Annotated in this window: 51 protein-coding genes, 2 tRNA genes and 2 pseudogenes (2 of these 55 only partly in view); 33 read left to right on the plus strand and 22 right to left on the minus strand. The window is 72.8% G+C overall.

Annotated elements, in window-relative coordinates; translation table 11 throughout:
• Positions 1-492 carry the 5' portion of a hypothetical protein gene (locus tag GA0070609_RS28675; RefSeq protein ID WP_088996673.1) on the minus strand. It extends 432 nt beyond the left edge of the window, so the window shows 492 of its 924 coding nt (coding positions 1-492); its start codon is at positions 490-492; its stop codon lies beyond the left edge, outside the window.
• A gap of 123 nt (positions 493-615) precedes the next feature.
• On the minus strand, positions 616-1,095 hold the full coding sequence (locus GA0070609_RS28680; protein WP_088996674.1) for a methylated-DNA--[protein]-cysteine S-methyltransferase: 480 nt from the start codon (positions 1,093-1,095) through the stop codon (positions 616-618).
• Between the two features lie 49 nt (positions 1,096-1,144).
• On the opposite strand from GA0070609_RS28680, the gene GA0070609_RS28685 reads away from it, so the two are divergent.
• Entirely contained in the window at positions 1,145-1,600 is a 456-nt protein-coding gene (locus GA0070609_RS28685) for a hypothetical protein (RefSeq protein WP_088996675.1), read from the plus strand.
• Positions 1,601-1,625: 25 nt separating this feature from the next.
• Here GA0070609_RS28685 and GA0070609_RS28690 read toward each other — a convergent pair whose 3' ends face one another.
• Positions 1,626-2,030: a hypothetical protein gene (locus GA0070609_RS28690; protein WP_088996676.1), complete on the minus strand. Its 405-nt coding sequence runs from the start codon at positions 2,028-2,030 to the stop codon at positions 1,626-1,628.
• 118 nt (positions 2,031-2,148) lie between these two features.
• On the opposite strand from GA0070609_RS28690, the gene GA0070609_RS28695 reads away from it, so the two are divergent.
• Complete coding sequence (locus GA0070609_RS28695) at positions 2,149-2,670, plus strand: hypothetical protein (protein WP_231928444.1); 522 nt, start codon at positions 2,149-2,151, stop codon at positions 2,668-2,670.
• Positions 2,671-2,700: 30 nt separating this feature from the next.
• Positions 2,701-4,215: a flotillin family protein gene (locus tag GA0070609_RS28700; RefSeq protein ID WP_088996678.1), complete on the plus strand. Its 1,515-nt coding sequence runs from the start codon at positions 2,701-2,703 to the stop codon at positions 4,213-4,215.
• A gap of 60 nt (positions 4,216-4,275) precedes the next feature.
• On the opposite strand, the gene GA0070609_RS28705 is transcribed toward GA0070609_RS28700, so the two are convergent.
• Entirely contained in the window at positions 4,276-5,736 is a 1,461-nt protein-coding gene (locus tag GA0070609_RS28705; RefSeq protein ID WP_088996679.1) for a CCA tRNA nucleotidyltransferase, read from the minus strand.
• A 126-nt stretch (positions 5,737-5,862) separates the two neighbouring features.
• Between GA0070609_RS28705 and murJ the strand changes: the two genes are divergently transcribed.
• From murJ to GA0070609_RS28740, 7 genes are all read left to right on the plus strand, one after another.
• Positions 5,863-7,608, plus strand: coding sequence for a murein biosynthesis integral membrane protein MurJ (gene murJ / locus GA0070609_RS28710; protein ID WP_088996680.1), 1,746 nt, complete (start codon positions 5,863-5,865; stop codon positions 7,606-7,608).
• 440 nt (positions 7,609-8,048) lie between these two features.
• Positions 8,049-9,650, plus strand: coding sequence for a protein kinase family protein (locus GA0070609_RS28715; RefSeq protein ID WP_088996681.1), 1,602 nt, complete (start codon positions 8,049-8,051; stop codon positions 9,648-9,650).
• 43 nt (positions 9,651-9,693) lie between these two features.
• On the plus strand, positions 9,694-10,467 hold the full coding sequence (gene sigM / locus GA0070609_RS28720) for an RNA polymerase sigma factor SigM (protein ID WP_408630613.1): 774 nt from the start codon (positions 9,694-9,696) through the stop codon (positions 10,465-10,467).
• A complete protein-coding gene (locus GA0070609_RS28725) occupies positions 10,464-11,477 on the plus strand; it encodes a hypothetical protein (RefSeq protein WP_088996683.1) in 1,014 nt (337 codons plus the stop codon). Before sigM ends, GA0070609_RS28725 begins: the two co-directional genes overlap by 4 nt.
• Positions 11,478-11,658: 181 nt before the next feature.
• Positions 11,659-12,612 carry a thioredoxin-disulfide reductase gene (gene trxB / locus GA0070609_RS28730; protein ID WP_088996684.1) on the plus strand — a complete coding sequence of 318 codons (954 nt, stop codon included), beginning with the start codon at positions 11,659-11,661 and terminating at the stop codon, positions 12,610-12,612.
• Between the two features lie 34 nt (positions 12,613-12,646).
• Positions 12,647-12,970: a thioredoxin gene (gene trxA / locus GA0070609_RS28735; protein WP_088996685.1), complete on the plus strand. Its 324-nt coding sequence runs from the start codon at positions 12,647-12,649 to the stop codon at positions 12,968-12,970.
• A gap of 227 nt (positions 12,971-13,197) precedes the next feature.
• Entirely contained in the window at positions 13,198-14,361 is a 1,164-nt protein-coding gene (locus GA0070609_RS28740) for an N-acetylmuramoyl-L-alanine amidase (protein ID WP_088996686.1), read from the plus strand.
• A 43-nt stretch (positions 14,362-14,404) separates the two neighbouring features.
• Here GA0070609_RS28740 and GA0070609_RS28745 read toward each other — a convergent pair whose 3' ends face one another.
• A complete protein-coding gene (locus GA0070609_RS28745) occupies positions 14,405-15,073 on the minus strand; it encodes a GNAT family N-acetyltransferase (RefSeq protein ID WP_088996687.1) in 669 nt (222 codons plus the stop codon).
• 293 nt (positions 15,074-15,366) lie between these two features.
• Here GA0070609_RS28745 and GA0070609_RS28750 point away from each other — a divergent pair, with 293 nt between their 5' ends.
• Both GA0070609_RS28750 and GA0070609_RS28755 read left to right on the plus strand, forming a co-directional pair.
• Entirely contained in the window at positions 15,367-16,680 is a 1,314-nt protein-coding gene (locus GA0070609_RS28750; RefSeq protein WP_088996688.1) for an aminotransferase-like domain-containing protein, read from the plus strand.
• 7 nt (positions 16,681-16,687) lie between these two features.
• Positions 16,688-17,680, plus strand: a complete 993-nt coding sequence (locus GA0070609_RS28755) for a D-alanine--D-alanine ligase family protein (protein ID WP_088996689.1) — start codon at positions 16,688-16,690, stop codon at positions 17,678-17,680.
• Between the two features lie 134 nt (positions 17,681-17,814).
• On the opposite strand, the gene GA0070609_RS28760 is transcribed toward GA0070609_RS28755, so the two are convergent.
• The 3 genes from GA0070609_RS28760 to GA0070609_RS33750 all read right to left on the minus strand — a co-directional run bounded on the left by GA0070609_RS28760 (position 17,815) and on the right by GA0070609_RS33750 (position 23,471).
• The gene (locus GA0070609_RS28760) at positions 17,815-18,687 is read right to left on the minus strand and encodes a hypothetical protein (RefSeq protein ID WP_231928445.1); all 873 of its coding nucleotides are present in this window, start codon (positions 18,685-18,687) and stop codon (positions 17,815-17,817) included.
• A 2,702-nt stretch (positions 18,688-21,389) separates the two neighbouring features.
• Positions 21,390-22,394, minus strand: a complete 1,005-nt coding sequence (locus GA0070609_RS28770) for a ParB/RepB/Spo0J family partition protein (protein WP_088996690.1) — start codon at positions 22,392-22,394, stop codon at positions 21,390-21,392.
• Between the two features lie 27 nt (positions 22,395-22,421).
• Positions 22,422-23,471: a ParA family protein gene (locus tag GA0070609_RS33750; RefSeq protein WP_408630685.1), complete on the minus strand. Its 1,050-nt coding sequence runs from the start codon at positions 23,469-23,471 to the stop codon at positions 22,422-22,424.
• On the opposite strand from GA0070609_RS33750, the gene GA0070609_RS33755 reads away from it, so the two are divergent.
• Positions 23,368-23,619: a hypothetical protein gene (locus tag GA0070609_RS33755; protein WP_172899429.1), complete on the plus strand. Its 252-nt coding sequence runs from the start codon at positions 23,368-23,370 to the stop codon at positions 23,617-23,619. The genes GA0070609_RS33750 and GA0070609_RS33755 overlap by 104 nt on opposite strands.
• Positions 23,620-24,466: 847 nt before the next feature.
• On the opposite strand, the gene rsmG is transcribed toward GA0070609_RS33755, so the two are convergent.
• From rsmG to rpmH, 6 genes are all read right to left on the minus strand, one after another.
• A complete protein-coding gene (rsmG, locus tag GA0070609_RS28780; RefSeq protein ID WP_088996692.1) occupies positions 24,467-25,312 on the minus strand; it encodes a 16S rRNA (guanine(527)-N(7))-methyltransferase RsmG in 846 nt (281 codons plus the stop codon).
• Positions 25,313-25,316: 4 nt separating this feature from the next.
• The gene (locus GA0070609_RS28785; protein WP_088996693.1) at positions 25,317-25,907 is read right to left on the minus strand and encodes a Jag family protein; all 591 of its coding nucleotides are present in this window, start codon (positions 25,905-25,907) and stop codon (positions 25,317-25,319) included.
• Between the two features lie 214 nt (positions 25,908-26,121).
• Positions 26,122-27,108, minus strand: a complete 987-nt coding sequence (gene yidC / locus GA0070609_RS28790) for a membrane protein insertase YidC (protein ID WP_088996694.1) — start codon at positions 27,106-27,108, stop codon at positions 26,122-26,124.
• A gap of 3 nt (positions 27,109-27,111) precedes the next feature.
• Entirely contained in the window at positions 27,112-27,351 is a 240-nt protein-coding gene (gene yidD / locus GA0070609_RS28795; RefSeq protein WP_231928446.1) for a membrane protein insertion efficiency factor YidD, read from the minus strand.
• Between the two features lie 44 nt (positions 27,352-27,395).
• Positions 27,396-27,812, minus strand: a complete 417-nt coding sequence (rnpA, locus tag GA0070609_RS28800) for a ribonuclease P protein component (RefSeq protein ID WP_088996696.1) — start codon at positions 27,810-27,812, stop codon at positions 27,396-27,398.
• Positions 27,813-27,849: 37 nt separating this feature from the next.
• Complete coding sequence (rpmH, locus tag GA0070609_RS28805) at positions 27,850-27,987, minus strand: 50S ribosomal protein L34 (protein ID WP_067300964.1); 138 nt, start codon at positions 27,985-27,987, stop codon at positions 27,850-27,852.
• A gap of 627 nt (positions 27,988-28,614) precedes the next feature.
• Here rpmH and dnaA point away from each other — a divergent pair.
• The 5 genes from dnaA to GA0070609_RS28830 all read left to right on the plus strand — a co-directional run bounded on the left by dnaA (position 28,615) and on the right by GA0070609_RS28830 (position 35,215).
• Entirely contained in the window at positions 28,615-30,423 is a 1,809-nt protein-coding gene (dnaA, locus tag GA0070609_RS28810) for a chromosomal replication initiator protein DnaA (protein ID WP_088996697.1), read from the plus strand.
• A 1,026-nt stretch (positions 30,424-31,449) separates the two neighbouring features.
• A complete protein-coding gene (gene dnaN, locus GA0070609_RS28815) occupies positions 31,450-32,583 on the plus strand; it encodes a DNA polymerase III subunit beta (RefSeq protein WP_088996698.1) in 1,134 nt (377 codons plus the stop codon).
• 50 nt (positions 32,584-32,633) lie between these two features.
• Positions 32,634-33,506, plus strand: coding sequence for a phosphogluconate dehydrogenase (NAD(+)-dependent, decarboxylating) (gnd, locus tag GA0070609_RS28820; RefSeq protein ID WP_088996699.1), 873 nt, complete (start codon positions 32,634-32,636; stop codon positions 33,504-33,506).
• Between the two features lie 16 nt (positions 33,507-33,522).
• Complete coding sequence (gene recF / locus GA0070609_RS28825) at positions 33,523-34,656, plus strand: DNA replication/repair protein RecF (RefSeq protein ID WP_088996700.1); 1,134 nt, start codon at positions 33,523-33,525, stop codon at positions 34,654-34,656.
• Positions 34,646-35,215 (plus strand): DUF721 domain-containing protein, encoded by a 570-nt coding sequence (locus GA0070609_RS28830; protein ID WP_088996701.1) that lies wholly within the window; start codon positions 34,646-34,648, stop codon positions 35,213-35,215. The genes recF and GA0070609_RS28830 overlap by 11 nt, the downstream gene beginning before the upstream one ends.
• Positions 35,216-35,218: 3 nt before the next feature.
• Here the strand turns inward: GA0070609_RS28830 and GA0070609_RS28835 are convergent, their stop codons facing one another.
• Entirely contained in the window at positions 35,219-35,443 is a 225-nt protein-coding gene (locus GA0070609_RS28835; RefSeq protein WP_088996702.1) for a hypothetical protein, read from the minus strand.
• 98 nt (positions 35,444-35,541) lie between these two features.
• On the opposite strand from GA0070609_RS28835, the gene GA0070609_RS28840 reads away from it, so the two are divergent.
• A complete protein-coding gene (locus tag GA0070609_RS28840) occupies positions 35,542-36,027 on the plus strand; it encodes a MarR family winged helix-turn-helix transcriptional regulator (protein ID WP_088996703.1) in 486 nt (161 codons plus the stop codon).
• Here GA0070609_RS28840 and GA0070609_RS28845 read toward each other — a convergent pair.
• Complete coding sequence (locus GA0070609_RS28845; RefSeq protein WP_088996704.1) at positions 36,012-36,566, minus strand: hypothetical protein; 555 nt, start codon at positions 36,564-36,566, stop codon at positions 36,012-36,014. The two genes, GA0070609_RS28840 and GA0070609_RS28845, sit on opposite strands and share 16 nt — an antisense overlap.
• Positions 36,567-37,078: 512 nt before the next feature.
• Here GA0070609_RS28845 and gyrB point away from each other — a divergent pair.
• From gyrB to GA0070609_RS28870, 7 genes and pseudogenes are all read left to right on the plus strand, one after another.
• A complete protein-coding gene (gene gyrB, locus GA0070609_RS28850) occupies positions 37,079-39,022 on the plus strand; it encodes a DNA topoisomerase (ATP-hydrolyzing) subunit B (protein ID WP_088996705.1) in 1,944 nt (647 codons plus the stop codon).
• A gap of 136 nt (positions 39,023-39,158) precedes the next feature.
• Positions 39,159-41,678 carry a DNA gyrase subunit A gene (gene gyrA, locus GA0070609_RS28855; RefSeq protein ID WP_088996706.1) on the plus strand — a complete coding sequence of 840 codons (2,520 nt, stop codon included), beginning with the start codon at positions 39,159-39,161 and terminating at the stop codon, positions 41,676-41,678.
• A gap of 4 nt (positions 41,679-41,682) precedes the next feature.
• A pseudogene (locus tag GA0070609_RS35305) lies at positions 41,683-41,872 on the plus strand (DUF3566 domain-containing protein); the annotation flags it as partial.
• Between the two features lie 182 nt (positions 41,873-42,054).
• Positions 42,055-42,618: pseudogene (locus tag GA0070609_RS35310) on the plus strand (DUF3566 domain-containing protein); the annotation flags it as partial.
• A 149-nt stretch (positions 42,619-42,767) separates the two neighbouring features.
• Positions 42,768-42,841 (plus strand) — tRNA-Ile (locus GA0070609_RS28865).
• 42 nt (positions 42,842-42,883) lie between these two features.
• Complete coding sequence (locus GA0070609_RS34650) at positions 42,884-43,012, plus strand: DLW-39 family protein (protein ID WP_231928447.1); 129 nt, start codon at positions 42,884-42,886, stop codon at positions 43,010-43,012.
• Between the two features lie 49 nt (positions 43,013-43,061).
• A tRNA-Ala gene (locus GA0070609_RS28870) sits at positions 43,062-43,137 on the plus strand.
• Between the two features lie 128 nt (positions 43,138-43,265).
• Here the strand turns inward: GA0070609_RS28870 and GA0070609_RS28875 are convergent.
• On the minus strand, positions 43,266-44,069 hold the full coding sequence (locus tag GA0070609_RS28875; RefSeq protein ID WP_088996708.1) for a helix-turn-helix domain-containing protein: 804 nt from the start codon (positions 44,067-44,069) through the stop codon (positions 43,266-43,268).
• Between the two features lie 115 nt (positions 44,070-44,184).
• On the opposite strand from GA0070609_RS28875, the gene GA0070609_RS28880 reads away from it, so the two are divergent.
• Complete coding sequence (locus tag GA0070609_RS28880) at positions 44,185-44,607, plus strand: hypothetical protein (RefSeq protein ID WP_088998025.1); 423 nt, start codon at positions 44,185-44,187, stop codon at positions 44,605-44,607.
• Between the two features lie 78 nt (positions 44,608-44,685).
• Complete coding sequence (locus tag GA0070609_RS28885) at positions 44,686-46,350, plus strand: DUF885 domain-containing protein (protein WP_088996709.1); 1,665 nt, start codon at positions 44,686-44,688, stop codon at positions 46,348-46,350.
• Between the two features lies 1 nt (position 46,351).
• Here the strand turns inward: GA0070609_RS28885 and GA0070609_RS33430 are convergent, their stop codons facing one another.
• Genes GA0070609_RS33430 through GA0070609_RS35315 form a run of 3 tightly spaced genes read right to left on the minus strand, consistent with a single transcriptional unit; the run spans position 46,352 to position 46,954 of the window.
• Positions 46,352-46,516 (minus strand): hypothetical protein, encoded by a 165-nt coding sequence (locus GA0070609_RS33430; protein ID WP_157748320.1) that lies wholly within the window; start codon positions 46,514-46,516, stop codon positions 46,352-46,354.
• Positions 46,517-46,545: 29 nt separating this feature from the next.
• Complete coding sequence (locus GA0070609_RS33435) at positions 46,546-46,686, minus strand: hypothetical protein (protein ID WP_157748321.1); 141 nt, start codon at positions 46,684-46,686, stop codon at positions 46,546-46,548.
• A gap of 34 nt (positions 46,687-46,720) precedes the next feature.
• Entirely contained in the window at positions 46,721-46,954 is a 234-nt protein-coding gene (locus tag GA0070609_RS35315; protein ID WP_088996710.1) for an uL11 family ribosomal protein, read from the minus strand.
• A 109-nt stretch (positions 46,955-47,063) separates the two neighbouring features.
• Here GA0070609_RS35315 and GA0070609_RS28895 point away from each other — a divergent pair, with 109 nt between their 5' ends.
• Both GA0070609_RS28895 and GA0070609_RS28900 read left to right on the plus strand, forming a co-directional pair.
• On the plus strand, positions 47,064-47,708 hold the full coding sequence (locus GA0070609_RS28895) for a dihydrofolate reductase family protein (RefSeq protein WP_088996711.1): 645 nt from the start codon (positions 47,064-47,066) through the stop codon (positions 47,706-47,708).
• Between the two features lie 83 nt (positions 47,709-47,791).
• Entirely contained in the window at positions 47,792-48,211 is a 420-nt protein-coding gene (locus GA0070609_RS28900) for a CBS domain-containing protein (RefSeq protein ID WP_088996712.1), read from the plus strand.
• A gap of 94 nt (positions 48,212-48,305) precedes the next feature.
• Here the strand turns inward: GA0070609_RS28900 and GA0070609_RS28905 are convergent, their stop codons facing one another.
• Together GA0070609_RS28905 and GA0070609_RS28910 are read right to left on the minus strand one after the other, a co-directional pair.
• A complete protein-coding gene (locus GA0070609_RS28905) occupies positions 48,306-49,142 on the minus strand; it encodes an MBL fold metallo-hydrolase (RefSeq protein WP_088996713.1) in 837 nt (278 codons plus the stop codon).
• A gap of 121 nt (positions 49,143-49,263) precedes the next feature.
• The gene (locus GA0070609_RS28910; RefSeq protein ID WP_088996714.1) at positions 49,264-53,745 is read right to left on the minus strand and encodes a cation-translocating P-type ATPase; all 4,482 of its coding nucleotides are present in this window, start codon (positions 53,743-53,745) and stop codon (positions 49,264-49,266) included.
• Between the two features lie 369 nt (positions 53,746-54,114).
• Here GA0070609_RS28910 and GA0070609_RS28915 point away from each other — a divergent pair, with 369 nt between their 5' ends.
• The 3 genes from GA0070609_RS28915 to GA0070609_RS28925 all read left to right on the plus strand — a co-directional run.
• Positions 54,115-55,503 carry an MFS transporter gene (locus GA0070609_RS28915; protein ID WP_231928448.1) on the plus strand — a complete coding sequence of 463 codons (1,389 nt, stop codon included), beginning with the start codon at positions 54,115-54,117 and terminating at the stop codon, positions 55,501-55,503.
• Between the two features lie 183 nt (positions 55,504-55,686).
• Entirely contained in the window at positions 55,687-56,331 is a 645-nt protein-coding gene (locus GA0070609_RS28920) for a GAP family protein (RefSeq protein ID WP_088998027.1), read from the plus strand.
• An 89-nt stretch (positions 56,332-56,420) separates the two neighbouring features.
• Positions 56,421-56,603, plus strand: the 5' portion of a protein-coding gene (locus GA0070609_RS28925) for an SDR family oxidoreductase (protein WP_088996715.1). It continues 597 nt past the right edge of the window; the window shows 183 of its 780 coding nt (coding positions 1-183); it begins with the start codon at positions 56,421-56,423; its stop codon lies off the right edge, out of view.

Below are 56,603 nucleotides of genomic sequence, written 5' to 3' on the forward strand. Positions count from 1 at the left end.
GGCCCGACCGGCGGCGGTCCGGGTGTCGATCACGCGCTGCGGCACGACCGGCACCAGCTCGTTCGAGTTGGCGTTCGTCCGGACGTACTCGACGAAGTTGCCCTCCATGGGTGGCAGGCCGGGGCTGGTGACCGCCCAGATCGTTCCGGAGGTGTCCATCGACACCGAGCCCACCTCGGATTTCCAGCCGAGGCCCCGCCCGGTCGGCGTCAGCCGCAGGGCCGGACCGGAGAACGGGATGCCGTCCGGGTCGGCCTCGACGGCGGTGTTCTCCAGCCGCAGCGGCGCGGAGGTGAGAGAGCCGCCGCGCAGCGTGGTGGGCGTGCCCGCCTCGTTGACGCGCCCCTGCAGCACGGGGTCGCCCGGCGCGGCCTGCGCCGGGCCGGCGGCGGCCGCGCCCACTGCGGCGGCGCCGGCGAGGCCGGCGGCGACGGTGCCCGCCCTGCGCAGCAGGTGACGACGGTCGACGGCGTGGTCCTGGTCATTGCTCACGATGAATCCCCCGTGTCGTGGGTGCGAGTGGCGCCCCGTCGGTACGGCTGATCGAGGTCGCTCTGTGCCAGCAAGACGTCCGACCAACCGCGAAGGTTGCGGTCGATCCCGCCGCTATCGGATTCAGGACCAGGCGCGGCGCAGGGCGACCCCCGCCTCCATCTCCAGCAGCTTCACCTTGCGCGGCAGTCCGCCGCCGAAGCCGACCAGCTTTCCGCCCGCGCCGACGATCCGGTGGCACGGCACGATGACCGGGATCGGATTGCGGTTGCAGGCCACCCCGACCGCCCGGGCAGCGCCGGGATCGCCCACCCGCCGGGCCACCTCGCCGTAGGTGAGCGTGCCGCCGTACGGGATGCGGGTCATCTCCCGCCACACCGCCCGCTCGAAGTCGGAGCCCCGCGGCACCGACACCGGCAGGCCGAACTCGGTCAACTCGCCGGCGAAGTAGGCGCGCAGCTCCGCGACCGCGCGGCGGGAGGTCTCGTCGCCCGGCTCGTCGGCGGCGCCGGGGACCCGGCCGAAGTGCGTACCGCGGACGCTGTCGTCGTCGGTGGCCACGGAGAACTCCCCGATCGGCGAGTCGAGCACGGTCCAACGCATCCACCCATTGTCGTCCACCGGTCCGACAGACCGCGCCGACAGCCACCAGGTGACCATCGCCACCGGGGTGGCGTTCGCGGCGTTCGGTGTCGTCGGGCAGCTCGCGGCCGACCTCTTCACCGCTCTCCTCGCGGTGGCCTTCCTGATGCTGGCCGGCTTCACCGCCGCCGGCGTGAACGGTGCCCGGGTCGCCTCCTGGGCCTGCGGGCCGTTCCTCGTCTGCTGCGCCGCCGTCGGCATCCTCCGTACGCCCCGGCCGCTCTCCTTCATCTACTCTCCGGACGACCTGGACCGGATCGGCGAGCTGGCGCGGGAGCGGATGCCCGACTGGCTGGAACCGCTGCTGGTGCTGTTGAGCGCCGGCGTACCGCTGGCACTGCTGGTCGCGTTGCTCCTGCTCGCCCTTCCGCCGGCGAACGCCTTCTTCCGGCGGCCTGTTTCGGTCGGGCCGGGCTGGCACGTGCAGGCGGGCGACTGGGTTCCAGGGCCGCCCGCCCGGAGCTGACGCCGGCCCGGGTGCCGGCTGGCACTCAGAGCAGGGTGACGCCGAGCAGCAGCGCCCCGGCGACGAGGCAGACCCCGCCGGCCACGGTGAGCCAGATCAGCTTGTTGGGCCGGGTGTCCTGCGGTCGGACCACCGAGAGGAAGAAGCCGAGCGGCATCAGGATCGGCGCCGCGACCAGGAGCGACCGGATCAGCGTGCGGGTGCCGTCGGACGCGTCGGCCTGGTCGACGTAGGGCAGCACGGCGAGCGCGAAGAGCACCAGCACCCCGGCGTGGGCGTGCCCGGCGGTCCACAGCCCCCGGCGGACCGGGTTGTCCAGGTAGCCGGCCTTACGCCGGGCCAGGTGGGTGAGCAGGGTGAGGCCGCCGTACGCGACCGCGACCACGGTGATCAGCAGGATGCCGGCGGTGGTGCGGGTTGCCTCGGACATGGGGACACCTCCGTCTTGTCATTGTCAAGATTGGCCGATCGCCGCAATCTTGTCAACAGCTAGATTCGTTCGCGGACAACCGTCGCGACCCGACGGAACGTTGCGCGGGATCGATACCGTGCGGTTCGTGGCGACGGGGACCCTGCTCTTCCTCATCATCGGCGGCATCGGCGTCGGAGTGCTGGCGCTCGCCCTGCTCGGCACCGAGCTGCTCCACTTCGGTCAACCCGAACTGGACGGTCCGGTGTCGGTCGAGGCGGTCGCCGGGTTCACCGGGGCGCTCGGCTTCGGCGCCGCGATCGTCAACGAACTGGTCGGCGGGGGCACCACCGGCGCGATCGCGGTGGCGGTGGCCGGTGGGCTCCTCGCGGCCGTGCCCACCGCGTGGGTGGCGGCCCGGCTCGGCCGGGCGGCCCGCGACATGCCGACCGACGCCACCCCCAACCGCCACCACCTGGTCGGCGCGCTCGGCCTGGTGGTCACCCCGGTGCCGGTCGACGGCTACGGCGAGGTCCGGGTACGCGTGGCCGGCCAGCCGGTCAAGCTCAACGCCCGGGCCGACCGGCCGATCCCGGTCGGCGCCCAGATCTTCGTGGTCGAAGCGCTGAGCGAGACCAGCGTGCACGTCGAGACCTACTGAACCCCCTCATAAAAGAAACGGGACGGTCACATGCCCCTACTCATCGCCATCGGCGGCGCGGTCCTCCTCGTCCTCGTGCTCATCCTCTTCGTGCTCTCCCGGATCAAGGTCGCCGGGCCGAACGAGGCCTTCATCGTCACCGGCCGCAAGGGCCGCACCACGCAGACCGCCGACGGCGCCCGGTCGACCGACATGTCCGGGCAGAAGGTCGTGCTCGGCGCCTCGGTCTTCGTCCTGCCGGTGGTACAGAAGCTCCAGTCGCTCGACCTGTCCAGCCGGCGGATCGACGTCGGCATCAAGGGCGCGGTGAGCAAGCAGGGCATCCGCACCGAGCTGCACGGGGTCGCGATCGTCAAGGTCGGCGGCACCGAGGACGCCATCCGCGCGGCCGCCCAGCGCTTCCTGCACCAACAGGACGAGATCGAGGACTTCACCCGGGAGGTGCTCGCCGGCGCGCTGCGCTCGATCGTCGGCCGGCTCACCGTCGAGGAGGTCATCCGGGACCGGGCGGCGTTCGCCAGCGCGGTGGCCGAGGAGGCCGAGCACTCGATGACCAACCAGGGCCTGGTGCTGGACACCTTCCAGCTCCAGGACATCCTGGCCGAGGGCTCCTACCTGCAGGACCTGGGCCGGCCGGAGGCGGCCCGGGTGCTCAAGGACGCGGCCATCGCGGAGGCCCGGGCGCGACAGCAGGCGGAGCAGGAGCGGCTGCTCGCCGAGGAGGCGATCGCCGAGGCCAACCGGAACCTGGCGCTCAAGCAGGCCGCCATCCAGGCGGAGATCGACGCGGCCAAGGCGAAGTCCGCCGCCGCCGGTCCGCTCGCCCAGGCCGAGCGGGACCAGGCGATCCTCTCCGAGCAGCAGAAGGTGGCCGAGCGCAACGCCGAGCTGAAGCAGCGCCAGCTGGACACCGAGGTGCGCAAGCCGGCGGACGCCGCCCGGTACAAAGTCGAGCAGGAGGCCGAGGCGGCCCGCAACGCCGCGGTGCTGAACGCCGACGCGCAGCGGCAGGCGGTCATCGCCGCCGCCCAGGCCGCCGCCGAGCAGGCCCGGCTCACCGGTGAGGGCGAGCGGGCCCGGCGGGCCGCGCTGGCCGAGGCGAACGCGATCGAGGGCGCCAAGGAGGGCGAGGCCGAGCAGCGGCGGCGCTCCGCGATCGCCGAGGCGGTCGAGCGGGAGGGCCAGGCCGAGGCCGCGGCCATCCTGGCCAAGGGGCAGGCGGAGGCCGACGCGATGGCCCGCAAGGCCGAGGCGTTCGCGGCGTACGGCGAGGCGGCCGTGCTGGACCTGCTGGTCAAGGTGCTGCCGGAGGTGGTCGAGGCGGCCAGCGCCCCGATCGGCGCGATCGACAAGATGACCGTCATCTCCACCGACGGGGCGTCCTCGCTGACCAAGTCGGTGGCCGGCAACGTGGCGCAGGGGCTCCAGCTCGGCAGCGACCTGACCGGCATCGACCTGGCCGGCCTGCTCGCGAAGCTCGGCTCGGCGTCGTCGGCCGGCAACGGCAAGCCGGCGGTGGACGGCACCGCGGTCGAGGCGAGGTAGCGCCGACCGTACGGCGAAGGGCGCCGCTCCCGGCATCGGGGCGGCGCCCTTCGCGTCGGCTCAGTCGCGCAGGCCCTCGTCGCGGGCCCAGCGCAGCAGCTCGGCCTCGGCCGTCTCGCGGTCCAGCGGGCCGCGCTCCAGACGCAGGTCCTTCAGGTGCTTCCAGGCGCGTCCGACCACCGGTCCCGGCGGTACGCCGAGCAACTCCATGATCGCGTTGCCGTCCAGATCGGGGCGGACCCGGGCCAGGTCCTCCTCGGCGGCGATCCGGGCGATCCGCTCCTCCAGCGCGTCGTAGTCGGCGGCGAGCTGGGCCGCCTTGCGCCGGTTACGCGTGGTGCAGTCCGACCGGGTGAGCTTGTGCAGCCGCGGCAGCAGGTCACCGGCGTCGGCGACGTAGCGGCGCACCGCCGAGTCGGTCCACTCGCCCCGGCCGTAGCCGTAGAACCGCAGGTGCAGCGCGACCAGCGCGGTCACCTGGGCGGTGACGTCCTTCGGGTAACGCAGCGCCTTCATCCGCGCCTTGGTGAGCCGGGCGCCGACCACCTCGTGGTGGTGGAAGCTCACCCGGCCGTCCGGGCCGACCGCCTTGGTCGCCGGCTTGCCGATGTCGTGCATCAGCGCGGCCATCCGCAGCACGAAGTCGCAGCCGTCCTCCTCGTACGAGACGGCGTTGCTCACCACGGTCAGGGTGTGCTCGTAGACGTCCTTGTGCTGGGCGTGCTCGTCGATCTCCAGCTTCAACCCGGTCAGCTCCGGCAGGAACCGGTCGGCCAGCCCGGTGTCGACCAGCAGCCGCAGCCCGGTGACCGGGTCGGCGCCGCAGAGCAGCTTGGTGAACTCGTCGCGGATCCGCTCGGCGGTGATCCGGTCCAGGTCGGCGGCCATCCGGGTCATCGCCGCGTGCACGTCGGGGTGCACCGCGAACCGCAGCTGGGCCGCGAACCGGGCGGCCCGGAGCATCCGCAGCGGGTCGTCCCGGAACGACTCCTGCGGCGACGCCGGGGTGCGGATCACCTTGGCCGCCAGATCGGCCAGCCCGCCGTGCGGGTCGGTGAACCGGTGCTCGGGCAGGCTGACCGCCATCGCGTTGATGGTGAAGTCCCGCCGCTTCAGGTCCTCGGTCAGGTCCGTGCCGTAGGTGACCACCGGGTTCCGGGTGACCTGGTCGTACGCCTCGGCGCGGAAGGTGGTGATCTCCAGCCGCAGCCCGCCGCGCTGGGCGCCGATGGTGCCGAACTCGCGGCCGGTCTCCCAGATCGACTCGGCCCAGCCCCGGACGATGCGCAGCGTCTGGTCGGGCAGCGCGTCGGTGCAGAAGTCGAGATCCTCGCCGAGCCGGCCGAGCAGGGCGTCCCGTACCGAGCCGCCCACCAGGTGCAACTCGTGACCGGCCTGTGCGAACCGGCGGCCGAGCTCGTCGGCGACCGGCGAGACCCGGAGCAGTTCGGCGACGGCGTTGCGCTGCGCGGCGGTGAGTTCGCGGCGGTCGGCGGCACGGGGAGCGGAGGCTTCGGACATGGGATCGCCAGCCTATCGGTCCCGGTGCGGATGTCCTCCGCCGGGCGCGGGTAGCGGGTGTGCGTTGACTATCGTCATGCTCGTGCGGGCCGGTGCCGGTTCCGAATACCCCTTGGAGGCGAGAAGATGAGCGGCGGGCTCTACCGCAGCGCGAACGCCACGGGTGACGGCGGCGGTCGGCCTCCGGCGGACGGCGCCACCTTCATCTCGGCGGAGCCGCTCAACCAGCCGGCGATGGAGTCGACCGCCCCGCCGCCGGAGCAGGTGGCCGAGGGCAGCGCCGCGGCCAACAGCGCGGTGATGGCGATCGGCAGCCTGGTCAGCCGGGGTACCGGGTTCCTGCGCACGCTGGCGCTGACCGCCGCGCTGGGTGGCGCGCTGGTCGGTGACGCGTACACCACCGCCCAGATCCTGCCCGGGATGGTCTACGAGTTCCTGCTCGGCGGCATCCTCACCAGCGTGCTGATCCCGGTGCTGGTGCGCCGGCGCAAGGCCGACGCCGACGGCGGTCAGGCGTACGCCCAGCGGCTGCTCACCCTCGCGGTGGTGACTCTCGCCGCGGCCGCGCTGCTGGCGACGCTTTCAGCAATGTGGCTGACCATGCTGTACACCAGCGACAACCGCGGCGACGAGTACCGCGAGCTGGTCACCTACCTGTCGTACCTGATGTTGCCGATGATCTTCTTCACCGGCCTCAGCGCGCTGATCAGCGCGGTGCTCAACACCCGGGGGCACTTCGCCGCCCCGATGTGGGCGCCGATTCTGAACAACCTCGTGGTGATCGCGACCGCCGGGCTCTACATCGCGATCTTCGGTGCGGAGATCATCCGCCCGGAGGAGATGACCGCCGGGCGGATCCTGCTGATCGGCGGCGGCACGCTGCTCGGTGTCGGGATCCAGGCCGCGGGTCTGCTGCCGGCGCTGCGCAAGGTCGGTTTCCGGTGGCGGTTCCGGTTCGACTTCCGCGCCCTCGGCCTGCGCGAGTTGGGTCGCCTCGGCGCCTGGATGTTCTGCTACGTCGCGGTCAGCCAGATCGGCCTGATCGTGCTCTTCAACCTGCTGAACCGGGCGGGCGACGGGGACGCCGGCGCGCTGATCTACAACAACGTCTTCCTGCTGCTGATGATGGCGCACGGCATCATCGCGGTCTCCATCATCACCGCGCTGATGCCCCGGATGAGCGCGGCCGCCGCCGACGGCCGGTACGCCGACCTCGCCGCCGACCTGTCCCGGGGCACCCGCACCGTCTCGGCGGTGCTCGCCCCGATCGCCGTCTGCTACGCGGTGCTGGCCACGCCGCTGTCGGTGACGCTGTTCCGCTACGGCGCGTTCAGCGACGACAACGCCGCCGACACCTCGCTGGTGCTACTGGTGGCCGCGCTGGCGCTGGTTCCGTTCGCGATCAGCCAGCTGTTCACCTTCGCCTTCTACGCGCTCCCCGACACCCGCACGCCGGCGCTGATCAACATTCCGGTGGTGGCGTTACGGATCGGCGTCCAGATCATCCTCTTCGCCGCCTTCGCCGCCCACTTCGCGGCCGCCGGGATGATGATCGGCAACGCGATCTCCTACCTGGCCGCGGCGATCGCCTCCGCCTGGCTGCTCCGGCCCCGGGTCGGCCGGATCGGGCTCGGCGCGATCATGCGTACGCTGGCCCGGGTCGCGGTCGCCGCGCTCGGTGCGGCGCTGGTCGGCCTGCTGGTGGTCGCCCTGCTGCCCGGCGACGACACGCCGAGCCGCGCGCAGGCGCTGGCCCAGTTGGTGATCGGCGGCGCGGTGATCGGCGGGACCTATCTCGGCCTGGCCATGGCGCTGCGGATCGGTGAGATCACCGAGGTGGTCGGGATGGTCCGGCGCCGGCTGAGCCGCTGAGCCCCACCGCCCGGCCCTACCCGCCGGTACGGTGCGTGACGGTGGATCACCAGCCTGGGGATGCGCCTGTGGATAACTCCGCGATTCCCCGCTCAGTCACCGGATCGGGCTGTGGATAACCAGCCGGACGGCTGAGTATGGTGCCCCGATCGTGGGGGAACCCCGGGACGTCGGCGTGGCCGCGACACCGGTCCGGCCCCTGCGTCGAGCCCTTGCGGTCTACCTCTAGATTGGCTAGTACATGTGCCAGCAACGTGGTCGACAACGGTCGTAACCGGACGAGCCCGTCTACTCCCGAAACCCTCGCCGGGTCCGGCGGGAAGATGACATGTCGGGGAGACGGTCCAGCCGGGTAAGGTCGCTCTCGACGGGTACGGCAGGCACCGGCGCTCGCGTCGACCCCGGTCGGCCGGCCCTTGAAAGACAGAGCGGGAAGCCACATGCCCAGCAGCGCGGGTCCATCGATCGACACGATCACCGAGGGAGGACGGGTGACCCAGGTCGGCGAGGGTCAGGACGCGGACGAGAGCGCTCCTCCGGTCATGACCTTCGGTGCTCCCACGGCCGGTGAGATCCTCGCCGAGCGTTACGAGCTGGTCGAGCACATCAACAACGACAGCGCGGGCCGGCTGGTCTGGCGCGGGGTCGACGTCGTACTGCGCCGTCCCGTCGCGGTCGTGCTGCGCTACCCGGGTGGCGACTCCGCCACCGAGATGCTCCAGGCCGCCGTCGCGGCGAGCCGGGTCATCCACCCCAACCTGGTCGGTGTCTACGACGCGATCGACGAGGGCGAGCGGGCGTACGTGGTCCGCGAGTGGGTCGACGGTCGGTCGCTGCGCGAACTGGCCGCTGATGGCCCGCTCGACGGAGCCCGGGCCACCACCATCGGCAACGCCGTCGCCAGTGCGCTCGCCGCCGTGCACGCCACCGACATGGTGCACGGCAACGTCCACCCCGGCACGGTGATGATCAGCGACGACGGCCGGGTGGTGCTGGCCGACGCCCGCACCGACGGTGACGACAGCCAGGAGAGCGACATCCGGGCGGTCGGCGGCATCCTCTACTTCGCGCTGACCGGGCACTGGCCGCACGCCGAGGCCCCGCTGCGCGGCGCCACCGCCGGCCACGGGCGGGCCGCCATCCCCGACGCCGTCCGGGACGCGACCGGTGCGCTCGCCGCTCCCCGGCAGGTCCGGGCCGGTGTGCCGGCGTACCTCGACGACCTGACCATGGACCTGCTCGACGCCGAGGTCGCGCCGCCGTCCTCGGACGTGCTGGCGGCGGAACTGGCCCGACTCGACGTGCCCGCCGACGACCACTACCTGGACAACAGCGGCCCGCTGCGCTTCGCCGCGGACACCGGTGACGAGCCGTCGCCGCTGGCCGCCGCCGGTGGTCGCAAGGTGGCCATCGGCATCGCCGGCCTGCTCGCCGTCGCCCTGGTCGGCCTGCTGATCGGCATCAGCGCGCTGGGCGGCGACGACAAGGATCCACAGACCAACCCGGTCGCCCAGCCCACCTCCAGCGCCCCCGCCGACGACGCCAGTCCGGCCCCCGCCGTGGGTCCGATCAAGATCAGCAAGGCCCAGATCATCGACCCGGACGGTGACCGGACCGAGGTGAAGGACGCCGACAAGGTGTTCGACGGTGACGAGGACGAGGGCTGGGAGACGCAGACCTACCGGCGGGCCGCCAACTTCGGCAACCTCAAGAAGGGCATGGGGGTCTGGGTCGACCTCGGCTCCGAGCGCAGCGTGAAGTCGGTGCAGGTCCTCCTCTCCGCCCAGGGCGCCTCCGCCCAGCTCTTCCACGGCACCACCGAACACCCGTCGACCAAGTCGGGCGACGCCCAACTCGTCGCCGAATACCAGCAGAAGCCGGTCGGCCGGGCGTTCGAGGAGCACGACGGCACCACCATGACCTTCACCGGCTTCGACGCCGAGCAGAAGTACCGCTACCTGCTGTTCTGGATCACCGAGCTGCCGGACAGCGACGGCGGCTACAAGCTCGGCGTGCAGGAGATCAAGGTCCAGGGTTCGTGAGCCGCTCGTCGCACCCCGGGCATCGCCTCCGCCGGACGCGATGATGACCGGGCACGGCGAGCGGGCGGACGGGTCGGCGGGCACCACGGGTGGCCCGCCGCTCGCGTCGTCACCGGCCGAGGCCAGCGACCTGGACCTGCTGCACGCCCACGTGGCCGGTGACCGGGACGCCTTCGCCGAGCTGTTCCGCCGGCACCGTGACCGGCTCTGGGCGGTGGCCCTGCGTACCCTCGGCGACCGGGAGGAGGCCGCGGACGCCCTCCAGGACGCGCTGCTCTCGGCGCACCGCGCCGCGGCCCGCTTCCGCGGCGACTCCGCCGTCACCACCTGGCTGCACCGGATCGTGGTCAACGCCTGCCTGGACCGGATCCGGCGCCGGCAGGCCCATCCGACCGTGCCGCTGCCGGACGGGGTGCGCGACCGGGAGTCCGGCTCGGCCACCGGCGGTGTCGAGCCGGCCGCGCCGGCGCCGGACCACGACACCGCGCTGGTCGTCCGCGACGCGCTCGCCGCGCTGCCGGTCGAGCAACGGGCGGCGCTGGTCCTGGTCGACGTCCAGGGCTACCCCGTGGCCGAGGTCGCCCGGATGCTCGGCGTGGCCGAGGGGACGGTGAAGAGCCGGTGCGCCCGGGGCCGGGCGCGGCTGGCCACGATGCTCGGTCACCTCCGGCCGCGACCCGCCGCCCGGCCGGGACCGCCGGCGGGTGGGCCGGAGCCGGACGTGCCGGGTGTCACCCTCGGGAACCCCCGGGCTCCCGAGGGCGTCGGATCGGGGTCGGGACGGTCCCGGCGGGATGCCAACCAGGAGGACGCGTGAGCGCCGGGGGCTTCAGCGAGGTCGACCACGACCTGCTCGCCGACTACGTCGGCGGGGCGCTGGACGGCACCCCCGAGGAGGCAAGCGTCGCCCGGCTGGTCACCGAGGACCCGGCCTGGTCCGAGGCGTACGCGCTGCTGGCCGCCGCGGTGGCCGGTGTCCGCGCCGACCTGGCCGGCTGGGGCGAGTCGCCGGAGCCGATGCCGCCGGCGGTGACCGACCGGATCCTGACCGCCCTCGCCGCGCAGCCCGCCGACGTGCCGGCCGACGATGCTCCGGCCGACTCCGCCGCGGCGACGAGGTCGCGCCCGGTCACCGCCGACCCGGACTCCGGGGGCGCACCGGTGGTCGTGCCGGCGCAGCCGGTGGGCGGCTCCGGACGGCGGCCGGCCAGCGTACCTCGATCGGAACCGGGGCGGGGCGCGGCGACCGGCCCGGGCCGGCGGCGGCGCCGGTTCAGCCGGCTCGCCGGTCCGGTCGCGGTGGCCGCGGTGTCGATCGCCGCGGTCGGGCTGGGGGTGAACCAGCTCGCCGGCGGCCGGGCGGAGGACGGCGCGGCGGGAACGGCGCTGAGCGACAGCGCCGGCCGGGCCACCCCGGAGGTGGCCGGTCCGGTGGTGGCCGGCGCCACCACCGCACCGCTGCACAGCGGGACGGACTACAGCCCGCAGACGCTCGGCGGTGCCCTGTCGACGATGAAGGCCGTGCCGTTCGGCAGCGGCGCCCCGGCCGGCGTGGACGCGGAGGGCGGGCGGATGGCCGCCCCGGGCAACCTCGACCGGCTCGGTGACCAGGCCGCGCTGGCCGCCTGCCTCGGCGACATCGGCACCGAGCACGGGTCGGGGCCGCTGGTGGTCGAGCTGGTCGACTACGCCCGGTTCCTGGGGCAGCCGGCGCTGGTGGTGCGCTTCACCGACGGTTCCGGTGCCCGGTGGGCCTGGGTGAGCGGACCCGAGTGCGGTGTCCCCGGATCTGGCGCGGACACCCGGTACCGCACGCGGGTAGGGTGAAATCGCGGCCACCGGGCGTTTGACCGTCCACGTGACCTGACCCACCGGATGACCGGCTCGGGAATCCCCGGTTCGTACGATGACGTTCTGGAAGTCAGCTGCCGGCACCCCCGAGGCGTCGGCACTCGGATCGGCATCGGTGCGCGTGCCGATGGCGAACACACACAATCGGGAGACGGCAGTGGACGAGGTCCGCAACCTGATCATCATCGGCTCCGGGCCGGCCGGCTACACGGCGGCGGTCTACGCCGCACGCGCCAACCTCAAGCCGCTGGTCATCGAGGGCGTGCAGTCCGGCGGCGCGCTGATGACGACCACCGAGGTGGAGAACTTCCCCGGCTTCGCCGACGGCATCCTCGGTCCCGAACTCATGGACAACATGCGCAAGCAGGCCGAGCGGTTCGGCGCCGAGTTCCTCACCGACGACGTCACCCGGGTCGAGCTGGTGGACACCGGCGACGTCGGCTCGGGGGCGACCAGCACGGTCTGGGTCGGCGAGACTGCCTACCGCGCCCGCGCGGTCATCCTCGCCACCGGCTCCGCCTGGCGTCCGCTGGGCGTACCGGGTGAGCAGGAGTACCTGGGCCACGGTGTCTCCTCCTGCGCCACCTGCGACGGCTTCTTCTTCCGCAACCAGAACATCGTGGTGGTCGGCGGCGGCGACTCGGCGATGGAGGAGGCCAGCTTCCTCACCCGGTTCGCCGACTCGGTGACCATCATCCACCGCCGGGACTCGTTCCGGGCCAGCAAGATCATGGCCGACCGGGCGATGAGCAACGAGAAGATCAAGGTCGAGTGGAACACCGTGGTCGAGGAGATCCTCGGCGCCGACGGCAAGGTCTCCGGCGTACGGCTGCGCAACGTGCACACCGGTGAGACGAAGGTGCTCGACGTCACCGGCGTCTTCGTGGCGATCGGCCACGACCCGCGCAGCGAGCTCTTCCGGGGGCAGGTGGAACTCGACGCCGAGGGGTACGTGAAGGTCGAGGCGCCCAGCACCCGCACCAGCGTGCCCGGTGTCTTCGCCGCCGGCGACCTGGTCGACCACACCTACCGGCAGGCGATCACCGCCGCCGGCACCGGCTGTGCGGCCGCCTTGGACGCCGAACGCTTCATCGCCACGCTGCAGGGCTGAACAACCAGTTACACATCCCGGAGGAGGGTCATAGATGGGTGCAACCAAGTCGGTCACCGACGCGAGCTTCGCGGCCGACGTGCTGAAGTCCGACAAGCCGGTGCTGGTGGACTTCTGGGCCGAGTGGTGCGGGCCGTGCCGCAAGGTCTCGCCGCTGCTGGAGGAGATCGCCGGCGAGATGGGTGACCAGGTCACCATCGTCAAGCTCAACATCGACGAGAACCCGGAGACCGCCCGGACCTACCGGGTGATGTCGGTGCCGACCCTCACCGTGTTCAAGAACGGCGAGCCGGTGCAGTCGATCGCCGGGGCCAAGCCGAAGGGCGAACTGGTCAAGCTGATCGAATCCGCGCTCTGAGCAGCATAAACACCACTTTTCCGACCCCGCGCCCGGCTGATGCCGGGCGCGGGGTTCGTCTTTTCTCCGACGGCCGCACCTCGGCCTCGGAGAACGCATAACCTCAAGCCGGGGCCCGGTGGCCGGCGCCCCGGCAACCCGTCAACGAGGCGAGCACCTCCGTCGCCAGTCGCGGTCCGGTGACCGCGGGGCCCGGCCAGCCAGCATCCGCGCAGAGGGGGTCGTGCGTGCGTCCGATCCGACCCGGAGACCGTGGACCCGCGGTGACGGAGATCCGTCTGGTGCTCTCCGGCCTCGACCTGCTCAGCCCGTCGCCCGGGCCGGGCGACGAGTTCGACCCCCAGACCGAACGGGCCGTGCGGGCCTTCCAGCAGTCCCGTGGGCTGAGCGTGGACGGTCGGGTGGGTGCGGAAACCTGGCGGGCCCTCGACGCGGCCCGCTGGCGGCTCGGCGCCCGCACCCTCTACCACGCGGTGCCCGAGCCGCTCACCGGCGAGGACGTCCGGTCGCTCCAGGAACGGCTGCTGGAGATGGGCTACGACGTGGGTCGCGCGGACGCCATCTACGGCATCCGGACCGCCCGGGCGGTCGCCCAGTTCCAGCGGGAGGTCGGGCTGACCCCGGACGGCTCGTGCGGCCCGCACACCATGAACGCACTACGCCGGCTGGGCCGCAAGGTGGTCGGCGGCCGGCCGCAGTGGCTGCGGGAGTCGGACGCGATCCGGCAGTCCGGGCCGACGCTGGTCGGCAAGACGGTGGTGATCGACCCGGGGCACGGTGGCACCGACCCGGGCGTGGTGGTGCTGGACGGACCGCTGCGTTGGACCGAGGCGGACCTGGTGCACGACCTGGCCAGCCGGCTGGAGGGGCGGCTCGCCGCGTCCGGCGTCCGGGTGCAGCTGACCCGCGGCCCGTCGCCGCGTACCTGCCTGCCCGACGTCGACCGGGCCCAGCTGGCGAATTCGCTCGGTGCCGACGTGTTCATCTCGCTGCACACCGACGGGCACGCCAACCCGGCCGCCGAGGGGGTCGCCACCTACCACTACGGCACCAACAACGGCGTGACCTCGGCGACCGGGGAGCGGCTGGCCGGGCTGGTGCAGCGGGAGATCGTGGCGCGCACCGGGCTGCGGGACTGCCGTACCCACGCCAAGGCGTGGGACCTGCTGCGGCTGACCCGGATGCCGGCGGTCCGGGTCGAGGTCGGCTACCTCACCTCGCCGGCCGACCGGGCCCGGCTGGTGGATCCCCGGTTCCGGGACCGGGTGGTCGAGGCGATCGTGGCCGGGGTGCAGCGGATGTACTTCCCGATCGAGCGGGACGTGCCGACCGGCTCGATCGACGTGAGCGAACTGCGGGCGGTGGTGGCCGCCGGCACGGTGGTGGACTGAGCCGGGCGGGGCTCCGGTGGTGAGCCGGGCGGGGCTCCGGTGGTCAGCCAGCGATCGAGGAGCGGGTGGCCGGGGCCGGCCGGACCGGCCGCAGCAGGGTCTCCGGGCTCATCGAGCCGAGCAGCTTCTCCAGCGCGTACTCGACGTCGGACTTCCAGCTGAGCGCGGTCCGCAGCTCCAGGCGGAGCCGCGGGAAGCGCGGATGCGGACGGACCGTCTTGAAGCCCACCGAAAGGAAGAAATCGGCAGGAGCCAGGCAGCCACCGGTCGGATCCTCGGCGTCGCCGAACTTGGCGTCACCGAACGCCTCGATCGCCTTGATCCCGCGCTTGGTGAGGTCCCGCGCCACGCCCTGGACCAGCATCCGACCCAGCCCACCACCGGCGAAGGCGGGGACCACGTTGGCCGTCATCAGCAGCGCGGCGTCGGCCGAGACCGGCGAGGTGGGGAAGGCCATCGAGCGGGGCACGTAGGCGGGCGGGGCGTACATGACGAAGCCGGCCGGCATGCCGTCGACGTAGACCAGCTTGCCGCAGGAACCCCACTCCAGCAGCGTCTGGGAGACCCAGGCCTCCTTCTCCAGACCCGGGTCACCGGCCGCGCAGGCTCGGTCCGCGGAGACCGGATCGAGCTCCCAGAAGACGCACTGCCGGCAGGGGCGGGGCAGGTCCTCCAGCGTGTCCAGGGTCAGACTGACCAGACGTCGCGACATTGGCGCATCCCCACACTAGGCTCGGTGGTGAACCGGCACGGAACGACCCCGCCGCCTTCCTGCCCCCGACCAGCGATCGTACGCCGCGAACGGACGTCAGGGGAGAGGACGCGCGAAACCCCACTCCCGGGTGACCGCCCACCAGGTCCGGCATGTGGAAGCCCGGCACCGGGGCGACGCCATCCGGGCGCGAGCCGACTACGATCGACAGTCGGCGTCCCCTGTCGCCCATGGTCGCCGGTGTCCGGGGTACCCGGGACGGAAGCCACCCGAGCGGCCATCGAGGTGATGTCATGACCGGCACGACACTCGACGACTACACCGACCGGTACGCCCGGCGGGTCCGGGGCATGACCGCCTCCGAGATCCGCGCGCTCTTCGCGGTGGCCAGCCGGCCGGAGGTGGTCTCGCTCGCCGGTGGCGCCCCCTACATCGCGGCCCTGCCGCTGGACGCGGTCGGCGAGATGCTCGGCCGGCTCGGCGCCGAGCACGGCACCACCACCCTCCAGTACGGCATCGGGCAGGGCACCCCGGAGCTGCGCGAGCGGATCTGCGAGGTGATGGCGCTCTCCGGCATCGACGCGGCCTGCGGCGCCTCCCCGGAGGACGTGGTGGTCACCGTCGGCGGTCAGCAGGCGCTCGACCTGGTGGCCCGGCTCTTCCTCGACCCGGGTGACGTGGTGCTCGCCGAGGGGCCGACCTACGTCGGCGCCCTCGGGGTGTTCCAGGCCGCCCAGGCCCAGGTGGTGCACGTGCCGATGGACGACGACGGGCTGATCCCGGAGGCGCTCGAGGTGGCCATCGCCGAGCAGGCGCGCGCCGGCCGCCGGGTGAAGTTCCTCTACACCATCCCGACCTACCAGAACCCGACCGGCGTCACGCTGACCGAGGAGCGGCGGGAGCGGGTGCTCGACATCTGCGAGCGCGCCGGCCTGCTCGTGGTCGAGGACGACCCGTACGGCCAGTTGGGGTTCGAGGGCGAGGCGCCGGCGCCGCTGCGCGCGCGTCGGCGCGACGGCGTCTTCTACCTGAGCACGTTCTCCAAGACCTTCGCGCCCGGGCTGCGGGTGGGCTGGATCCTCGCGCCGCACGCCGTCCGCGACAAGCTGGTGATCGCCAGCGAGGCGCAGATCCTCTGCCCCAGCGGCTACGCCCAGGCGGCCGTCACCACGTACCTGTCGACCATGCCCTGGCGGGAGCAGCTCAAGGTCTACCGGGAGGTCTACCGGGAGCGGCGGGACGCGATGCTCACCGCGTTGGAGGACCTGATGCCGGAGGGCACCACCTGGACCAACCCGGGTGGCGGCCTGTTCGTCTGGGCCACCCTGCCGGACGGGCTGGACTCCAAGGCGATGATGCCGCGGGCCATCGCCGCCCGGGTGGCGTACGTGCCCGGCACCGGCTTCTACGCCGACGGCACGGGCAGCGGCAACATGCGGCTGAACTTCTCCTTCCCGTCCCCGGAGCGGATCCGGGAGGGCGTGCGCCGGCTGGCCGGCGTGATGGAGCAGGACATCGCGATGCGGAAGGTCTTCGGTGCCGTGGGCCGGCCCGGCGTGCGGCGCGGGCAGGCCGGTTCGGACACGCCGGGACCTGACTTGGCATGATTTCGGCATGAGCGCCACCACCGCTGCCGAACATCCCGTCGTACCCCCCGTCACCGCCGACCTGCACGTGCTGGTGCTCGCCGGCGGTCTCTCCTACGAGCGGGACGTCTCGTTGCGCTCCGGCCGGCGGGTGCTCGACGCGCTGCGCGCCGTGGGCGTGGAGGCCGAGCTACGCGACGCCGACGTGGCCCTGCTGCCCGCGCTGACCGCCGACCCGCCCGACGCCGTGGTGATCGCCCTGCACGGCGCCACCGGCGAAGACGGCTCGCTGCGCGGGGTGCTCGACCTCTGCGGCGTCCCGTACGTCGGCTGCGACGCCCGCGCCTCCCGGCTCGCCTGGGACAAGCCGTCGGCGAAGGCCGTGCTCCGCGAGGCCGGCATCCCCACCCCGGACTGGGTCGCGCTGCCGCACGACCGGTTCTCCGAGCTGGGTGCGGTGGCGGTGCTCGACCGGATCGTCGACCGGCTGGGCCTGCCGCTGATGGTGAAGCCCGCGCAGGGCGGTTCCGGCCTGGGCGCCGCGGTGGTCCGGGACGCCACGGCCCTCCCGGCCGCGATGGTCGGCTGCTTCGCGTACGACTCCACCGCGCTGGTCGAACGGTACGTCCCCGGCATGGACGTGGCGGTCTCCGTGGTCGACCTGGGTGACGGCCCGCGCGCCCTGCCGGCCGTGGAGATCGTGCCGCGCAACGGGGTGTACGACTACGCCGCCCGGTACACGGCCGGCCGCACCACCTGGCACACCCCCGCCCGACTCGACGCGGCGGTGGCCGACACAGTGGCCGAGGTGGCGCTCGCCGCGCACGCCGCACTGGGGCTGCGCGACCTGAGTCGGGTCGACCTGATCGTGGACGCGGACGGCCGGCCGCACGTGCTGGAGGTCAACGTCTCCCCGGGGATGACCGAGACCTCCCTGCTACCGCTTGCCGTACAGGCCGCCGGGCTGGACTTCGGCCGGGTGCTCGGCTCCCTGGTGACCCGGGCCGCGACCCGCGCCTGAGCGAGCCTGCCCGGCCGTTTCGTCGAGGGTGCCGCTCGACGTCCCGTGGCCTGACGGGGCGGCCGATGGCCGGTGCCGCGGCCGCGCATGCCGCCGTTCCAGGCCGTCGGGCTCGGTGTGCGGCTGCACGCCGACTATTTGTCCGTCGAGTGGCTCTTGCCGATGCCCGACGCAGCGGCAGCCCCGAGGGTCTGGGCGGGCGGGGCGCCCTCGTCGTCGTTGGTGGGCGCTGCGGCGGCGACGCCCTGCCGGGCTCCGGCATGCTCGTCGGCTGCCGCGGCGTCGGTGGTCGCGGCGTCCGAAGCCGTCGCCGCGTCGCTGCCGGTTGCCGGCTCCGGGATCTCCTCCGCCGCCTCGATCACTGAAACGGGCTCGTCGTCCGAACGCTCGCTGGTCGCCGGAGGGGATTCGGTGAGACTGGACGGCGCCTGCCACTGGATGCGCGGAGGCTCGGCCAGCGGCCGGCCCCCGAACTCGGCGAGCCAGGCGGCCACCAGGGCGAGGTTCTCCCGCCACTGCGCCTCAGAGATCGGCGGCAGGATCGAGTCCCAGAGCGGCAGGAAGGTGCCGCGCAGCTGGAGCCGGCCGTGCGGGCGGGCCAGGAACCACATGTGCAGGTGAGCGGAGCCGTCGCCCCACCGGTTGACGTGCACCCGGGCAACACCGTCCAGCGACCGGATCGCGCGCTCCAGCCGTACGGTCATCACGCCGAGTTCGGCGGCGAGCAGGTTGGGCAGGTCGCCGAGATCGAGGTGCGAGCGGGATTCGAGGATCAGCACCATCGGCAGCCCGGTGGGGCGGTCCATGGCGCGTACCCGCCAACGCTCACTTACCCAGATGTACGCGTCGTCGGGAGCGGCGCAGGCCGTGCATTCCCGGAGCCCTTCGCCCTTGCGGGGCGGTTCGACCGGGACCGGATCGTCGAGTTGCTTGACCCGGAGGTCGCCCTCGAAGGGGAAGGACGGCCACTGGGTGAAGTCCGGAACTGAGGGAGGGGTGTCCTGCACGACGCTGACCCTAACCGAGTCCGGCACCGCTGTCCCTACCTGAATCAGCGGCCGTTTCCGCCCGGTCGCCCGGCCCGACGTCGATCGTCGGTACGGCCGACCGCAGCCCGATCATCGGTTGTCCACAGGTCGCCGAGACGCCGAACACACGCCGTCATCCACAGGCACACCCCTTGTTCCACACGGGGTTTCACGTGAAACGGGGCTGCCTGTGGAAAACCGGTGTGGATAACTTCTGGCGTGTCCGCAGGGTGGTGCGGCGGCGTCGCTTCGAGGGTGATGCGGCTCGGTGGGTTCGGCCGGCGGTGGTTCGGCCGGTGGGTTCGGCCGGCGGGGTGTAGGCCGGCCGAGGGCGGCCGGGGTGAGCTGCCGGCCGGGCCGGCGACTGGGCGGCGGCGCGGTGAGGTGATGCTGTCGACGGCATTCCGCCGGGGTGGGCTCCCCCGACTGTCGGTCGGCGGCCGCCGACGCTCGGCCGGCGACTGCCGCTCGGCGCCTGCCGGCACTCGACTGGCGAGACCGGCTCGCCCGCACCCGGTGGCCCCTGTCGCGCGGCGCTCGGTCAGCGCTCTGTCGGCGCTCTGTCGGCGCTCGGTCGGCGCTCGGTCGGCGCTCGGGCTCTGTCGGCGCTCGACCGGCGACTGTCGCTCGGGGCTCGCTCGGGGCTCGGTCGGGGCTCGGTCGGGCTCGGTCGGGGCTCGGTCGGGGTCGGTCAGGCTCGGTCGGGCTCTGTCGACGCTCGACCGGCGGCTGCCGCTCAGGGCTCTGTCAGGGCTCTGTCGGGGCTCTGTCCGGGCTCGGTCGGCGCTCGATTGGTGACCGTCGGGGCCGGGAACGCGGCGGTCCTTCGGTCAGGCGCACTACCCGCGCATCAGCCCGAAGGATGGGCGCCTGAGCGTCGGCCCCGGACCGGCCGGACCGGAAGCGGTGGCGAGTGAGCGCCGTTGCGGCGGAGCGAGCTCTCGGAGTCGGTGCGAGCGTTCCGGCGATGGCGTACAGCGGCACCGGCGATACGTCAGCTGGGGGCGACGCAGACGAGGGCTAAGTGCCATCCAGGCGCTGTCGAGCTGCTCGCATCAACGGGGCACCGGCGTGCAGGCCCGTCGCGCTTCCGCGCTGGGGTAGCGACATCCCACCCGAGTCGCGGCGTCCCCGGCCGGCCGGCGCCGCAGCGCCGGTACGTAGCGGGTAGCGGGCAGCGGGCAGCGGGCAGCGGGCAGCGGGCAGCGGGCAGCGGGCAGCGGGCAGCGGGCAGCGGGCAGCGGGCAGCGGGCAGCGGGCAGCGGGCTGATGGTCGGGTGTCAGTGCGGGCCGCGCAACCCTCGCGGTCTCCCGTCGAGTGCCCGCTCGTTTCACGTGAAACCAAGGCTCCTCGGCCCACGACGGACCGTGCGAGTCGCCCACGACTGGAGGCCGAGGGCACCGCCGATTACGACGGTCACAGCTGCCACGTGAGTTGGCACGGTTCGTCTGCCGCAACCTCGCCGTAGCAGCGGCACCGCTTGGCCGGTGAACCCGACGCGGCGCTCCCGAGGCCGGCTGTTCCGTCCAAAGACGGTCCGGGCCGCCTCTGTCAGGTCGGCGGCGGCGACCAGCGCCAGCCGTCAAGGGTTGCGGTGGCCGAGGCGTGATGCGCGGCTCCTCGCCGCTGGCGTTCTCCGCCGCCGCTGGCTGGCCGTTGGAGGATGCGCCGGCTTCGTACCGGGCCGCCGACAGCGGGCCTCTGGAACGGGCCGCCCGGGACGGGCCGCCGGGACGGACCGCCGGGACGGACCGCCGGAACGGGGGCCGCCGGGACGGGCCCCCGAACCGGGCCCCCGAACCGGGCCGCAAAAGCTCGTCCCCCAACCGGGCCGTTGAAACGGGTCGCTGACTCGAGACGTCACGCTGCCCCACCGCTCGGCTCGTGGGCATCTCACTCTGGATCGCGGGCGTTGTCCGGGCCGAGCGGAGTGAGGCCGGCAATCCTGGCGGCTGGTCGTGTCAGGACGACCGGTGAGGTGGGCAGGGCCCGGCGGCTGTCGTGGGTGGGCGGGGGCGCCTGAGACCCGCCGCGGGCTCGGGCTCTGTTGCTCAGGCGCGCCCGCCCCCTTGTTTCACGTGAAACGGCGACGCGAGTCAGGTCCAGGGCTGAGCCGACGGCCCGGCAGCCGCCCGGGTCCCTCCACCCTCCACCCCGAGACCGCCTCGACGGTGCGGGCGCAGGGTCGGGCAGAGTCGGGCGAGCTGCGCGCGGTAGAGGGTTCTGTGCCCCGAGCGAACAGCCGCGTCTGACGCGGGCACTTCCAACTGAAGCCCGGCCTGGGAACGGCGGAGTTGCGGCGGGTTCGGCAGGGGCCGAGGCGCGGAAGGTCGTCCAGCGAAGCGGCCGACCCCAGGCACCGCCACTGGACGATGGCCGCCGATCGGTCGACCGGCACGGACCGAAGGTCCGGCATCGTCCTGGGGCGCCAGGAACGCGATCGTGGCCGGCGCACCGCACTCCGCCGCCCACGCCCGGAGACGGCCGACAGCTCGGCCCGCCGACTCGACCCACTCAGACGGCCGACCACCCGACCCGCCGACTCGACCCACTGAGACAGCCGACAACCCGACCCGCCGAGTCGACCCATTGAGCCGACGGCAGCATCCGCCCGGCGAGCACAAGCACGAAAACGGCCGCGACACCCGTGGGGTGCTCGCGGCCGCTCGGCGTACCTGGGTCAGGCTTCGGGTTCCTCCCGTTCGACCCCGATGATGCCGACGATCCGCTCCAGGTCGTCGACCGTCGCGAACTCGATCGTGATCTTGCCCTTGCTCCGGCCGATGTCGACTTTCACCCGGGTGTCGAAGCGGTCCGAGAGGCGGTCTGCCAGATCGGTAAGCGCCGGCGCGTGCGGCTTGGGTCGCCGGCGAGCGGACTCCTTCTTGGTCGGGCCGTCGCTCAGGGCCAGCGCCACGATCTCCTCGGTCGCCCGTACGGAGAGACCCTCGGCGACGATCCGGAGGGCCAACTGCTCCTGCGCCTCCGCTTCCTCCAGACTCAGCAGCGCCCGGGCGTGCCCGGCGGAGAGCACGCCGGCGGCGACCCGCCGCTGCACCTGCGCGGGCAGGTTGAGCAACCGGATGGTGTTGGAGATCTGCGGTCGGCTCCGGCCGATCCGGCGAGCCAGTTCCTCGTGGGTGGCGCCGAACTCCTCGAGCAACTGCTGGTAGGCGGCCGCCTCTTCGAGCGGGTTCAGGTTGGCCCGGTGGATGTTCTCCAGCAACGCGTCCCGGAGCATCGCGTCGTCGCGGGTGTCCCGGACGATCGCCGGGATGCTGTCCCGGCCCACCGCCTGCGCGGCGCGCCACCGCCGCTCGCCCATCACCAGCTCGTACTTCTCGTCGTCGAGCTGGCGCACCACGATCGGCTGGAGGAAACCGACCTCGCGGATCGAGGTTTTCAGCTCCTCCAGCGCCTCCTCGTCGAAGACCTGCCGGGGCTGCTTCGGGTTCGGCACAATGGCGTCGACCGGGATCTCGGCGAACCGGGCGCCCGGCACCGGGCTGAGGGTCGCTGGCGCGGGTGCGGGTGCGTCGACCGCTGCCGGCACACCGGCCGGTACGGCCGCGGCGGCAACGGTGTTGTCGGGGGCACCCGCCACGGCACCGGCGACCGACGCTGGTCCGGTGGGGATCAGTGCCCCCAAGCCTCGACCCAGCCCGCCCCGAGGACGGTTCTTCATGCCACGCCTCCCAGCGCCTCGTCCGCACTACGCATTCCGGCTCACCGGCTCCTTGACGCCCCGCTCGGCGATCTCCTGGGCGGCTTCGAAGTAGCTCGTCGCCCCCCGCGAACCGGGATCGTAGGTCATCACCGACTGGCCGTAGCTGGGCGCCTCGGAGACGCGGACGTTACGCGGGATGACCGCCTGGAGCACCTTGTCGCCGAAGTGGTTCCGCACGTCCTGCTCCACCGCGTCCGCCAGCCGGGTACGCCGGTCGTACATGGTGAGCAGGATCGTGGAGACCTCCAGTCGCGGGTTGAGGTGCTGGCGAACCAGATTGATGTTCTGGATCAGCTGGTTGAGGCCCTCCAGCGCGTAGTACTCGCACTGGATCGGGATGAGCACCTCCTGCGCCGCGACCAGAGCATTGACCGTGAGCAGGCCGAGCGACGGCGGGCAGTCGATGAAGACGTAGTCGAAGTGCCCCGGGTACGCCGTGATGGCGCGGGCCAGCCGCGACTCGCGAGCGACCACCGAGACGAGTTCGATCTCGGCACCCGCCAGGTCGATGGTGGCCGGTACGCACCACAGGTTCGGGATGCCCTCGACCTCCTGGGCGACCTCCTCCAGCGGCACGCTGTTGATGAGGCAGTCGTAGACGTCCGGCACGCCGGTGTGATGGGGCACGTTCAGCCCCGTGGAGGCGTTGCCCTGCGGGTCGAGGTCGACCACCAGCACCCGGTTGCCGTGCAGGGCGAGCGCCACCGCCAGGTTCACCGTGGTCGTGGTCTTACCCACGCCGCCCTTCTGGTTCGCGACGCACATGACCCGGGTCCGCTCCGGCCGAGGCATCGTCACCTCGCCACTGGGATTCAGGATCTGCACGGCCCGCATCGCCTCCATAGCCAACGGTGGGTCATCCTCTTCGCGTATCGGTGTTTCACGTGAAACGTACGCGGGCTCCACAGCGGCACTTCCGAAGGCGGCTGTCGTGTCGGAGACCGGCACCGCGGCCGCGTCCGGCACCGCCTCCGGCGTCGGCTGCTGGGGCACCGGCGGCTCGAACCGGGCCGCCGCGTTACGCCGGATCGGGATGACCCGGCCGCCCGTACCGGTCGGCTGGGTCGACGCCCCCGAGCCACCCTGTCCCGCCTCCGCCGCCGAAGGGTCCACGGACTCGAAGTCCGGCGGCCGGTTGGACGGGCCCTGGGCGGACGCCCCGGAAGGCGGCCAGCTCTGGTAGTCGGTTTCACGTGAAACAGGAGCGCCCGTCGAGCCCGTCACGCGTGGATCGTCGTACCTGCCGTCGTCATGCACCTGTCATCCCTGCCCGCTTCGGATGGTCGGTCCGCACCCCGTCATACCCCGGCCGTACGCGTCCTCGCACTGCGTCCGGCCCGGCGGGAGCGGTCGGGACCCGGTGACGTCCGTTGCCGCCCGCTCCACACTATCGACGCGCGGCCAGCCTACGGCTCACGGGCGCGGCGGGTCCACGTCGGGTTCACAACCCGCGCCCTCCACCCGCCCGGTTCAACGACCCAGGAGCCGGCCGGAAAGCGGAAGCAGCCAGCTGAGCGGCAGCTCAGGGCTCACCACAGGCAGTCCAGTGACCGGCATCACCCGGTCGCGCTCGCCGAGGCACCGACGGAAGCAGCCGGTGAGGATCTGGGACTGCACTGCCTTCAGCCCGCCAGGCGTCGGCGCACAAGCTCCTGACGCAGCACGTCCAGGACACGGGGAGCCTGCTGCGGGCCCGGCTCAACCCGGGTCAATCCGTCTGATTAGTGGAAGAACCAATACCAACGGGGGCGCGATCCGGAGGACGCCACCTTGTGTCCGGCTCGACTGCCGCCCACTTCCTTGCCCAAGCTCACCCAGCCGCCCGCTTCTCCTGCCCGGGCTGCCGCCGCCCGCCCGCCTTCACGGTCGGGTCAGCCACCACCCGCCCGCTTCTCGCCCGGGTCGGCGGCCACCCACCCGTCCTCACGCTCGGGTCGGCGGCCACCCGCCCGTCCTCACGCTCGGGTCAGCAGCCAACCGCCCGCCTCACGCCCCGGGTCGGCGGCAACCCGCCCACCCTTCTGCCCGGCTCAGCGGCGGCGCGACCGGCCGCCGCGGGACCTCTTGGCGGCCGGTTGCCGGGCCGGCTCCACCGCCCGTTCGCGGACGATCTCCACCACGGTGGTCGGCGCGTCGAGCACGCCCTCACCGCACCGGTGCACGGTCGGCTCGCCGCCGCCGAGCCGCGCCACCGCCGCCGCGTGCTCGGCGATCTCCTCTGCGGCCGACGCGCCCTTGAGGGCGACCAACCGTCCACCGCGTACCGCGAGTGGCAGGCACCAGGCGGCCAGCCGGTCCAACGGGGCGACCGCCCGGGCGGTGACCACGTCGCCGCGCAGCGGCTCGGCACTGGCACCGCCGGCCGCCGCCTCCTCGGCCCGGCCGCGGAACACCCGGACCGTCTTCGCCAGCCCGAGCCCCTGGACCGCCTCGACCAGGAAGGAGGTCCGCCGGGCGAGCGGTTCGATCAGCGTCACGGTCAGGTCGGGGCGCGCGATGGCCAGCACCAGGCCGGGCAGTCCGGCACCCGAGCCGACGTCGAGCACTGCCGCGCCGTCGGGGATCCGCTCCGCCACGGCGGCGCAGTTGAGCAGGTGGCGGTCCCAGATCCGCGGCGCCTCGCGGGGCCCGATCAAGCCGCGCACCACGCCGTCGGTGGCCAGCAGTTCGGCGTACGCGGCGGCCAGGTCGAGCCGGTCGCCGAAGAGGGTGCGGGCCGCGCCGGCCAGTTCCGGTGGGAGCACCGCGTCGGCCGGCGACGGCGTGCCACCCGGGCGGACAGCCGACGGCGTATCACCGGGGCGGACAGCCGACGGCCCGGGCGGCGTGCCGCCCGGGCCGGCCACGGCTCCGGCCGTGGTGTCGTCGTTCGTCACGCGGTCAGTCCGCCGGCCGGACGACGATGCGCCGGTTCGGCTCGACACCCTCGGACTCGCTCTCCACCCCGCTCATCGCGTTGACCACGTCGTGCACACACTTGCGCTCGAACGCGGACATCGGCTCCAGGCGGACCGGCTCGCCGTACTCCTTGACCTTCTCGACGGCGTTCTTGGCGACGGCGGCCAGCTCCTTGCGGCGGTTGGCCCGGTAGCCGCCGACGTCGAGCAGCAGCCGGCTCGGCGACCCGGTCTGCCGGAAGACGGCCAGCCGGGCCAGTTCCTGCAGCGCCTCCAGGGTGGCGCCACGCTGCCCGACCAGGTTCTGCAGCCGGCCGCCGACGACCTCGACCACCGGCCGACCACCCGATACAAGCTCGTCGATATCGCCGTCGTAGTCGAGGATGTCGAGCAGGCCCTCGACGTAGTCGGCGGCGATCTCGCTCTGCCGGAACAGGTCGCCCTCGCCCGCGGCCTTCTTCTCCCGCGGGCCCTCCTCGGTCTCCTCCGCCTCGGTGTCGTCCTCCGCCGCGGCGGGGGCGACGCCCTCCTCGTCCAGTGACTCGTCGGCGCGGGGGATGCTGGTGTCCGTCACGGTCTCATCTCCGTTATCACTCGGCCGGACCGTCGGGTCCGCTGGTTTCCCGGGGGCCGGCTGGAGCTTCGCCGGTGCCCGCGGGCACGTCTGTAGGGGCAGTCTCGCCCGTGGCCGCGTCGCGCGCGGCTGTTCCGCTCCGGCGCCGGCCGTACGGCGGCTGCGCGGTGCGGAACGGGCCGCCGCCGGTCTCCCGGACGGCGGCCCGGACGGGTCAGCCCTTCCGCTTGGCGGGGCGGCCCTTCTTCGGGTTCACCGGCTTGGCGCCGGGCTTGGGGGCGGCGACCTTCGGCGCGGCGGGCTTCGCCGGCACCTGGGCGGCCGGCTTGCCGCGGCCGAGCAGGCCACCCGACTTCGCCGGCTGCACCGGGCCGCGGGGCGAGGTGCCCGGCTTGGTGGTGCTGACGTTCGCCGGCGGCGGGAACTTGCGGAGCACCCACTGCTGCTGACCAAGGGTGAACAGGTTGTTGGTGACCCAGTAGATGATCACACCGATCGGGAAGATCGCGCCGGAGACCAGGAGCGACAGCGGGATGCCGTAGAGCATCAGCCGCTGGATCATCCGCTGCTGCGGGTCCTCCGCCCAGCCGGTCTTGAGGATCATCTGGCGGCTGGTCAGGTAGGTGGTGCCCATCATGACCAGGACCAGGATGCCGGCGATGACCTTGACGGTGGTGCCGTTGGCGCCGAGGCGGGCCAGCTCCTCGGCGGTCGAGCCGAACTTGCCGGCGATCGGCGCGGTGAAGAGCTTCGCCTGCGAGGCGCTCTCGAACTGATCGACCGTCCAGCCGTAGAGGGTCTTGCCGCCGTTGGCCGGGTCGAGGCGGCGGAGCACGTGGAAGAGGCCGAGGAAGACCGGGATCTGGAGGAACATCGGAAGGCAGCCCATCAGCGGGTTGGCCTTTTCCTTCCGGTAGAGCTCCATCATCTCCTTCTGGAGCGTCTCCCGGTCACCCTTGTGCTTCTCCTGCAGCGCCTTCACCTGGGGCTGGAGCGCCTGCATCGCCCGCTGGGACTTGATCTGCTTGACGAAGATCGGGAACAGGATCACCCGGACAGTGACCACCAGGAAGACGATGGCGAGGATCCAGGCCCAGTTCGTGCCGATCACCGCGCCGTCCGCCACGCCGATGGCGTCCCAGGCCGAATGCCAGGCCAGCAGGATCCACGAAATCGCGTAGTAGATCCAGTCGAGACTCAATTCTCAGGCTCCAGTCACATCGGCACGTCGGCGACCGCCCGGCTCCGGCACCGGGTCGTGTCCACCTGGGTGGAATGGGTGGCAGCGCAGCAACCGCCGGACCGTGAGGCCGGCTCCCCGGAGCGCGCCGTGCCGGGCCACCGCCTCGAGGGCGTACGCACTGCACGACGGATAGAACCGACAGCGGGCCGGCAGAGCCGGGCTTATCCACCGACGGTACGCGATGATGGGCCCGGTCAGCACACGGGCACCGGTGGTGCTGGGCCGGGGAACGGCCGGTCCGGTACTCACCGGGACCGCCGCCCTCGGGGCGAACGGGCGGCCGCGATGGCGGCGTCCAGGTCGGCGCCGAGCCTCGGGTAGGACGCGTCGGCCGCGGCGGGCAGCGCCCGTACGACCAGGGTGCTGCCGGGTGGGAGGTCGGCCAGCCGCTCGCGGACCAGGTGCCGCAGCCGGCGGCGGACCCGGTTACGGACCACGGCCGGGCCGACCGCCTTGGACACGACGAAGCCGGCGCGGGTCGGTGCGGAGGTCTGCTCCGCACCGACGTCCCGCGCCGGCTTCGGCGAGGTTCGTGCCTCGGGTTCGGCCCCGGTCGGCAGGGTGAGGTGGACGACCACCGCGCCGCGGCCGGCACGCCGGCCACCGCGGACCGCTGCGGCGAAGTCGGTGCTACGCCGCAGTCGCTGTGCGGCCGCCAGCACGACTGCCCACGTCCCCCCGGACCTGACCCGGTCGGCCTCAGGCCGACAGGCGGGTGCGGCCCTTGGCGCGACGGGTCGACAGGATGGCGCGGCCGGCCCGGGTGCGCATGCGCAGCCGGAAGCCGTGGGTCTTCGCGCGCCGGCGGTTGTTCGGCTGGTAGGTGCGCTTGCTCACGTCAGGCTCTCCGTTGTCGTACGCCCCGGGCGAGGGGACCGCCGGGGTCGTGTGGTGGTCCAGGCCACCTCGGCGGTGGCCCCGATCGGTGCTGCCCGGCGGGACCCTCGGTGGTGCGGGGCGCGACCGCGGACAGCAAGCACCCATCACCCTAGCAGAGGGCGACAGAGCAGCCGCTCCAGCGTACGCAGGGGTGCAATGACCGTCAAATACCACCACCAGGGCGGACACCGGGCCGGGCCGGCGACCGAAGCGGCGGTTTTCGCTGATGTTGACAAGGCCGGCCGCGCGTCGCCGGTTGATGGCGCGTGGACAACGCTGTTACCGTGCCCGATTGCGGTCAGCGTCGGGGTCCCGGTGTCGCCGGCAGGCAAGACCGGATTCGGTAGTGAATCGTTCGGCACGGTGAACCCGCTTCAGCGCCCGTTCAGGCAGGGGGCAGGTCAGACCCGCGTCCGGTGGGCGGCCACAATCGGTCGGTACACAGGCTGTGGATAACTTGTGGATGACGACCGGTCGGCCGTCCGGGTGGGTGCAGGGGTGGACCCGCTCAACGGCGGCGGGCCCGGAAGACCGGCCGGGGCGACGGCGGCGTCCGGGGGGCAGAGGCGAGGGGGTGGCACGACGGTGACCGGTACGACCGACCTCGCCGCGGTCTGGATGGCGACGACCGACGATCTCGCCGACGAGATCATCTCCGCACAGCAGCGGGCGTACCTGCGGCTGACCCGGCTGCGGGCGATCGTCGAGGACACCGCGCTGCTCTCCGTCCCGGACGCGTTCACCCGGGACGTGATCGAGTCGCGGCTGCGGCCGGCGATCACCGAGGCGCTCACCCGCCGGCTGGGTCGGCCAATCCAGGTGGCGGTCACCGTACGGGTGGCCGAGGACGGCGCGGGCCGGCCGGCCGGCACCGTGTACCGCTCCGGCCCGGAGCCCGGCGCGGTCGACCACGAGGGCGGGCCGGCGGGATTCGTCGGCCCCGAGCCGCGGGACGACGATCCGGCCGACGCCCGGCAACAACCCCCGCTCATCCCCGAACAGGCGCACCCCGAGCGACGGCTCGACCCGGCGCCCGCGCAGCCAGCCGACGACCGGGTGGACCCGGCCGGACCGGGCGGCCAGGAGGCGCTGTTCAGCACGGCCTTCGCCGAACCGCCGCGGCCCGACCGCCCGGTCCGGCGTACGCCCACCGCGCGCGGCTTCGACGAGCAGGCCGCCCGGCTCGACCCGCCGGGCCCGGACGCCCGCCCCTACGAGCCGCGCTATCCGCAGGACGCGGGCTCCCCCCGGGACCAGCACGTGATCCGCGCACTGCCCCGCGACGGCGGCCCGGACAGCGGCCCCGGACGGGCGGACCACCGGCCCGGCGTCCGGGACGAGCGGCGGCTGCCCGCCGACAGCGGCGGCAACCGGCTCAACCCGAAGTACATGTTCGAGACGTTCGTCATCGGCTCGTCCAACCGGTTCGCCCACGCCGCCGCGGTCGCCGTGGCCGAGTCACCGGCGAAGGCGTACAACCCGCTGTTCATCTACGGCAGTTCCGGGCTCGGCAAGACGCACCTGCTGCACGCCATCGGCCACTACGCCACCACCCTCGGCAACGCCCGGTCGGTGCGGTACGTCTCGACCGAGGAGTTCACCAACGACTTCATCAACTCGCTCCGGGACGACAAGACCAGTGCGTTCCAGCGGCGCTACCGCGACGTCGACATCCTGTTGATCGACGACATCCAGTTCCTGGAGAACCGCGAGCGCACCCAGGAGGAGTTCTTCCACACGTTCAACACCCTGCACAACGCCAACAAGCAGATCGTGATCACCTCCGACCGGTCGCCGAAGCAGCTGGCGACACTGGAGGACCGGCTGCGGACCCGGTTCGAGTGGGGCCTGCTCGCCGACATCCAGCCGCCGGACCTGGAGACCCGGATCGCGATCCTGCAGAAGAAGGCCGCGCAGGAGCGCCTGTACGCACCGCCGGACGTGCTGGAGTTCATCGCCTCCCGGGTGTCGAACTCGATCCGCGAGCTGGAGGGGGCGCTGATCCGGGTGACCGCGTTCGCCAGCCTGACCCGCTCCACGGTCGAGCTGTCGCTGGCCGAGGAGGTGCTGCGGGACTTCATCCCGGACGGCGCCGGGCCGGAGATCACCGCGGACCAGATCATGGTCTCCACCGCTGACTACTTCGGGGTGAGCCTGGAGGACCTGCGTGGCCACTCCCGCTCCCGGGTGCTGGTCAACGCCCGCCAGGTGGCCATGTACCTGTGCCGGGAGCTGACCGACCTCTCGCTGCCCCGGATCGGGCAGGCCTTCGGCGGCCGCGACCACACCACGGTGATGCACGCCGACCGCAAGATCCGCCAGCAGATGGCCGAGCGCCGCTCGCTCTACAACCAGATCGCCGAGCTGACCAACCGGATCAAGCAGAACACCTGAGCGACGGCTTCAGGTCGCGGCGCGACGTCGGACGCGCCGAACTGAACCCGTCGTCGCGTACGCCCGAGACGTGACCGCGCCCGGCCAGGATGCTGGCCGGGCGTTTCCGTGCCCGACGCGACCACCGCGGCGGCCCTCAGGGCACCAGGGCGGGTCGGCCCACAGAGCAACCGCGACGCGTGGGACCTCAGGGCGGCCGGTGCGTTGGCGCCGGAGGCGGCCGGCGCACGCGCGCTCTGAACCGACAGCCCGTCGCGTCTGCGGGCTCCAGCGCGCCGAGGGGCACCACGCCGGGTCGTTCATCCGGGCCGCCGGACGATCCACAGCGCCCGGGACTTGACCCTCGACGAGGTCGAGACCACAGCATCGAAGCCGTGACCGTCCACCGCTCCGCCTCGTTGTCCACAGCTCGTTGTCCACCGTCGGTGGACAACCACGCTCCGTCCGGAGCCGATTACCCACAGCCTGTGGAGAAACCCTGGGGACGACGCTGTGGACGCCTGGGGACAACGGAGCCGTTGTCCCCAGCGGACGGTCGGCCTGTGGGCGGGCTGTTGAAGGTTCTGGGGATGACGCCGGTCGAGCCGTCTCCGCCGGTCCACAGCCCTGGGGAGAAAGTCGGTGGATTACCGGTGGACAACCGGTGGACAACCGTGGACAACCCGGTGGACCGGGCGGCCTGTGGACCAGAACACGGGTTGTACCCCTGGTTCTCCACAGCGAAACCACCGGTGGATAACCTGTCTGACCTGCGCGGACGCCGGTTCTCCACAGTTTGCACAGGTGCGATGAAGACGATGAGTTATCTCTTCTGAAAGAACAAAAACCAATCATCACCGTTGGACTTTCTGTGGATCGGGCCGGGGACCGCCGAGGGCGGCCGGGCCGGCACCGGAATCCACGGGGTCGGGCGCACAGCCGATGCCCACGCGCCCTAAGGTGCGATGGGTACCCGCACCGTCAGGCGGGTCGGCAGGCAGCGGTCGGCATGAGAGAGTTGTCGCTGACGTCGACGCGGAGGCATTGATGAAGTTCCGAGTGGAGCGCGACGCGCTCGCCGAGGCCGTGGCCTGGACCGCGAAGAGCCTGCCCAACCGGCCGTCCGTACCGGTGCTGGCCGGCGTGATGCTCCGGGTGACCGACGGCAACCTGCAGGTCTCCGGGTTCGACTACGAGGTCTCCAGCCAGGTCACCGTCGAGGTGCAGGGGGACGCCGACGGGGCCGCGCTGGTCTCCGGTCGGCTGCTCGCCGAGATCACCAAGGCGTTGCCGGCCAAGCCGGTGGACATCGCCGCGGTCGGCGCGCACCTCGAGCTGGTCTGCGGCAGCGCCCGGTTCACCCTGCCCACCATGCCGGTGGAGGACTACCCGTCGCTGCCCGAGATGCCGGAGAGCGCCGGCACCGTCGACGCGGCCGCGTTCGCCGCCGCCGTCGCCCAGGTGGCCGTCGCCGCCGGTCGGGACGAGACGCTGCCGATGATGACCGGCGTCCGGATCGAGCTCTCCGGCAGCACGCTGGCCATGCTCGCCACCGACCGCTACCGGCTCGCCCTGCGCGAGATGCAGTGGAACCCGGACGACGCCGAGATCAGCATCAACGCGCTGGTGCCGGCCCGCACGCTGCACGACACCGCGAAGGCGCTCGGCCCGCTCGGCGGCGAGGTCACCATGGCGCTGTCCCAGGGCGGCGCCGGCGAGGGCATGATCGGCTTCTCCGGCGGCACCCGCCGCACCACCAGCCGGCTGCTCGACGGCGCCAACTACCCGCCGGTGCGTTCGCTCTTCCCGGCCAGCCACAACGCCGAGGCCCGGGTGCCGGTCAGCGCCCTGGTCGAGGTGGTCAAGCGGGTCGCGCTGGTCGCCGAGCGGACCACCCCGGTGCTGCTCAGCTTCAGCGCCGACGGCCTGGTGGTCGAGGCCGGCGGCACCGAGGAGGCCCGGGCCAGCGAGGCCATGGACGCCACCTTCACCGGCGAGCCGCTGACCATCGGCTTCAACCCGCAGTACCTGATCGACGGCCTCGCCAACCTCGGGGCCCAGTACGCCGTGCTCTCGTTCGTCGACGCGTTCAAGCCCGCGGTGATTTCGCCGGCGGGCGAGGATGGCGAGGTCATCCCTGGGTACCGGTACCTCATCATGCCGATCCGCGTGTCCCGCTGATCGCACCCCCGGAGAAGATCCCAGAGAACGCACGACGGAGGTAGGAGCAGATGCAGCTCGGCCTGGTAGGACTCGGCCGGATGGGCGGCAACATGCGCGAGCGGTTGCGCGCCGCCGGCCACGAGGTGGTCGGTTTCGACCACAACGCGGAGCTGAGCGACGTCGCTTCCCTGGCGGCACTGGCCGAGAAGCTGGAGTCGCCGCGCGCGGTCTGGGTGATGGTCCCGGCGGGGGTCACCGACGCGACCATCGACCAACTCGCCGACGTGCTCGGCGAGGGCGACATCATCATCGACGGCGGCAACTCGCGGTTCAGCGACGACGCGCCCCGGGCCGAGCGGCTCAACGACCGCGGCATCGGCTACATCGACGTCGGCGTCTCCGGCGGCGTCTGGGGCCGGCAGAACGGCTACGCGCTGATGGTCGGTGGCGCCCAGGAGCACGTCGAGCGGCTCATGCCGATCTTCGAGGCGCTCAAGCCGGCGGGCGAGTTCGGCTTCGTGCACGCCGGGCCGGTCGGCGCCGGGCACTACGCCAAGATGGTGCACAACGGCATCGAGTACGGCCTGATGCACGCCTACGCCGAGGGCTACGAGCTGCTCGCCGCCTCCGAGCTGGTGACCAACGTGCCCGGGGTGTTCAAGTCCTGGCGCGAGGGCACCGTGGTGCGGTCCTGGCTGCTCGACCTGCTCGACCGGGCCCTCGACGAGGACCCGGAGCTGGCCGAGCTGAGCGGCTACACCGAGGACACCGGCGAGGGTCGCTGGACGGTGGACGAGGCGGTCCGGCTCGCCGTGCCGCTGAACGTCATCACCGCCTCGCTCTTCGCCCGGTTCGCGTCCCGGCAGGACGACTCGCCGGCCATGAAGGCGGTCGCCGCGCTGCGCCAGCAGTTCGGCGGGCACGCCGTCCGCAAGCGCTGAGCGGTATCCACAGCCTGTGTACGTCCGCCGGCTCGAACTGGTCGACTTCCGCTCGTACGAGCGGGTCGGCGTCGACCTCGAACCGGGGGCGAACGTCCTGGTCGGGCCGAACGGCGTCGGCAAGACCAACCTGGTCGAGGCGCTCGGCTACGTGGCGACCCTGGACTCGCACCGGGTCGCCACGGACGCCCCCCTCGTGCGGATGGGCGCCGGCTCGGCGGTGATCCGTTGCGCCGTGGTGCACGAGGGGCGCGAGCTGCTGGTCGAGCTGGAGATCGTGCCGGGCAAGGCGAACCGGGCCCGGCTCGGCCGGTCACCGGCCCGCCGGGCCCGGGACGTGCTCGGCGCGCTGCGGCTGGTGCTCTTCGCCCCGGAGGACCTGGAACTCGTCCGGGGCGACCCGGCCGAGCGCCGCCGCTACCTCGACGACCTGCTGGTCAGCCGGCAACCCCGGTACGCCGGGGTGCGCGCCGACTACGACCGGGTGGTCAAGCAGCGCAACGCCCTGCTGCGCACCGCGTACCTGGCCCGCAAGACGGGCGGTTCGCGGGGCGGGGACCTGTCCACCCTGGCGGTCTGGGACACCCACCTGGCCCGGCACGGCGCCGAGCTGCTCGCCGGCCGGCTGGAGCTGGTCGCCGCGCTGGCCCCGCACGTGACCAAGGCGTACGACGCGGTGGCCGCCGGTCGGGGCGCGGCCGGCATCGCGTACCGGCCGTCGGTGGAGCTGGCCGAGCCGACCACCGACCGGGCGGTGCTGGCGGAGGCGCTGACCGCGGCGCTCGACGAGTCCCGGTCGGCGGAGATCGAGCGGGGCACCACGCTGGTCGGCCCGCACCGGGACGACCTCACCCTGACCCTCGGCCCGCTGCCCGCCCGCGGGTACGCCAGCCACGGCGAGTCCTGGTCGTACGCGCTGGCCCTGCGGCTGGCCGGCTACGACCTGCTCCGCTCGGACGGGATCGAGCCGGTGCTGGTGCTCGACGACGTCTTCGCCGAGCTGGACGCAGGCCGGCGGGAGCGGCTGGCGGAGCTGGTCGGCGGGGCCAGCCAGCTGCTGGTCACCTGCGCGGTGGACGACGACGTGCCGGCTACCCTGCGCGGCACCCGGTACGAGGTGGGCGAGGGGACGGTGCGCCGTGTCGGATGAGACGCCGGCGGGGTCCGGGCCGGAGCAGACACCGCCGGCCGAGGGCGGCGCGTCCGGCCCTGAGCTGGCCCGTGCGGTGCTGGACGCGGCCCGGGCCCGGCGGGAGGCGGCAGCGAAGACCCGTCGGCGTACCACCGGCGGGGGCGGCGGCGAGGGCGGCCAGCAGCGGCGGCTGCGCGGCTACTCCGGGCCGGGCCCGGACCCGCGGGACCCGCAGCCGCTCGGCGCGGTGCTCGACCGGCTGGTGAAGGCGCGCGGCTGGCAGCAGCCGGCCGCCGAGGCGACGGTCTTCGGCGCCTGGGAGCGGGTGGTCGGGCCGGAGGTCGCCCAGCACAGCCGCCCGGTCAAGCTGGAGGACGGCGAGCTGACCGTCGAGGCGCGCTCGACCGCCTGGGCCACCCAGTTGCGCCTGCTCGCCGGCTCGCTGTTGCAGCAGATCGCCCGCGAGGTGGGCCACAACGTGGTGCGCAAGCTGCACATCCACGGCCCGGCGGCGCCGTCCTGGTCGCGTGGGCCGCGCCGGGTCCGCGGCCGCGGTCCGCGGGACACCTACGGCTGACGGTCAGCCGGCGCGCCGGGCCTCCCGCTCGGCGCGCTTGCGTTCCCGCTGCTCGCGGCTCCACTGCTTGCGACGCTCCAGGTCCTGCTTCCACGCCTCCCGGGCCTGGTTCGAGCCGCCCTGCACCGCGCCCTGCACCTCGGGCGGGCCGGCGAGGCGGCGAAAGACCCAGGACATCAGGCGCCCGCCCTCGCCGGGGTTCCTGGGGGTCGGCTGCTCGTCGCTCATCGCCTGGCCTCTCCTGCGTCGGCAGTGACGGTTGGTGCGCTAATAATTGGTACACCAATCGTTGGTACGCTCGCAAGGACGACGAGGGAGGTCCAGCCGTGCCCGACCAGCTCGACGGGGATCCCCTGGCGCTGGAGGAGCAGGTGTGCTTCGCCCTCTCCGTCGCGGCGCGGGGTGTGGTGGCGGTCTACCGCCCGCTGCTGGAGCCGATGGGGCTGACCCACCCGCAGTACCTGGTCATGCTGGCCCTGTGGCAGTACGCGCCGCTGTCGGTCCGGGAGTTGAGCCGCCTGCTCCAGCTCGACCCCGGCACGCTGTCACCGCTGCTGAAGCGCCTGGAGGCGGCCGGCTACGTGCGGCGCGAGCGGGACGCGTCGGACGAACGCAGCCTGGCGGTCACGCTCACCGCCAGCGGTCAGGCCCTCCGGGCGCGGGCCGAGCAGATCCCGCCGGCGATCGTGGCGCGGCTCGGGCTGCCCCTGGCCGACCTGCGGCACCTGCACACCGTCCTGACCGAGGTGATCGCCGCGGCGAACCGGGCCGTGACGGCCGGTGACGACCGGCCCGGTCAGGCGTCGGCGTAGACGGCGAAGCCGCGGTCGGCGCAGCGGCGGTAGAAGGCGGCCAGCACGCTCAGCTCGGCGCAGGTGAAGGTCCACTGCGGCGGCGCGCCGCTCTCGTCGCGCAGCGCGTCGAGCCGGCTGTCCAGCCAGCGCAGCTGCTGCTCGGCCAGGCGGCCGTCGGCGAGCAGCGAGCGCAGCACCTGGCTGACCGAGTCGAAGGTCACCGCCTCGCCCAGCTCGCGGTGGCCGGCGACGAACCGCTCGATGCCACCGGCGATCCAGGCGCAGCCGTCCGGGTCGATCACCGGGTCCTCGTCCTCGGCCGCGGCGTCCGTGGCGTAGAGCACACCCTCCAGGCCGAGCAGCAGGTCCACCAGCTCGGTGTACGCGGTCGCCCGGACGGTGCCGGTCTTGGCGATCAACTCCGCCAGCGCGGCGGTCGGCGCGGAGATCCGCGGCATGTCGACGATCTCGCCGAAGTCCACGAACTCGGCCGGCGCGACCGGGTCGTAGAAGCGGCCGGTCCGCGGCCAGTGCACCGCGACGTTGTCCAGCCCCATCTGGCGTCACCTCTTAGCACGAGTCGGGTCGATCGGGTCGATCGTCCGGTTCCGGCCGGGAAAGATCAAGCCGGTGCCCGGGGCGCCGTCAACCTACGACACGGCGGGCGGATTCGCGAGATCGGTCCACCCCGGCCGTCGGGCGGCGCCGCCGGAGATCCGGGGCAGGCGTGTAGGGGGAGTCGCAGACAGCGCGATTCGGCCGGCTACGGCATTCTCAGCCGTCCTGCGGGGGTGCCGAGTGGTGGTTTAGTCGGCCGCGCACAGTAAGATTGAGGCTGAGACGAAGACCCGGTGGGGAGCGACGAGACACGGGCCCGACACGGCCCGCGATCATCGTCCACGTCGGGTCGAGCCGATCGCGATCCGCGGGCAACCGCGGCGACCGGCGCGTTCGACCCGTACCCCGGAATTATGCCCGGTGCCGGTCCGCGTGCCGACGTCGCGTCCTGTCCGCCGAACCCGCGCCCGACGCGCCGCCAGGTGCGGACGGCGCGAGAAAGTGGCCGAGGGTGGCAGCGCAGGACAAGCAGGAGTACGGCGCAGAGTCGATCACCGTTCTCGAGGGTCTGGAGGCGGTCCGCAAGCGGCCCGGTATGTACATCGGGTCGACCGGCGAGCGCGGTCTGCACCACCTCGTGTGGGAGGTCGTCGACAACGCGGTGGACGAGGCGCTGGCCGGGCACTGCGACACCATCGACGTGGTGCTGCTCGCCGACGGCGGGGTCCGGGTGACCGACAACGGCCGGGGCTTCCCGGTCGACCTGCACCCGAAGCTGAAGAAGCCGGGTGTCGAGGTGGCGCTGACCGTGCTGCACGCGGGCGGCAAGTTCGACGGCAAGGCGTACGCGGTCTCCGGCGGTCTGCACGGCGTCGGCGTCTCGGTGGTGAACGCCCTTTCCACCCGGATGGCGGTGGAGATCCACAAGTCCGGTTTCGTCTGGCGGCAGCAGTACAGCAACTCCAAGCCGACTCCGCTGGAGAAGGGCGAGACGACCAACCGCACCGGCTCGGCGGTCGCCTTCTGGCCCGACCCGACCGTCTTCGAGACGGTCGACTTCGACTTCCAGACGATCTACCGCCGGCTCCAGGAGATGGCCTTCCTCAACCGCGGCCTCACCATCCACCTGCTCGACGAGCGCTCCGCGGACGAGGAGGGCAAGCCGCGCGAGGTGACCTTCCTCTACAAGGGCGGTATCGCCGACTTCGTCCGGCACCTGAACGCCTCGAAGAATCCGATCCACAAGACGGTGGTCGAGTTCGGCGCCGAGGAGGAGGGCATGTCGGTCGAGATCGCCATGCAGTGGAACGAGTCGTACGGCGAGTCGGTCTACACCTTCGCCAACACGATCAACACCCACGAGGGCGGCACCCACGAGGAGGGCTTCCGGGCCGCGCTGACCAGCGTGGTGAACCGCTACGGCGCCGAGCGCAAGCTGCTCAAGGGCGACGAGAAGCTCTCCGGCGAGGACATCCGCGAGGGCCTGGCCGCGATCATCTCGGTGAAGCTGGCCAACCCGCAGTTCGAGGGCCAGACCAAGACCAAGCTCGGCAACACGCCGGTGAAGAGTTTCGTGCAGCGGGTCTGCAACGAGTGGCTGGTCGACTGGTTCGACCGGAACCCGGCCGAGGCGAAGATCATCATCCAGAAGGCGTCCCAGGCCGCCCGGGCCCGGATCGCCGCGCAGCAGGCGCGCAAGCTGGCCCGGCGCAAGTCGCTGCTGGAGTCCGGCTCGATGCCGGGCAAGCTGGCCGACTGCCAGTCCACCGACCCGCGCGAGTCCGAGGTGTTCATCGTCGAGGGCGACTCGGCCGGCGGCTCGGCCAAGCAGGGGCGCGACCCGCGGACCCAGGCGATCCTGCCGATCCGGGGCAAGATCCTCAACGTGGAGAAGGCCCGGATCGACCGGGTGCTGAAGAACAACGAGGTCCAGGCGCTGATCACTGCACTGGGCACCGGCATCCACGACGACTTCGACATCGAGAAGCTGCGCTATCACAAGATCGTGCTGATGGCCGACGCCGACGTCGACGGCCAGCACATCCAGACGCTGCTGCTCACCCTGCTCTTCCGCTTCATGCGTCCGCTGGTGGAGCTGGGGCACGTCTACCTGGCCGCCCCGCCGCTCTACAAGATCAAGTGGAACAAGAAGGGCGACGACGCGCAGTACGCGTACTCCGACCGGGAGCGCGACGGGCTGATCGCGCTGCGCCAGCAGAAGAAGGCGAACGCCAAGCCGGACGACATCCAGCGGTTCAAGGGTCTGGGCGAGATGAACTACCCGGAGCTGTGGGAGACCACGATGAACCCGGCGACCCGTACGCTTCGTCAGGTCACGCTCGACGACGCGGCAACCGCAGACGAGTTGTTCAGCGTGTTGATGGGCGAGGACGTCGAGGCGCGGCGCTCGTTCATCCAGCGCAACGCCAAGGACGTCCGGTTCCTGGACATCTGACGGGCATTGGCTTCGGCGGGCCGGCCGGACATCCACCGGTCGACCCGCCGATCCACAGAGTTATCCACAGCTTGGCCGGTATCCACAGCGGTTATCCACAGCACGAAAACGACTCTGAGTCTGATAAGGGTAAACAGTGACCGATTCCCCCGAGTCCACACCGAACGAGCCCGAGGTCCCCGAGACCCTCGCGGCCGTCGTCGCGCACGACCGGATCGAACCGGTCGGGCTCGAGGTGGAGATGCAGCGCTCCTACCTCGACTACGCGATGAGCGTCATCGTCGGGCGGGCGCTGCCGGACGTCCGGGACGGGCTCAAGCCGGTCCACCGCAAGATTCTCTACGCCATGTTCGACTCCGGCTACCGGCCGGACCGCGGCTACGTGAAGTGCTCCCGCGTCGTCGGCGACGTGATGGGCCAGTTCCACCCGCACGGCGACTCGGCGATCTACGACGCGCTGGTCCGGATGGCGCAGCCCTGGTCGCTGCGTTACCCGCTGGTCGACGGCAACGGCAACTTCGGCTCGCCCGGTAACGACCCGGCCGCGGCCATGCGCTACACCGAGTGCAAGCTCGACCCGCTGGCCATGGAGATGCTGCGGGACATCGACGAGGACACCGTCGACCTGCAGGACAACTACGACGGCCGGGCCAAGGAGCCCACCATCCTGCCGTCCCGGATCCCCAACCTGCTGATCAACGGGTCCGAGGGGATCGCGGTCGGCATGGCCACCAAGATCCCGCCGCACAACCTGCGGGAGATCGGCGCGGCCGTGCAGTGGTGCCTGGAGCACCCGGAGGCCGACGAGGCCACCACGCTCGAGGCGCTGCTGGAGATCGTCAAGGGTCCGGACTTCCCCACCCACGGCCTGATCGTCGGCCAGGCCGGCATCCAGGACGCGTACCGGACCGGGCGCGGCTCGATCCGGATGCGGGCAGTGGTGGAGGTGGAGGAGGACAAGCGCGGCCGCCCGGCGCTGGTGGTCAGCGAGCTGCCCTACCAGGTCAACCCGGACAACCTCGCCGAGCGGATCGCCGAGCTGATCAAGGAGGGCAAGCTCGGCGGCATCGCCGACATCCGGGACGAGTCCTCCGGGCGTACCGGCATGCGGATCGTGCTGGTGCTGAAGCGCGACGCGGTCGCCAAGGTGGTGCTGAACAACCTCTACAAGCACACCCAGCTCCAGGAGACCTTCGGCGCCAACATGCTGGCCCTGGTCGACGGGGTGCCGCGCACGCTCAACCTGGCGCAGTTCATCCGCTACTACGTCGAGCACCAGATCGAGGTCATCCGCCGGCGGACCGCGTTCCGGCTGCGCAAGGCCGAGGAGCGGGCGCACATCCTGCGCGGTCTGGCCAAGGCGTTGGACGCCCTCGACGAGGTGATCGCCCTGATCCGGCGCTCGCCCACGGTCGAGGACGCCCGGCAGGGCCTGATCCGGCTGCTGGAGATCGACGAGATCCAGGCGACCGCGATCCTGGACATGCAGCTGCGCCGGCTCGCTGCGCTGGAGCGGCAGCGGATCCTCGACGACCTGGCCAAGCTGGAGGTGGAGATCGCCGACCTCAAGGACATCCTCGCGAAGCCGGAGCGGCAGCGGCAGATCGTCTCGGAGGAGCTCGGCGAGATCGTGGCCAAGTGGGGCGACGACCGGCGCACCAAGATCGTGCCGTTCGAGGGCGAGGTCTCGATGGAGGACCTCATCGCCCGCGAGGACGTGGTCGTCACCATCACCCGGACCGGCTACGCCAAGCGGACGAAGGTCGACCTCTACCGCTCGCAGCGGCGCGGTGGCAAGGGCGTCAGCGGCGCGACGCTGCGCCAGGACGACATCGTCAGCCACTTCTTCGTCTGCTCGACGCACGACTGGATCCTGTTCTTCACCAACAAGGGCCGCGTCTACCGGGCCAAGGCCTACGAACTCCCGGAAGCCACTAGGGTGGCCAAGGGCCAGCACGTGGCCAACCTGCTCGCCTTCCAACCGGACGAGCAGATCGCACAGATCATCGAGATCCCGAACTACCAGGTGGCCCCCTACCTGGTACTGGCCACGAAGAACGGCCTGGTGAAGAAGACGCGGCTAGAGGAGTTCGACTCCAACCGGTCCGGCGGCATCATCGCGATCAACCTGCGCGATGAGGACGAGCTGGTCGGTGCTGCCCTGGTCGCGTCCGAGGACGACCTGCTCCTGGTCTCCAAGAACGCGCAGGCGATCCGGTTCAACGCCACCGACGAGGCGCTGCGGCCGATGGGCCGGGCCACGTCGGGCGTGATCGGCATGCGCTTCGCCGAGGACGACGTCCTGCTGGCCATGGAGGTGGTCCGGCCGGGCCTGGACGTCCTGGTGGCTACGAACGGCGGATACGCGAAACGTACCCCGATCGAGGAATACCCCGTGCAGGGCCGGGGAGGTAAGGGCGTGCTGACTGCGAAGATCACCGAACGACGCGGTGGTCTGGTCGGCGCGGTGGTGATCGACCCGGACGACGAGCTGTTCGCCATCACCAGCAACGGTGGTGTCATCCGGACTCCGGTGAAGCCTGTACGCCGTACGCGTGACCGGAACACAATGGGGGTCAAGTTGATGGACCTCCCGGACGGCGTGACTATCGTGGCGATTGCTCGCAATGCCGACGAGCCTGACGAACAGGACTAGTTGAATGACGGAGACACAGGCGAAGTCGGGGAACACGGGGACCTCGGCCAACCCGGTCGACGAGGAGGCCGCGAAGAGCGGCACACCAGCGACCGGCCGCGCGGCCGTGGGCCGGGCCACGGTCCCCGCCGACGCGCCTGCCCCGAAATTCACCCGGGCTCCCGGGATGGCGCCGCCGCCGGACAAGCCGAGCGACGACGAGGCACCGGCCGACAAGACCGAACCGGTAGCGGCGGCGGAGAAGCCGAGTTCCGGCGGCACCACCCCCACCGCGACCGCGACCGCCCCGGCGGCCGCGGCCGGAAACCGGCCGTCGGCCACCCAGCCGATCGGCGTACGGCCGGGCCAGTCGGCCCCCGGCTCCGCCGGCGCCAGCGGGGTCACCGGCACCCAGCCGCGGGTCACCCCCGGCACCCGGCCGCAACCGGACGGCGGCCGTCCGGGCGCCAGCGGCCGGCCCAACGGCGGCGGGCTGCCGCCGGGCATCAGCAGCGCGGCCGCCGTCGGCGCCGCGCGGGTGGGTGACGCGGTACGCGCCGCGCGTACGTCGGTCAGCTCGGCCGCGTCGCGCGGACCGCGCCGGGCCCGGCTGAACCTCAAGCGGATCGACCCCTGGTCCGTGATGAAGTTCGCCTTCGCCGTGTCCGTGGTGCTCTTCATCGTGGTGGTGGTGGCCACCTCGGTGCTCTACCTGGCGCTGGACGCGATGGGCGTCTTCCAGAGCGTCAACGACAGCCTGACCGACCTGGTCAGCGCGGGCGGCGGGCAGAGCACCGACGGCTTCCAGATCACCGCCAAGGGCGTGATCCTCAGCTCGGCGCTGATCGGCCTGGTCAACGTCGTGCTGTTCACCGCGCTCGCCACGCTCGGGGCGTTCGTCTACAACGTCTGCGCCGACCTGGTCGGCGGGATCGAGCTGACCCTCGCCGAGCGGGACTGAACGACCACCTGGACGCCGGGGCACCGCGAAAGCGGTCGCCCCGGCGTCCCGCATTCCGGTACGTTCGACAGGGCGACGGGCGCCCCGCCGGCCGGGGCCCCGATTTGGGGCGGGGTGGGCCGATGGGTTAACCTTGGCCGTCGCTACGCGGGGCTATAGCTCAGTCGGTTAGAGCGCAGAGCTGATAACTCTGAGGTCGCTGGTTCGATTCCAGCTAGCCCCACCGCACACCGTCCGACGACAGTCGAGCGCGAGGGGTAGCCCCATGTTCAAGAAGCTGCTGATTCTGGCCGGCGTCGTCGGTGTGGCCGCCGTCGTGGCCAAGAAGGTCAAGGCTTCCAACGACGAGCGCGCTCTCTGGCACGAGGCGACCACCGCTCCCGACCTGCGCTGATCCCGGTCGGCACAGCCAGCACCACCACCAGGCGGCGTCGCCCGCTCCCGGGGCCCTAGCTCAACTGGCAGAGCACTGCCTTTGCAAGGCAGGGGTTAGGGGTTCGAGTCCCCTGGGCTCCACCAGCACGAACACCGGTTGATCTCGGCCCCGACGTACAGCCATCCGTACAGCCGAGCGGTCAGGCCGTCCGCTTCGCCCAGCACTCGATCGATGGCTGAGCCAGCCTGACGAGCCCGCACCCGGCAGGTGTTCACCACGTAACGAGTTCGGCCAGTGCGGCACTGGTGGCTTCATCGGCCGGGAGGAATGCTTCCAGTCGCAGTTCGGCGATGGTGACGTCGGTGGCGGTGCCGAACTGGGTGAGCGTGGTGATGAGCTGCAGCTCCCGGCTGTCCGGGTCGCTCGTGCGCAGGTGTAGCGGCACCGCGAACCCGAGGTGATGTGGCGAGAGTTGCCGGGGCCGCGGGGGTGCCAGGTCCACGAGTTCCTCGGCGAGGCGCTTGAGCCGGTCGCTCGGGTTGCGGACACTCTCGGCTTGGATGCTGTCGATGATGTGCCAGGCCCATTCGTCGAGGTTGACGATGCGGGGTGCGAGACCGCAGGGGTGCAGCAGGACTCGGGGGACGCTCACGGGTGGGGTGAGCAGGTGTGGGTCCACTCCGCGGGTGATCATCTGGAAGCCGGCGTTGGCGGAGATGAGGTCGCCGTGCCGGTCGACGATAGCGGCCGGGTACGGCAGGTGGCCGTGCAGGACGCGTTCGAGGGCGGTTCGGACTGGTGCCAGTTGAGGGTCGTCCAGTTCGCGCTGTGGGTACGCGGGCGCGAATCCGGCGGCGAGGAGCAGTTCGTTGCGTTCGCGGATCGGCACCTCCAGCGATTCGGCCAGCCGAATGATCATCGCCCGGCCGGGGGTTGAGCGTCCGCTCTCGATGAAGCTGACGTGCCGTTGCGTGGTGCCGGCCCGCACCGCCAGTTCGAGTTGGCTGACGCGTCGTCGGGTGCGCCATGTGCGCAACGCACCCGCGAGTCCGCCGCTCGCGGATTCGATGATCATTCTTCCTGTGTACCGGGTGCCGCGCCGGTTGGCGATTCCCTGCGGGGAATTGTCGCGGCACGTCCGGTGCAGAACAGTCGTGGTCGCAACGATCATTCACGACCGAAGGATCACCATGGCTGACATCGACCTGAAGAACCTCACCGACCGCTACGTCGCGGTGTGGAGCGAACCCGACCCGGACCGGCGCCGCGCCGCCGTTCGCGAGCTCTGGTCCACCGACGGGGTCCATGTCCTGCAGCCGCCTCAGGAGATGCGACAGACCGCCGAGGGCCTGGGGTTCGATCGTCTCGTCCTGGAGGCGCGCGGGCATGACGAACTGGAGGTGCGGGTGACGCGCGCGTACGAGGAGTTCGTCGCTCCGGGGACCTTCGTGTTCCGCTCCCGCGGGGATGCCGACCGGCTCCACGACGTGGTCAAGTTTCGCTGGGAGATGGTGCCTCGCGACGGTGGCGACGTGGCCGGTGTCGGGCTGGAGATCCTCGTGCTCGGCGCGGACGGGCGCATCGTCAGCGACTACCAGTTCATCGAGGGATGACCGTGGCCCGCCTCGGATGGTGCCGGGCCGGTGTGTGACGGGGGAACCGGCCACTGGGCAAGCCCCTAGCATTGCCCCGTGATCGAGGACTTCGCGGATCGGCTCCTGCGCGACATGACCCGCCTCGATCCCTGCACAGCGGTCGTCGAGGCCGGCGAGCAGGATGTCGACGGGCTTACCGACTACAGCCCGGAGGGCCACCAAGCCCGCGCCGACCTCGCAGCCCGCGCCCTGCGCGAGCTGGAGACCCCGGGTGACGCACTGCCGGCCGCGACCCCGCTGTACGCCCACCTCGCCGAACGGCTGCACACGCGGATCGCCTTCCACGATGCCGGGGAGGACCTGCGCGAACTGCACGCGGCGGCCACCGGTCCGCTCCAGCTCATCCGCCAGGCGGTCGAGGCCGCGGTTCCCAGCCGCGGCGTCGAGGGCCCGGCCTTCGAGGAAGGCTGGGCTCGGGTCGGCGCACGCCTGGCCGCGATCCCCGCGGCCCTGGACGGGTACGCCCGCAGCCTCCTACTCGCCGCGGAGCGCGGCAATCTGCCGGCGCGGCGTCAGGTGGAGCTCGTCACGCAGCGCTGCCGCAACTGGATCGACGACGACGTCGCCCTGGTGGATCGCTACGGAGAGGGGCCGCAGCGGGCGTCGTTGCAGGCCGCGGCGACGGGCGCGCAACGGGCGTACCGGAAACTCGCCGAGATGCTGACCGCGGACCTGGCGTCACGGGCCGTTGCGGAGGAGGCGTTCGGCCAGCAGCGGTACGAACTCTGGGTGCGCACCTTCCTCGCGGCCCAGCCCGACCTGCGCGAGCTGTACGACTGGGGCTGGGACGAGTTCCGAGCGACAGAGGCAGAGCTGATCGCGGAGGCGACGGCCCTGGGCGGGAGCGTGCCGGAGGTGCTTGCCTGGCTCGCCAGCCCCGACGCACCCGGCACCCTGCACAGCAGGGAGGCGTTCGGCGCGTGGCTGCAGGAGCTGTTGGAGGCCACCACCGAGCGGTTGGACGGCGCGTACTTCGACATTCCCGCCCCGCTGCGGCGCATCGAGTCGCGGTTGACCACGTCGGCCGGCATTGCCTACACCGGGCCGTCGCGGGACCTGACGCGGCCGGGCCGGGTCTGGTGGTCCCTGCCCGAGGACGCAGCGAGTTTCCCCACCTGGATCGCCTACAGCACCGCCTATCACGAGGGCGTTCCCGGCCACCACCTCCACCTTGGCTCCGAGGTCTGCCGAGGAGGCCTCGGGCAGCGGCTGAACCTGCTCGGCGGCCTCTCCGGCAGCCAGGAGGGCTGGGCACTGTACGCCGAGCGATTCATGGACGAACTCGGGCTCTATGAACAGCCGGGTGCTCGACTGGGGCATCTGTTGATGCAGCTCCTGCGGGCGGCACGGGTTGTGGTCGACATCGGCCTGCACCTGCGACTGCCGATGCCGTTCGGTGACGGAGCACCGTGGACGCCGGCTGCTGCGCTGGAGCTGCTGCGGGACCGCTGTCACCAGGGGCCGTACGCGCCCGCCGAGGTCGGGCGTTACCTCGGCCGGCCGGGGCAGGCGTTGGCCTACAAGGTGGGTGAGCGCGTGTGGCTGGCCGGCCGCTCGTCCTTCCTCGGCGACCGGCGCGCATTTCATCGTCAGGCGCTGGAGCTGGGTTCGCTGGGCTTGGACCAGTTGACGGCCGCCCTCCAGGGTGACCGCGCACCACTCGTGCGTCGCGGTGAAGAAAGCCGGGGACCGCGCTGGTAGCTCACGAGGACGCCGGGGCGCGGCCCCGACGGGCTGCTCTTGACAGCACGCCGGGCGGGATGATCCCGAACCAGGCTCCGGTGGCGACCATCGAGGCGACGACGTACGCCACCCACCACCCGAGCATCGCCCACACGCCCTGGGCGGCGGCGCCGACCCCCGCCACCACCATCCGCCATTGGCCGTCTCGTCCGATCAGCTGTGGGTTGAACCGGCGCGCAGTAGCGCCTCGTTGAGTAGCTTGCTGGCTCTCTCCTCGTCGGGAAGCACCGCGCACAGCTCCGCCAGCGTGTTCACCAGCACCGCCTCGGCCAACGCCAGGCCAGGATCAAGCATCCGATACGGTGGCACGACGGCACGCCAGAGGCCCTCACTCATCGGCGATGAGTACACCCATTGATCGCGCGGTCCCCGCTACCTGCTTCATCGCGGCCTCCACGTCATCGGTGTTGAGGTCCGGAAGCTTACGCATCGCGACCTCTCGCAGTTGCTCCCGCGAAATCTTCGCCACCGATTCTGTTCCGGGCCGACCCGATCCCTTCGACAACCCCAGGATCCGCCGGATCAAATGCGCCGTTGGCGGAGTCCGGTGTGACCGGCGCACCGGGCGAGGCGGTCGACGAGTACGAAGCCGGGTGCCGTCGCAGCGATGAGTCTGCCGGCGCCCGCAGGTCTACCACCCGACCGAGACACCAACTGATCGGGAGTAAGGCATGGGCCGCATCCACATCGAGCTGTTCGCAACCCTCGACCTCGTCGGGCAGGCGCCCGGCGGCCCCGACGAGGACCCGGCGGGGTTCCCGTTCGGCGGCTGGCAGGCCCCGCTGCTGGACGAGGTCTCCGGGGCGCAGGTCGCTGCCGCGTACGAGGGCACCGACGCCCTCCTGCTCGGCCGGCGAACGTATGACATCTTCGCCGCCTACTGGCCGCACCAGGAGGGCGGCGAGGACAACGAGATCGCCACCCTCTTCAACAGCGTCCCGAAGTACGTCGCCTCCCGCGGCAGGCCTGACCTCTCGTGGGCCGGGTCCACGCAGCTCGGCCCGGACCTGGCCGGCGCGGTGCGGGAGATCCGTGACCGGCACGAGCACATCAAGGTTGTCGGGAGCTTGAACCTGGTGCAGACCCTGCTGCGCGAGAAGCTCTTCGACCAGCTCGACCTCTGGGTGCACCCGATCGTGCTCGGCGTCGGGAAGAAGGTGTTCGACGGTGGCGCGGTGCCCACCAATGTCACCCTCCTCGAACCGCCGGTGGCCAGTCCGACGGGCACCGTGTACCTGCGCTACGGGCTCGCCGAGGGCACGCCCGGGACGGGGGACATGAGCGCCCCCGATCGCGGTGTCGGGCGCGACGACTGAAGCGCCGGGGGCAGCGGGCATGGCCGGCACCGGCCGGGGTAGGAGAAACGGCAACAACCCCCCGGAAGTGAGGTGTCATGCCAATGCCGACCGCACGCGACATCATGACCAACGACGTGACCTGTGTCCGTGAGCAGGACGACCTCCGGACCGCAGCCAAGCAGATGGCGCAGCTGGGCGTCGGATCGCTGCCGATCTGCGGTCAGGACAACCGGCTCAAGGGCATGCTGACCGACCGCGACATCGTGGTGAAGGTGCTCGCCGAGGGCCGCGACCCGGGCAGCGTCACCGCGGGCGAGCTGGCCCAGGGCGAGGCGGTGACCATCGGCGCGGACGACGACGCGGCCGAGATCCTGCGCACCATGGGCCAGTACAAGGTGCGCCGGCTGCCGGTGATCGACGGGCACGAGCTCGTCGGCATCGTGGCCGTCGCCGATGTGGCCCGCTCGCTGCCGGAGCGCCCGGTGGGCGACCTCATCGAGGCGATCTCCGAGCGCAACTGACCGGTCCCGAACCGACGGACGCCGCCTCCGGCCCACCGGCCGGCAGGCGGCGTCCGGCGTCCGGCGTACGGACGGGAGGACCGGCGGCGGGTGGTCAGCTGCCGGCCGGCGGCGAGATCCGTTCGGCGGGTGGGGTGATCGGGGTGAGCGGCACCGTCTCGCCGCGGACGATGGTGCGTACCCGCTGCACGAAGCCGCGCCGGCGGGCCGCCATCACGAAGTGGCCCAGCGGCGAGCGGAACACCGGATAGTCGTCGTAGTGGATCGGCACGGTCAGCTTCGGGCGGACCAGCTCGACCAGGTCGGCGCCCTGTCGCGCGTCCATGGTGAGCAGGACGCCGGCGATCCTGGTGCCACCGAGGTGGATCAGCATCGCGTCGATGTCCGGGTACCGCTCCGGGATGTCGGCGAGCAGCGGCTTGTTCAGCGTGTCGCCGGTGACGTAGAGACGGAACTGTCGGGAGCCGTCGCGTTCCAGGTCGATCATGGTGCCCATCACGTCGGGCATCAGCCGGTCCACCACACCGGGCCCGTGCTGGCCGGGCATCGAGGTGAGCCGCAGGATCTCGCCGGGGCGGCGCAGCTCGCGCGAGCGCCAGGTGGGCAGCCCTTCGGCGGCCCGGAAACCCCACCGGCGCAGCTTCCGTTCGGCCGCCGGGGTGGTGACGATCGGCAGCTCCCGGTCCAGCTCCCGCCGGGCCACCCGGTCGAAGTGGTCACCGTGCAGGTGGGACAGGACCACCGCGTCCAGCGACGGCAACTGGGCGATCCGCAGCGCCGGGTCGGTACGCCGCTTCGACCACAACCCCTTGCCCAGGTACGCCCGCTGCCCCTGGTGCAGGAAGTTCGGGTCGGTCAGCAGGGTGAACCCACCCATCCGCAGCACGGTGGTGGCGGTCCCGACGAACGTGACCTCCGGTTGTGCTTCCATGTCCACCTCCCAGGTGGGTGACCAGGCGGGCGGTGCGCGGGCCGAGCCCGGAGGCCGGCACCTCCATCCCGCAGCGGTACCCCCGATGACCGGCGCCATGCGTAGCCGCCGCCGATGCTCGTCAGCCCGGCTCCGCCGAACGGTCGGCCTCGACCGGTGGATCAGCGGCGGAGGAGCCGGGTGGGCCGTCGGACCCGGCCGGGTGGCTCTGCGGCAGCCGGGCCACCAGCCGGGTGAGCGCGCCGTTGGCGACGGTGGCGCCGAGCGCCGACCCGGTGGCGATGGTCCAGCCCACCGGCCCGAGCGGGGTGCAGCCGAAGAACTGGCTGACGCCGGGAGTCTGCACCACCCCCACCAGCACGCCGAGCGACGCGGCGGTGGAGGCGAGCACCGCCGGGCTGGTGCCGCCGGCCAGCACCGTCTGCCCGAGCTGGGTGCCGACCAGCGACACCAGCGCGACGGTGCCGGCCCGCCGGCGTCGTCCGGTGTACCGGGCCAGTGTCCAGCCGGCGGTGGCGCCCAGCGTGGTGGCCGCGGCGCGCAACCCGATCTCGCGGGTGAGCGTCTCGCCGAGCGACCTGTCCGGCCCCTCCCGGAGCAGCCCGTCGGCGTGGTCGGCGCCCGGCGGGCGGATAGCGATGGCCAGCGCCGGCGCCAGGTCGGTGAGCAGGTTGACCAGCAGCAGCTGCCGGCCGGTGAGCGCGGACCGGCCGGTGGCGGCGGCGCTCAGCACGCTGAACGCGATCTCCCCCAGGTTCCCGCCGACCAGGATGCTCAGCGCGTGGCGTACCGACGACCACATCGCCCGACCTTCCACCAGGGTGGCGATGATGGTCTCCAGCCGGTCGTCGGTGACCACCAGGTCGGCTGCGGCCCGGGCGGCCGGGGTGCCCCGCTGGCCGAGCGCGATGCCGACGTCGGCGAGCCGGATCGCCGGCGCGTCGTTGGCGCCGTCGCCGGTCATCGCGACGGTACGCCCGCACCTCTGCAACGCCTGGATGATCCGGACCTTGTGCGCCGGGGTGCAGCGGGCCACCACGTCGGTGCGGGCCAGCCGCTCGGCCAGCGCGTCGTCGTCGAGCTGGTCGAGTTCGGCAGCGGTGACCACCTGCTGCTCGTCGCCGTCGCTGATGGTGGCGGCGATCGCCTCGGCGGTGGCCGGATGGTCACCGGTGATCATGATGGTGTGCACGCCGGCCTGGCGGATCCGCCGCACGGCCGGCGCGGCGCTGTCGCGTACCCCGTCGGCGAGCGCCAGGAAACCGACGAACACCAGGTCGCGTACGTCGTCGTCGCCGATCTCCGGGTCGTCCACGGCGCACTCCGCGACGGCGAGGATCCGGTGCCCCGCCCCGGCCCGCTCGGCGAGCAGCCGGTGCAGGTCGTCCCGGCCGGCGTCGTCCAGCGGCTCGTCGCGGCCGTCCACCCGCCGGTACGCGCACCGCGGCAGCACCGTCTCCGGCGCGCCCTTCACGCTGAGCAGCCGCCGGTGCCCGTCCTCGCCCACCGTCGCGTGGTAGCCGCGGGACGGCTCGAAGGGCAGCCCGCCGGTGGGCCGCCACCGGGGCACGTCGGTCTGTTCGGTCACGCCGGCGGACTCGGCGCCGCGGCGTACCGCCCGGTCGGTCTGCAACGCCAGCTCGTCCGGGTCGTCGGCGGCCGGGGTGGCCCGCAGCGCGGCGGCCAGAGCCGGCCGGGGCCGGTCGTCGAGCCGGTCGACCGGCGCGTATCGGTGGCCGTCGCCGACCCCGGCGAGCCGCAGCTGCCCCTCGGTGAGGGTGCCGGTCTTGTCGAAGCAGAGCACGTCGACCCGGCCGAGTGCCTCGATGGTGCGCGGGTTGCGGACCAGCGCCCCGTGCTCCGCCAGCCGCCGGGCGGCGGCCAGTTGGGCGGCGCTGACCAGGAACGGCAGCCCTTCCGGCACGGACGCCACGGCCAGGTTCGCGGCGGTGGCGGCCGTCTCGGCCAGCGGCACGCCGCGCAGCAGCCCGGCGCCGGCCACCGCCACCGCCGACCCGGCGGCCAGCGGCACGGCCGCCCGGGTCAGCCGGCCCAGCCGGGCCTCCACCCCGCTGGCCGGGGGCGCCTGCCGGGCCAGTGCCAGGCTGCGCCCGGCCTCGGTGTCGGCGCCGGTGGCCACCACCACGGCGGTGCCGTACCCGGCGGCGACGGTGGTGCCCTCGTAGAGCATGGACCGGCGGTCGGCGACGGCGGCGGCGACCACCGGTTGGTCCGTCTTGCCCACCGGGAGGGACTCGCCGGTCAGCGACGACTCGTCGGTCTCCAGGCCGACCGACTCCAGCACCCGGCAGTCGGCCGGCACGGAGTCCCCCGGCTCCAGGGTGACCACGTCACCGGGCACCAGGTCGTCGGCCGGCAGCATCCGCTCCTCGCCGTCCCGGCGCACCCGGGCGGTCACCGCCGAGCGGGAGAGCAGCTCGGACAGCGACCGTTCGGTGTTGCGCTGGTGTACCGCGCCGATCAGCGCCGACCCGCCGACCACGCCGCCGACCAGGGCGGCGTCGACCAGCGAGCCGAACGTCGCGGAGAGCACCGCGCCGGCGGTGAGCACCGGGGTGAGCGGGTTGGCCAGCTCGTCGACGAAGGCCCGGAGCAACCCGGACCGTCCGGGCAGGTCACCCGGCCCGGCCACCCGGCGGCGCTGGGCCTCGCCGCTGCCGAGCCCGTCCGGGCCGCTGCCGAGGCGATCCAGCACGGTGTCGGTGGGCATCAGGTGCCAGGCGGTGATGGTCGGCGCGGGGGTGTCCGTCCGGTCGGGCAGCCGGCGGGCCCGCCAGACGCCGTGCGCGAAGGCGAGCGCGGCGGCGCCGTTCACCGCGCCGAGCGTACGGCCGGGCAGTCGCTCGGGGTCGGCGGTGAACGCGTTCAGCGCACCGAGGCCGGTGCCGGCCAGGGCCAGCTGGATGTTCTGCGCGGTCACCCGGCGGGCCACCCCGGCCGCCTCCACGAGCAGGGCGACGATCCGCAGGTCGGCGCCGACCAGCAGGTGCGCGCCCCAGGGCGGCAGGTCCTCCGGCGCGGACAGGCCCAGCCCGCAGTCCGCGGCGCCGAGCGCCGCCCGGTCGCCGGAGGCCAGCATCACCACCGCCCCGTCCCGTTGCAGGGCCCGGACCGAGTCGGCCAGCTCGGCCCCGCCGGCCACGTACGCGTCGGCGAAGCCGTACCGCTGCTCGTCGTCGCCGGCCACGACCAGCCGCAGCCCGGCCTGACGGGCGACGGCCGGCAGGGCGTCGACGCCCGGCGCCGGCTCGGGTTCCACCCGCAGCACCGCGGCCAGGCTGTCGCCGTCGGCGAGGCCGAGCAGGTCGGCGCCGGTGTCGCGCAGCCGCCGGCTCTCCGCGGTGTCCCCGGGATCGCGGGCGTCGAGCTGGTCCAGCGGGCCGAGCCGCCAGCCGTCGGCGTGCCGCAGCTGGTGCGGGTGGGCGGGGTCGAAGAGCGCGAACGCCCGGCTGGCCACCTGCCCGGTGTCCGCGCCGGGCAGCGGTGCGAGGTCGGCCAGCACGCCGCGATCCGAGCCAAGCACGGCGGCGTCCAGCACCAGCGTGTCGATCCGGTCCAGTTTCCGCAGCACGCTGCGGTCCATCGCGATCACGCCGCGCCGGGCCAGGATCCGGCCGAGCTGAGCGCCGTAACCCTCGCGGCCGCTGCCCGGGGCCTTGGGCAGCGTGGAGAGCCCCAGCGCGGCGGCCCGTTTGCGGCCGACGACCGGCGTCGCGGCCGCGGCGGCGGCGGCACCGGCGATCAGCATCCGGTTGATGTACCGCTCGACCGGCCCGTCCGGCTGGGGGGTGACCCGCTCGCCGGCCGGTGACCGGGCCACCGCCCGCTCCGGGTCGCCGGTGAGCCGCGGCTCGGCCTTTCCCCAGGCGGCGAGCTGGGCGCGTGCCTCACCCCACTGCACCACCCGCTGCGCGCCGTCCAGCACGATGCCGGTCCACCCCCCGGTGAGCCCCTGTACGACCGCCTCGACGAGCGGAAACAGCAGGTCGGCGCGGGGGTCGGCACGCAGCCCCCGGTCGGCGAGGGCGTGCAGTCTGGGATGCAGGTCGACGGCGCCGAGCAGCCCGGCGACCTCGCCCGGTACGGGGGCGAACGGCAGGATCCGGGTGGCCGCCGAGATGGTCAGGCCGAGTGCGTCCGAGGCGAGCGCGCCCAGCGTGCGGGGTGTGCGGGGACCCTCCTCGGGCGGGTGCGGCGGGGGGATCTCCGGGTCCGGCTCGTGCGGACAGGCGCGTTCGGTGCGGGCCACCGTGGCGATCAGGTCCCGCAACTTCGGCGGCGGCGTGCCGACGGCCACCACCACCCGGCCGGACGGGGCGTTCACCCGGGCCCACTCGACCCCGGGCACCCGCTCCAGCGCCGCCTCCACCTGGCGGGCCAGCAGGTCGCCGCCGTCCTGACAGACGCCGTGCACCTCGATGTGGTGCCGGCCGGGGCGGGACCAGACCCGGCGGTTGGTCAACCCGGCCAGGCGGGCCAGCCGGGTCGCGGCCGACCCGACGGTCCGGGTCGCCTCGCCGACCACCGGCGGCAGGGCGACCGGGGGCCGGAGGCGGCCGGCGACCCGGCCCAGCGAGGTCATCGAGGCGTACGACCGGACAGGTGCCGGCCAGGTCCTCCGATGCGGCTCTGCCTGCCGTACGCCATCTCGCCTCCCACGTCTGCTCCGGTGGCCGCCCGGCCCCCACGGCGGCTTCACGGCGATGGCCTGGCTTCCCGCCCGGACGTCCGTTATGCCCCCCGAGCAGGGGAACTTCGGCGAGGGGGTGGCGCCACCCGCGGGCCGACGAGATGGCGATCACGCTTGACCTCAATCCGGGTTCAGGTCGGAGGCTGACCGCATGCTGATCGAACTGCTCAGGGCCGAGGTACGGCGGGACGAGCTGGCCCGTCCACTCCGTGCCGGCAACCGTCCGACCCCGCTCTGGCCGCGCCCTACGGCGGGCCGCCGGTGACCGCCACCGCCGCGCCGCCGGAGCCCGTCGCCCCGGCCCCGGGCCTCTTCGCGCCGCGGCTGCGGGCCATGACAGTGGGCAGCGTCGCCCTGGTCTCGCTGCTGGCGTTCGAGGCGCTGGCGGTCGGCACCGCGATGCCCACCGTGGCCCGCAGCCTGGACGGGCTGGCCCTGTACGGGATCGCGTTCGGCGGCCCGTTCGCGGCCGGGGTGCTGGCCATGGTGGCCAGCGGCATCTGGTGCGACAGCCGGGGGCCGCGCGCGCCGATGTGGCACGGGCTGGTCTGGTTCGTGCTCGGGCTGGTCATCGCGGGCAGCGCCACGGCGATGGGCGCGCTGGTCGTCGGGCGGGTGGTGCAGGGGTTCGGTTCCGGTCTGCTGTCGGTGGCGCTCTACGTCATCGTCGGGCGGGCGTACCCGGAGGAGCTGCATCGGAAGATCTTCGCCGCGTTCGCCGCCGCGTGGGTCGTACCGTCGCTGGTCGGGCCGGCGGTGGCCGGGCTGATCGTGGAGTACCTCGGCTGGCGGTGGGTCTTCCTCGCGGTACCGCTGGTGGCGGTTCCCGCTGTGCTGCTGATCCACCCCGGCCTGCGGGCGGTCGGCCCGGCGACGCGGACGGCGCGGCCGGCCGGCGCGGTGGCCCGGATCGGCTGGGCGTGCGGAGCGGGGGTGAGCGCCGCACTGCTGCACATCGGGGGACAGCAGCGCGGCGCCTCCGCCGTCACCCTGGTCGCCCTGGCGCTGGTCGGGTTGCTGGTCTGCGCGCCCCGGCTGCTGCCGGCCGGGTTCCTGCGGGCCGGCCGGGGTCTGCCGACCGTGGTCGGGCTGCGTGGCCTGGCCTCCGCCGCGTTCGTCGGCGCGGAGGTGGTGATCCCGCTGATGCTCTCCCGGGAGCGCGGGTTCTCGCCGACCGCGGCCGGCCTGGTCCTCACCACGGGCGCGCTGGCCTGGTCGGTGGGGTCCTGGTTGCAGGGCCGGCTGCCGGCGCCGCAGTCCCGGGCCACCCTGCCCCGGGCCGGGCTGGCCTGCATCGCGGGCGGCACCGCGGTGGTCGCGCTGACCGTCGCACCGGCGGTGCCGGTCCTGGTGGGGGTGCTCGGCTGGGCGGTGGCCGGGCTCGGCATGGGCCTGCTCTACCCGTCGCTGTCGGTGCTCACCCTGGAGTTGTCGGCCCCGGGCGAGCAGGGGCGCAACAGTTCCTCGCTGCAACTGGGCGACTCGCTCTTCGCCGCGACCGTGCTGGCGCTGACCGGCGCGGTGCTCGCCGCCGGCGCCGCCCCCGCCGCGGGCGACTACGCCGGGACACTGACGGTGGCGTCCGGCCTGGCGCTGCTCGGCCTGCTGCTCGCCGGTCGGGTGGTACCGGTCCCGCGGGCGGCCCACTGAGGGCCTCCCCGCCGCCGGTGGCGGCTGCGGGCGGCCGGCGGAGGGCCACGGGCGTGCCGGTGGCTGGCCGGCCGCACCGGCTGAGCCGCGGTCGGGGCACCCGAGGTGCGCGGCGGCGGCCAGCCGGCAGTCGGCGGATCGGCGGGTCACCGGGGGTGGGTGGCCGGCAGGATGGTCGGGGAGATGAACTTCCTGACCATCCTGCCGCTGGCCGTGGTGATGGTCGCCGGGACGCAACTGGTCGCGGCGGTCTTCCTCGCCGCGGCCGACCGGCCGCGCGCCGCGTCGCTCGGCTACCTGGCCGGCGCCGGGCTGGTGGTCGGCGGCGGGGTGACGCTGAGCTGGCTGGTCACCCGGGCGGTGAAGCTCAACGTCGGCGACGCCGGCCAGGGCGGGCACGGCCCGGTCGAGACCAGGATCGACCAGGTGGTGCTGGTCCTGCTGGTGGTGCTGGCGCTGGTGGTGTTCCTCCGGCGGCACTCCACCGGCCCACCGCGGTGGATGGGGAGGCTCCAGCAGGCCGGCCCGGGCTACGCCGCCCGGCTGGGCGTGCTGCTCTTCCTCGCCATGCCCACGGACGACCTCACCATGCTCACCGTCGGCGCGAGCGCCGCCCGGCACGACCTGCCGTGGTGGCACCTGCTGCCGTTCGTGCTGCTCACGCTGACCCTGCTGGCCGTGCCCCTGCTGGCGTTGCTGCTGCTCGGCGGCCGGGCCGCCAGGGTGCTGCCCCGGATCCGTGACTGGACCGCGCACAACTCCTGGGTGGTCAGCGAGCTGGTGATCGGCTTCTTCGTCGTGGTGACGCTGGTCGACCTGGTGCGGTGAGCTGACACACGGGCGGTCACACCGGACCGCCCGGCGCCGTCACCGACCTGGACGCGTCGGCCTGCGGGGGGCCGGAGAAGGAGGACATCATGCGGGTGCTGGTCACCGGAGCGGGCGGCCGCCTGGGTCGGGCGGTGCTGCCCCGCCTGCTCGACGCCGGGCACACGGTACGGGCCACCAGCCGTCGGCCGCGTACCGACGCGGCGGTGGAGTGGGTGGTGGCGGACCTGGCGACCGGGCACGGGGTGGCCGCGGCGGTAGGCGGCGTGGCC

This window comes from Micromonospora echinaurantiaca, from assembly GCF_900090235.1.
Lineage (GTDB): Bacteria > Actinomycetota > Actinomycetes > Mycobacteriales > Micromonosporaceae > Micromonospora > Micromonospora echinaurantiaca.

What these genes read in the sequence shown, in the direction of transcription:
- GA0070609_RS28680 (WP_088996674.1), bottom strand. Translation starts at nt 1,095, where the DNA reads ATGCGTTGGACCGTGCTCGACTCGCCGATCGGGGAGTTCTCCGTGGCC.
- GA0070609_RS28690 (WP_088996676.1), bottom strand. Translation starts at nt 2,030, where the DNA reads ATGTCCGAGGCAACCCGCACCACCGCCGGCATCCTGCTGATCACCGTG.
- GA0070609_RS28700 (WP_088996678.1), top strand. Translation starts at nt 2,701, where the DNA reads ATGCCCCTACTCATCGCCATCGGCGGCGCGGTCCTCCTCGTCCTCGTG.
- GA0070609_RS28705 (WP_088996679.1), bottom strand. Translation starts at nt 5,736, where the DNA reads ATGTCCGAAGCCTCCGCTCCCCGTGCCGCCGACCGCCGCGAACTCACC.
- murJ (WP_088996680.1), top strand. Translation starts at nt 5,863, where the DNA reads ATGAGCGGCGGGCTCTACCGCAGCGCGAACGCCACGGGTGACGGCGGC.
- GA0070609_RS28715 (WP_088996681.1), top strand. Translation starts at nt 8,049, where the DNA reads ATGCCCAGCAGCGCGGGTCCATCGATCGACACGATCACCGAGGGAGGA.
- sigM (WP_408630613.1), top strand. Translation starts at nt 9,694, where the DNA reads ATGACCGGGCACGGCGAGCGGGCGGACGGGTCGGCGGGCACCACGGGT.
- trxA (WP_088996685.1), top strand. Translation starts at nt 12,647, where the DNA reads ATGGGTGCAACCAAGTCGGTCACCGACGCGAGCTTCGCGGCCGACGTG.
- GA0070609_RS28745 (WP_088996687.1), bottom strand. Translation starts at nt 15,073, where the DNA reads ATGTCGCGACGTCTGGTCAGTCTGACCCTGGACACGCTGGAGGACCTG.
- GA0070609_RS28750 (WP_088996688.1), top strand. Translation starts at nt 15,367, where the DNA reads ATGACCGGCACGACACTCGACGACTACACCGACCGGTACGCCCGGCGG.
- GA0070609_RS28755 (WP_088996689.1), top strand. Translation starts at nt 16,688, where the DNA reads ATGAGCGCCACCACCGCTGCCGAACATCCCGTCGTACCCCCCGTCACC.
- GA0070609_RS28770 (WP_088996690.1), bottom strand. Translation starts at nt 22,394, where the DNA reads ATGAAGAACCGTCCTCGGGGCGGGCTGGGTCGAGGCTTGGGGGCACTG.
- dnaN (WP_088996698.1), top strand. Translation starts at nt 31,450, where the DNA reads ATGAAGTTCCGAGTGGAGCGCGACGCGCTCGCCGAGGCCGTGGCCTGG.
- gnd (WP_088996699.1), top strand. Translation starts at nt 32,634, where the DNA reads ATGCAGCTCGGCCTGGTAGGACTCGGCCGGATGGGCGGCAACATGCGC.
- GA0070609_RS28835 (WP_088996702.1), bottom strand. Translation starts at nt 35,443, where the DNA reads ATGAGCGACGAGCAGCCGACCCCCAGGAACCCCGGCGAGGGCGGGCGC.
- GA0070609_RS28845 (WP_088996704.1), bottom strand. Translation starts at nt 36,566, where the DNA reads ATGGGGCTGGACAACGTCGCGGTGCACTGGCCGCGGACCGGCCGCTTC.
- GA0070609_RS34650 (WP_231928447.1), top strand. Translation starts at nt 42,884, where the DNA reads ATGTTCAAGAAGCTGCTGATTCTGGCCGGCGTCGTCGGTGTGGCCGCC.
- GA0070609_RS28875 (WP_088996708.1), bottom strand. Translation starts at nt 44,069, where the DNA reads ATGATCATCGAATCCGCGAGCGGCGGACTCGCGGGTGCGTTGCGCACA.
- GA0070609_RS28880 (WP_088998025.1), top strand. Translation starts at nt 44,185, where the DNA reads ATGGCTGACATCGACCTGAAGAACCTCACCGACCGCTACGTCGCGGTG.
- GA0070609_RS33435 (WP_157748321.1), bottom strand. Translation starts at nt 46,686, where the DNA reads ATGCTTGATCCTGGCCTGGCGTTGGCCGAGGCGGTGCTGGTGAACACG.
- GA0070609_RS28895 (WP_088996711.1), top strand. Translation starts at nt 47,064, where the DNA reads ATGGGCCGCATCCACATCGAGCTGTTCGCAACCCTCGACCTCGTCGGG.
- GA0070609_RS28900 (WP_088996712.1), top strand. Translation starts at nt 47,792, where the DNA reads ATGCCGACCGCACGCGACATCATGACCAACGACGTGACCTGTGTCCGT.
- GA0070609_RS28905 (WP_088996713.1), bottom strand. Translation starts at nt 49,142, where the DNA reads ATGGAAGCACAACCGGAGGTCACGTTCGTCGGGACCGCCACCACCGTG.
- GA0070609_RS28910 (WP_088996714.1), bottom strand. Translation starts at nt 53,745, where the DNA reads ATGACCTCGCTGGGCCGGGTCGCCGGCCGCCTCCGGCCCCCGGTCGCC.
- GA0070609_RS28920 (WP_088998027.1), top strand. Translation starts at nt 55,687, where the DNA reads ATGAACTTCCTGACCATCCTGCCGCTGGCCGTGGTGATGGTCGCCGGG.